We start from the raw sequence: 56778 nt of genomic DNA on the forward strand, positions 1-56778 counted from the left end.
CCCGGGTCGACAAGGCATAATCAGTCGCCTTACCATTGAAACGCAGGCGGAAATCGTTGACCTGATACTGAGCTTCGCCGCTCAGCGGCCATTTCAGCTGTTTGCTTTGTAGCGTCAGTGCCAGCGGTAAACCCACTTCGGCCAATTGGGTCTGTACATCAAGCTGCGCACCGACCGGTCCGGAGAGGTTCAGCGCCACTTTAAGTTCTTCGCGCAACCCGCCGCCGACGTTCAGTTTGACCTTTTCCCCTTTCAGCGGCTCGATATTCAGCGTGCTGTTAGCCACCATTTCCACCGGCCAACTGCCGGTCAGCGTCGCCTGCCCTTGCGCAGACAACGTGCCCTGCGGGGATTTCACATCGAAATTGTCCAGCTTGATATGCTGATCCTGGGTGCTGGCCTGCAGCAACAGGCTGGTAATCAACACCTCGGTATCACCGGTCAAGCGCAGTTGTTCCCCGCTGATCTCCTTAACCGTGATGTCCAACGGCAGGCGGATTTCCGGCAGATCCGGCAGCAGCGGCTTGGCGAACAGCTCTTTCAACGTTTCGCCCAGCGGTTTCTCTTCCGGCACCGGTGCCGGTTTCGCCGCCTTGTCGACCTGTTCACCCACTTTTTTCGCGACCTCGACAGCCGGCTGTATCGCCTCCGGCAACGGGTTCTGCGGGGTTTTCGGCAGTGCAATCAACAGGCCGCTGATTTTGGTAGGCAGCAAGGTCAACGCACGCTCTTGCCACTGCGCTCCGGTACGGAATTCACCAAGAGAGATTGCCGTGTCGTCTACGCTGACCTTAACGTTATTCAGCGTCAACATACGCAAGGTAATAGGGTAAGGCGTGCTCAGATTAGTGGTCGGCTCGCTGGTCTCTTCCACGGGCGCAGACGGCGTCATTTCTTTGGTTTTCACCACCACGTCGACGTCCTGCGCGGTCAGCGCATTGACGCACAGCGAACTGTTTTTAAAGCAGGCCAGATCGAGTGACAGATGGAATTGTCCGGCATTCACCGTGACGCCCGGCATCTGATACTTCACGCCTTTTAGCGTCAGATCACGCCAGCCGCCGCTCACGCTGGCAATATCCAATCCCGGCACCCATCGAGCGGCGGCGTTGAGGGTCATATGCAAACCACTGGTGGTACCGAGCAAGTACGCCACCGCCCCGACCAGCAACAGCAAGACAATCAGGAAACCAAAGCAAATCTTTTTTATCAGGCTCATAGTTCAGGCCCCAAACCGATGTAGAACTGCATCCCGTGGGTGTCCTTGTCCCCCACGGGCGCGGCGATATCCAGCTTCACTGGCCCTACCGGCGACTGCCAGCGTACACCTACACCGGCGCCAGTTTTGAAGTTGCTCTGCTTGATATCGTTCACCGCTTCACCGGAATCGACGAACATCGCCCCCCACCATTTACCGGTCACGTTGTATTGATATTCCAGCGAGCCAGTCAGCATTTTGGAGGCACCGGTCAACTTGCCGTCATCGTTGCGGGGGGAAATGTCTTTGTACTTGTAGCCACGGATGCTGCGATCGCCACCGGCAAAGAATCGCAGGTCTGGCGGCACTTTGTCGAAGTCGTTGGTTTCGATCCACCCCACCTGCCCGCGCGCCACGAACCGGTGCTTATCGGCCAGGGTGCGGATCCAGACGTTCTGTGCCTGCATCAGCGCGAAGTCCACGCCGGATCCCCAGGTGGTGTCGGAAACGTCGATGGAGTAGCGTTGGCTATCGCCCCAGGTCGGCATCAGGCCTCCACGTGAGCGGGTGCGGTTGAGGCTGACGCCAGGGTACAGCAGCATGGTGGTATTGCTGACGTTACCCTGGGTAAAGTTATCCCAGCGCCAGGTCAGGTTAATAGCCCGCTGCCAGCCGCTGGAGAGATCCCAGTTACGCGAGGCCACCACTTTGGAGGTTACGGACTTGGTATCGTTGAGATCGACGTTCTTGAGCCCGCCCTGCAGCAGGTAATACTGCTCCAGCGGATTCTTCAGCAACGGGATCTTATAGGTCAGATCGAGCTGCTGCTCCGGGGCCGAAATACTGGCGCTGGTTTCCAGACTGTGGCCGCGATCGTTAAGCCAGGGCTTCTTCCATGTGCCTTTAACGCGGGGGCCAATGTCGGTGGAGTAACCGACACCGGTTTCGATGGTGTTGCGAGTGCGTGGTGACACCAACGCATCTAGCGGCAAAATCTTGTTCTCTTTGGCATCTTTGAAATCAGGGGAGACCACCACCGAGTTAAACCAGTTAGTGGCGGACAAACGGCGGTTCAGTTCGGCCAGGTCTTCCGAAGTGTAATAATCCCCCTGATGAAAGGGCACCAGATTTTGCAGATAGTCTTCACGAATTTGCGAACCGGTAAACTTCACCTGGCCGAAGCGGTAACGCTGCCCGCTGTCGAAGTCGATGTCCCAATAGGCCTTATGCAGATCCTCCGCCACGCCGAGCTGGCTTTTGGTCATATCGGCATCGAAATAGCCTTTGCGCAGCGCCAGGCCGGTCAGTGAACCTTTAAAACTGTCGTATTTACCGTGATTAAGGATCTCACCTATCGTCGGTTTGCCTTTTTTGACCAACGACAGATAGTCTTCATCGGTTTTCGCACCGCCTTCCAGCGCGATATTGGCCCCGGCAATGCGCACCGGTTCACCCGGATTGACCTTGGCGTGCAGCACTGGCCGCGCCAGCCCTGGGCGATCGTCCAACGTAAATTCGATGGTAGGCTGATAATAGCCAAGCGCTCTCAGCCCCTGACGAACAGCTTCATCCACGCGTGCGCGGAAACGGCCATCAGTACCGACCTCTTCCGGAGTGATGGAAGACAGGCGTACCCGGACGTTTTTTTCCAGTTCCCCGCTAAGTCCTTCAACCTGCAGCCGCACATTCGCCGAAAACGCCGCAGGCGTCGCGAGCAGCGCACACAAAAAGCACAGGGCACGGTATCGTGGCACGCGTTCTCCTTAATTTATTTTACTTTCCTGTTATAACACGCACTCTGGTGCCAGGGCATACTCCGCGCTATCAAGACGGCAGCCCTTTCAGCCTTATTCCAGACGCGACATATTACGATTTTACTGCCGCAGTAAACTGGCGCATTCTTAGCTTTTGGCGCTCTAAATACTGCGTTAATCTGATTCATAATCTGAATATGTAGCTTATTGTGGGCAAAGTTGCGGTTAGATACAACCGAACTGCCGTGTCTTAGGTCAATTCTTACTGTGACAACAGGAGTCAACCGTGGTGCCATTTTTTGATAAAACACAAACCGTCGACAAGGCGAACGCACTGCCTGGCCGCACGACGCCCATGCCGGTTGCCACGCTCAACGTGGTCACTCACCATTCAATGACCCAGGTGCCGGAAGGCATGGAAGTGGCTATCTTCGCCATGGGATGCTTTTGGGGTGTAGAGCGCCTGTTCTGGCAGCAGCAGGGCGTGTACAGCACGGCGGCAGGCTACAGCGGCGGTTTTACGCCAAACCCAACCTACCGCGAAGTGTGCAGCGGCCAGACCGGTCATACTGAAGTGGTGCGGGTGGTATTCGATCCGAAAATCATCAGCTATAAGCAGCTGCTGCAGGTGTTCTGGGAGAACCACGATCCGGCGCAGGGCATGCGTCAGGGCGGCGACGTCGGTACTCAGTACCGTTCAGCAATTTATACGCTGACGCCGGAACAGCAGACCGCAGCCGAAAGCAGTCTGAAGCGTTTCCAGCAGGCCATGAACGAGGCGGGCGACCAACGCACCATCACCACCGAAGTGGTGCCGGCGCTGCCGTTTTACTATGCCGAGGATGACCATCAGCAGTATCTGTACAAGAATCCTGAAGGCTACTGCGGCCTGGGCGGCATCGGCGTTTGTTTGCCACCCCAGGGCTAAACCCTTGGTCAGCGGTAATTTTTTAACCGCTGGCGGCCCCTGTAGGGCTGCTGCTATACTATGCGGGCCGCATCTGCGGCCTGATAGCCTCCTTTCTGGTTGTTATCACTACTTTTTTTACAATGTACTACCCTTCCTCAAGAGCGCCGTCATCCCGTCGGCACGTATGGATAGATTATGTTAAACAGTATTTTACTGATTCTTTTTCTGATCGCAGTGAGTGCGTTTTTCTCACTGTCGGAAATATCTCTGGCCGCATCACGCAAGATTAAACTGAAACTGATGGCTGACGAAGGTAACGTCAATGCCGCCAAAGTCCTTAAACTACAAGAAACCCCGGGGCTGTTCTTTACCGTGGTGCAGATTGGTCTGAACGCCGTAGCCATTCTCGGTGGTATCGTCGGCGATGCTGCCTTCTCCCCTAGCTTCCAGGTGTTGTTCGATCGCTTTTTGTCCCCGGAGATGGCGGAGCAAGTCAGCTTTATCTGCTCGTTCGTCCTGGTGACCAGCCTGTTCATCCTGTTCGCAGATTTGACCCCGAAGCGCATCGGTATGATTGCACCAGAGACGGTCGCCGTCCGGATCATCAACCCGATGCGTTTCTCGATCATGATCTTCCGACCGCTGGTGTGGTTCTTCAACGGCATGGCAAACCTGATCTTCCGCCTGTTCAAACTGCCGATGGTGCGCAAGGACGACATCACTTCCGACGACATCTATGCGGTAGTGGAAGCCGGTGCCCTGGCTGGCGTGCTGCGCAAGCAGGAACATGAGCTGATCGAAAACGTGTTCGAACTGGAGTCACGCACCGTACCTTCGTCGATGACCTCGCGTGAAAGCGTGGTTTACTTCGATCTGCGTGAAACCGAAGAAAGCATTATCGAGAAAGTCTCGACCCATCCGCACTCCAAGTTCCTGGTATGCGACGGCAATATCGATCAGGTGGTCGGCTACGTTGACTCCAAAGACTTGCTGAACCGCGTCCTGGGCAATCAAAGCCTGGTGCTGAGCAGCGGTGTGCAAATCCGCGCTGCGCTGATCGTACCGGATACCCTGACGCTGTCCGAAGCGCTGGAAAGCTTTAAGACGGCCGGCGAAGACTTTGCCGTTATTCTCAATGAATATGCACTGGTCGTGGGCATCATCACGTTGAATGACGTAATGACTACCCTGATGGGCGATCTGGTCGGTCAAGGTCAGGAAGAGCAGATCGTCGCACGCGATGAAAGCTCATGGCTGATTGAGGGTGGTACGCCAATCGACGATGTGATGCGCGTTCTGCACATTGATGAGTTCCCGCAGGCGGGCAACTACGAAACCATCGGCGGCTTTATGATGTACATGCTGCGCAAGATCCCAAAACGCACCGACTTCGTGAAATACGCCGGCTACAAGTTTGAAGTGGTGGACATCGACAGCTACAAGATTGACCAGTTGTTGGTAACCAAACTGAGCGACAAACCGGCGGCGGTACTGCCGAAGGCGCCAGAAGACAACGCCCCTGCCTGATCCGGACTGTAGAAACGTCAGCGGCCCCATCGGGGCCGCAATTATTGGAGCTTTTGCAGGGTACTTCAGTAGCAGGATACTAACCGCGCATCAACCCATCTCAGTTTGCAGTAACAACACCTGACGGTTTACCTCTGACATCACGCTGAAGTGGCGCCGGTCACGAATTTTCGGTAACAGGATTTTCCCTTCGTCGAATTCGAACGCGCCTACATCTTTGATATACAGCCGGCCACGAAACAGGGTTTTTACGTACTTCGCCACTTTCAACGGATTATAACGCTGGAAGATTCTCATTCTATTACTCTCCTCCGTTTGGTCCATGCGCTCAGCGAGCCGCCAAGGTGGCAGCCTCTAAAGTAAGAACGCAACTTGATTGCCATGTAGTAGACCTAGTAAAGACGATAATGTTCACTTCTGCACGGATATCTTCACTGGATTTACACTTTTTGACAGAATTGTATATGATAATATATAACTTTTTCAGTATATCCCTTCAAAACACAGGTATTACCGGCCAGAAGGGGAAACTGCGATCCAGCTAACAGGACAGACCTCCGATCACCACCTATGCTTTAGGCTGTCGGGTGCTGTCGGCACCGTTCCCCTTCCAAGGAGAAGGCATGAAAAAAAGTCACCTGCTTATTGTTTCCCTGCTGCTTGCCCCCTTTTTAGCCTCTGCGCACAACTTCCAACTCCAGCAACGCGTCGCGCCGGTCGGCGTCAGCGATAAGGGAGAGTTGAATTGCACTAATGATAAGTTTAGCTATCAAAACTGGAATAGCGCGCAACTCAGTGGGAAAGTGCGAGTCATACAGCATATTGCCGGCCGTAGCTCCGCCAAGGCGATGAACGATCCGCTGATCGAAGCGATTAAGAAAGCTAAACTACCGCACGATCGTTACCAAACGACGACAATAGTGAATACCGACGACGCGATACTCGGCACCGCGGTGTTTGTTCGCAACAGCATTGAAGACAGCAAGAAAGAGTTCCCCTGGTCGCAGTTTGTGGTCGACAGCAACGGCAACGTGCGCAAGGCCTGGGATTTGCAGCCGAAAGGGTCGGCCATTGTGGTATTGGATAAGCAAGGCAGGATCCAGTTCGCCAAAGACGGCGCCCTGACGCCAGAAGAGGTGCAGCAGGTCATGACCCAACTGCACCAGCTGCTGGCGAACTGATTTAGAACAGCGAAACCCTGAAGCCGGGGTTTAGGAAGGATTCACGCGGCGTATAGAGCAGAGGTCTGCCCTGCCAGTCGTGGATCTGTGCCCCGGCTGCCACGGCCACGGCATGACCAGCGGCGGTATCCCAGATATTGGTGGGCCCAAAGCGCGGGTAGAGCTGCGCTTTACCTTCCGCCACCAGGCAGAATTTCAGCGAAGAACCGACGGAAACGGTCTGGTGTTCGCCCAGCTGTTTCAGGTAGTCCTTCAGCTCTTCGTCGCTGTGCGAACGGCTGACCACCACCAATGGGGGATGGGCATTGCTGACGCCAATCTCCTGCCGGTGGCCCTTTTCTTCTTTCCAGGCTTTACCGCGCTCGGCCAGATACAGCACGTCGATCGCCGGGGCGTAAACCACCCCCATTACCGCCTGCCCGTCTTCAATCAACGCGATATTTACCGTGAACTCACCGTTGCGATTCAGGAACTCTTTGGTGCCGTCCAGCGGATCGACCAGCCAGTAGCGCGTCCAATTCTGCCGCACTTCCCAGGTCGGTGGATCTTCTTCCGACAGCAAGGGGATGTCCGGCGTTAACGCCGCCAGGCCGCGCTGGATAATGTGGTGCGCCGCCAGATCGGCCGCCGTCACCGGGGAGTCATCTTTTTTTTGTGTAACATCAAGCGGTTGTTCACCGTTGTACACCGCCATGATGGCCGCGCCCGCCTCGCGGGACAGTTGGCAAATTTTTTCTAACATCATTCACCTCAGATAGACAGTTCCGTGGGCCATTTCCCCTTTCTCATTGCTAGCAGCCTAGTTTTTTTTGCATCGAATATCCATCATAACGATTTAACCTTCGGTAATGACTCGACTCTTTGCCGTCGCAACTGTGACATTTCCTCCGATACCTTGGCCGATTTTCTGCCACACTTCACAGTTTGGTGAGACAACCAATGTTAATTACATGCCCCTCTGCGATAAAACTCGAAAAATAGAATGGAGAAAGCCAAAAATGATGAAGCGTCCGCTGACGTTGTCTGTCCTCGCTGTGCTGGTTTGCGCCTCAGCGCAGGCGGCAACGGTCGATCTGCGCGTGCTGGAAACCACCGACCTGCACAGCAACATGATGGACTTCGATTACTACAAGGATAAACCGACCGACAAGTTCGGTCTGGTGCGCACCGCCAGCCTGATTGAACAGGCCCGCCAGCAGGCCACCAATAGCGTACTGGTGGATAACGGCGACATCATTCAGGGCAGCCCGCTCGGTGACTATATGGCGGCCAAGGGCCTGAAGCCCGGCGATATTCATCCTGTCTATAAGGCCATGAACACCCTGAATTATGTGGTCGGCAATATCGGCAACCACGAATTCAACTACGGCCTCGATTACCTGAAAACCGCCATCAGCGGTGCCAAGTTCCCGTATATCAATGCTAACGTGATCGACGCTAAAACGCAGAAACCGCTGTTCACTCCTTACATTATCGTCGATACGCCGGTAAAAGACCGTGACGGCAAGGAACATAGTTTACGCATCGGCTATATCGGTTTTGTGCCACCGCAAATTCTGGTGTGGGATAAGGCCAATCTGCAAGGCAAGGTTAAGGTCAACGACATCACCGAAACCGCCAAACGCTACGTGCCGGAAATGCGTAAACAGGGGGCCGATCTGATCGTGGCGATCCCGCACTCCGGCCTGTCCAGCGAGCCGTACAAGGCGATGGCAGAGAATTCGGTGTACTACCTCAGCCAGGTTCCGGGCATTGACGCCATCATGTTCGGCCATGCTCACGCGGTATTCCCGAGTAAAGACTTCGCCAATATCAAAGGCGCTGACATTGCCCAGGGCACGCTGAACGGCATACCTGCGGTCATGCCCGGCCAGTGGGGCGACCACCTCGGCGTTGTCGATCTGCAGTTGAACAACGACTCTGGCAGTTGGAAAGTAGCTTCCGCCAAAGCGGAAGCACGACCCATCTACGACAAAGAGAACAAGAAATCGCTGGCGGCGGAAGATGCCAAGCTGGTGAAAGTCCTGGCGGAAGATCATAAGGGCACGCGCGATTTTGTCAGCAAACCGGTCGGCAAAGCTGATGACAACATGTACAGCTACCTGGCGCTGGTGCAGGATGACCCAACGGTACAAATCGTAAATAACGCGCAGAAAGCCTATGTGGAACACTACATTCAGGGCGACCCGGATCTGGCCGATTTGCCGGTGCTGTCAGCGGCAGCGCCGTTCAAGGTCGGCGGCCGCAAAAACGATCCGGCCAGCTTCGTCGAAGTGGAAAAAGGCCAGCTCACCTTCCGTAACGCTTCGGATCTCTACCTCTACCCCAACACCCTGGTGGTAGTAAAAGCCAGTGGCAAAGAGGTGAAGGAGTGGCTGGAGTGCTCCGCCGGGCAGTTCAATCAAATCGACGTCAACAGCAGCCAACCGCAGGGCCTGATCAACTGGGATGGCTTCCGCACCTATAACTTCGACGTGATTGACGGGGTTAATTACCAGATCGACGTCAGCCAGCCTGCGCGTTACGACGGCGAATGCCAGTTGATCAACGACAAGGCGGAACGTATCAAGCAGCTGACGTTCAAAGGCAAGCCAATTGATCCTAAAGCCACCTTCCTGGTGGCGACCAATAACTATCGCGCTTACGGTGGCAAGTTCGCCGGCACTGGCGATCAGCATATTGCCTTCGCTTCGCCGGACGAGAACCGTTCGGTATTGGCGGCCTATATCAGCGCTGAAACCAAGCAGCATGGCGCAGTACGGCCACAGGTGGATAACAATTGGCGCCTGGCGATCTTCAGCAGCCCGCAACCGCTGGATATTCGCTTTGAAACCTCGCCAAGCGAGAAAGCGACAGCGTTTATCAAGGCACATGCCCAGTATCCAATGAAATCCGAAGGCACGGATAACATCGGGTTCGCAGTTTATAAGATTGATTTAATTAGCAAATAAGCTGCAGGCCGGGAGGCACAGCGTTCCCCCCGGCCATCTACTCCTTTTTCTCGCTGGCGCGCCCTTTAAATTGCATTTAAAATGCATGTTATAGATTTTTCATTTAAAGAGGCACTCTCATGGATTACCGTAATCAATCCCTCGGCGCTCTCGCCATCGCTATTCCCCGGGCATCACGCCTGTTCCGCCTGAACGATTTGGATTTCTGCTGTGGCGGAAAACAAACGCTGCAACGCGCGGCCGAGCGTAAAGGACTGGATCTCGAGCAGCTTGAAAGCGAATTGGCCGCCCTCGCCGCCAGACCGGCAGCAAGCCATGACTGGCGTACTGCACCGCTCGGTGAACTGATTGATTATATTCTGCCACGCTTCCATCAGCGGCACCGTGAACAGCTGGCCGAGCTGGTACTGATGGCGGAAAAAGTCGAACGGGTTCATGCCGACAAAGCCACCTGTCCACGCGGTCTGGCGAAACAGCTGAACCTGATCCGGCTGGATCTGGAAAATCACATGATGAAAGAGGAACAGATCCTGTTCCCGATGATCAAGCAGGGTATGGGCCGGCAGGCGGCAGGGCCGATCTCGGTAATGGAACATGAGCATGACGAAGCGGGCGAACAGCTGGAAGTGGTGAAGTTCCTCACCCACAACGTGACTCCACCGGAAGGTGCCTGCAATACCTGGCAGGCGCTGTATGGTGGTATCGACGAGTTTATTGATGACCTGATGGAACACATCAATCTGGAGAACAACCTGTTGTTCCCCCGCGCGCTGAACGGCGCATAAAACAAGGGCGCCATCAAGGCGCCCAGAGAAATCTGTTAGAGAATTACAGGATTTCCAGCAGTTCGACGTCGAACACCAGCGCGCTGAATGGCGGGATGGATGCGCCGGCACCACGCTCGCCGTAGGCCAGATCGTGTGGAATATACAGCTGCCATTTGGAACCGACCGGCATCAGGGTCAGCGCTTCGATCCAGCCAGGGATCACGCCGCTAACCGGGAATTCTGCCGGTTGACCGCGCTCTACGGAGCTGTCGAACACGTCGCCGTTAATCAGGCGGCCAGTGTAATGCACACGCACGCGATCCTGACGGGACGGGATTGGGCCGTTGCCCTGCTCCAGCACGGAGAACTGCAGACCGGATTCGGTCAGCGTAACTTCGTCGCGTTTGGCGTTGTCTTCCAGGAATTTCTGGCCTTCAACGGCCATCGCCTGTTGACGCTCACGACGCACGGCATCCGCACGTTCGTGGATTTCGCGCAGCGCACGGTGCACCACGTCTACCGGAACCGCCGGGGCATTCCCTTCCAGCGCGTCACGCAAACCTGCCAGCAAAGCTTCCGGTTGTAAACCTTCCAGACCGGACTCTTGCAGCTGCTGGCCGACCTGTAAACCAATCCCGTAGCTCGCCTGCGCTTCAACGCTGTCAAAAGAAGGGGTTGTCATGGGGTTTTCCTTTAGTCTGTAAAAAGTCGAAAGCGCAGCATAACAGCGCCGCAATGCCGGGTAAAATCTTGTGTGGAGAATGATGACTTTTGTCGTAGAAAAAGAAACAATAACCCTCAGTTAACACCCGCTCCCGCGCGCCCAGGCGAATCGCCTGCCGCAACAGCTATGGGTTTGCTGCTGCCTTTCACTTCAATCAGTTAGCGGACTATACTGAAAACAGGGCATCGGGTCGGCGGTACACCCTTTTGTACCGTGATATTTTTACGCCGTTGAAGAGAGGTTACCATGGGCAGAATCTCGCCCAGGAGAAGGAAGACCACCCGTATCTACCAGCCGTTGTTGCGTACCTGGCTGAACTTCAGTCAGCGCCTGAAGCCCGGCTCCGCGCCAGCGTCGGTAGAAGAGCCGGATTCAGAACAACCACCGGAAAGCGGTAAGGGGCAAAACATCAAAGCGTTACTGCTGAAGATCTGGCACCTGCCGGACGGCTTCGGTTGGATGGAGCCACTGCCTTATTTTCATCGTCGCTGGACCCTGATTTTCGGCATCATCCTGCTGCTGGCACTGCTGTGGCCGTATTCATCGGAAAAACAGCCATTCCCTGTCACCCAGCAGGAAAACAGCGTTCCCTTGCAGGCCGAATTGCAAAACGACACTCAGCAGCAGCACGCTGTGGAGCCGGAACCGGCGGGCAACTGGCAACGCTACCAGATCCAACCGGGCCAGACGCTGGCGCAGCTTTTCCGTGACAACAACCTGCCGGTGAACGAAGTTTTCGCCATGGCGCAGGTGGAAGGTAACGATAAGCCGCTCAGCAACATGAAGGCCGGCCAGGAAGTGCGTATCGAACGTGATACCAACGGCGTGATCACCGCGCTATCTGTCACCACCGCTGACAACAGTCAGGTGTTATTCCGCCGCCAGGCCGACGGCAGCTATCGCCGCGAGCGTTAATCCGCTAACTGCCCTAACAGAAAGTCGCGCAGCACGATGCCATGGTTGTGCTGTGTGTCTTTACTGCCATAAAGTAAGGTCAAGGGTTGCCCCTGTCTTAGTAAAGCCATCAATGGCTGCCAGGCGTCGTTTTGAGCCAGCTGCACGCGGTAGTGGCTTTCGAACTCGTCCCACCGGTCAAGATGTTGATGAAACCACTGCCGCAGCGCGTTATCCGGCGCGACCTGCTTTAACCACTGCACGCCCTGCAATCGTTCCTTGCTGATGCCTCGCGGCCACAAGCGATCGATCAGATAACAGTGCTCCGGTGCAGGGCCGGTAAAATCGTAAACGCGCTGCAAGATAATCTCCGCCATTTCCGCTGCTCCTCATTCAAGCTGTGATAGCAGGGTAGCGCGTTTTACCGGACGCAGAAAAGCAAAACGCCAGCACGAGGCTGGCGTTTTAACTTGGCTGGCAGGAGCGATTAAGCTTCTGCAACCACAACTACATTCAGCTGTGCGAACACGTCGCTGTGTACCTGGAAGTGAACTTCGTGTTCACCAGTGGTACGCAGAACGCCGTTCGGCAGACGAACTTCGCTCTTGGCAACTTCAACGCCTGCCGCAGTAACTGCGTCAGCGATGTCGCGGGTGCCGATAGAGCCGAACAGTTTACCTTCGTCGCCTGATTTAGACGCGATGGTGACTGAACCCAGTTCGTTGATCTTGGTTGCGCGAGCTTCAGCAGCAGCCAGAACGTCAGCCAGTTTGGCTTCCAGTTCAGCACGGCGTGCTTCGAAGAACTCTACGTTTTTCTTGGTAGCAGGAACAGCTTTGCCCTGTGGTACCAGGAAGTTACGGGCGTAGCCCGCTTTAACGTTAACTTGATCACCCAGGCTGCCCAGGTTTGCTACTTTATCAAGCAGAATAACTTGCATTACCTTATCCTCTCAAAGTCGTTAATGGACAGTGGCCGATTACTGATGACGATCAGTGTACGGCAACAAAGACAGGTAGCGCGCGCGCTTGATAGCACGGGCCAGCTGGCGCTGATATTTTGCACGAGTACCGGTAATACGGCTCGGGACAATTTTACCACTTTCAGTGATGTAGTTTTTCAGCGTAGCGATGTCTTTATAGTCAATCTCTTGAACGCCTTCCGCGGTGAAACGGCAGAACTTGCGACGACGGAAATAACGTGCCATTAGGCTAGTCTCCAGAATCTATCAATTCAATCTGCTCGGCATGCAGAACCAGTTTGTTCAGCCCGTTGCGCCCTTGATGGCAGCTTACGAAGCCTTGCACGGTTATCTGACTGCCGACCGTTAATCTTTGAGTTAGTGCTTGTGACTGTTGTCCGCTGACAACCACGGGCATTCGGCACCATGCTTGCCTGCTAAATCCGGCTTCCATTTGCTGCGAACGGTGCTCTAGCACAAATTGGCAGTGGGGGATCCCGGAAGGACTCACTTTTCGAACCGGCGCCTTGCACACAGTGCCCGACAAAACCAGACGATTAGATGTCACGGCGGCAATTACTCTTCAGAATCCCCAGCATCTGCATCATCTGCGGTTTCGTTAGCGAAGTCTTCGCGGCGATCGCCACGACGTTCGTCTTTCGCTTTAACCATCGGAGATGCTTCAGTTACCGCGTGCTTAACGCGCATAACCATGCTACGGATAACGGCGTCGTTGAAGCGGAAGTTAGTTTCCAGCTCATCGATCGCTTCCTGCGGAGCTTCAACGTTCAGCAGAACGTAGTGAGCTTTGTGCAGTTTGTTGATCGGGTAAGCCAGTTGACGGCGGCCCCAGTCTTCCAGACGGTGAATCTGACCAGCAGCGTTAGTGATGGTAGCACTGTAACGCTCGATCATGCCCGGAACCTGTTCGCTTTGGTCAGGATGGACCATAAAAACGATTTCGTAATGACGCATCGAATTGCTCCTTACGGATTATTCAGCCTCCTGTCAGGGTCAACCGCGGCCCATGGAAGCAAGGAACGTGTATGTGTGTGCGGCTGAAAAAATGACGCGTAATCATACTTGCGCAGGCTGGGAAACTCAAGGACGGAAGGGTATTTATTATCGGTAATGCGGGCCCGATGCGTAAATAGCACGATTTGCTATCTGTACAACCTATGTACACAGATCCATCAGTTCAAAAAATCTTTCAATGAAATCATCACTGATGCGCAAAATTCATTCATTTTTTTTGAATGATGACATCAAAAAGCCCCCCTTTTTAATCCTGCCGGAAGGTCTAAAATTGTTGTTATCCGCCGCAGACAGCGCGACGAAAAAGATTTGAGGTTATTCAATACAGACAAATAACTTTTTGCTGCACTGGCACCTGCTGTCAGGCCGTTGAAGCAAACAGTTAAGAGAGGCACTTATGAAACGCATTACCATCGCCACCGCCATTGCTTTACTGTTTTCCGCCAACGTCATGGCCGCTACCGAAATCACCTCGCATCAGGCTGACCAACGCCAGAGCGTGGGATTCGTCACGTTGAACCAGAATGTGGTATCGCCGGATGACGCCAGCAGCCAGGTGAGCAAAATAGCCGATCAGCGCGGCGCGACCGCCTACCGGATCATTGCGCTGCACGAACCGGAAAACAACAGCACCATTCACGTCAGCGCGGAACTGTATCGTTAAGCCTGCATGCAGTGCCAGGGAAGCAAGCCGCGCCCAAAAGCGGCACATTAAAATGTGAAAATGTCGTCAGCCCCCTGCCCGCAGGGGGCTTTTTTATAAGGTTTTCACGAAGAACTCGGCGGTTGCGTCAAGCGCTAACGCCGTGATGCGGTGCTTAACGTCCGGTTCAGTCAAAAATGTCAGTTGCCGGTCCCAACCACTCTGGCGAAGCTCGGTTGCCAGGCGTCGACTTTCAGCCGCCGGGACCACATCGTCCGCTTCGCCGTGCCATAACAGCAGCGGACGATCGGCAATCTTTTCCAACTGGCGTTCCAGGCCATAATCCGCAAGCGCGGCAATGCGCGCATCAAAACCGCTCGCCGTTAAGGGTTTACCCTGCTCATCCAGCGGTGGGAACAGCGTCTGCGCCAGGGAACTGTAATAACCGGCCCCCATCAGGCTCGCCGCAGCTTTCACCCACGGATAACGAGCAAAGCCTCCCAACGTCGTCATCCCCCCCATGGACGCGCCCGCGACGCCGATGCGCCCTTCGGCAATCAGCCCGCGCCGTTCAAAGTCCGCCTTCAACGCCGGTAACTCATCGATATTGCTGCGCAGGATCTCCCAAAAGCGGGACAACCGCTTTTGTTCATCGCCGTCAAAGCGCTCGCCGTGCAAATCGGCATCCGGCAGCACCACGCGAAATCCCACCCTGGCTAACGCGTAGGCAAAGTAAGCGTAGACCTCTTTCGACGAGGTATAACCATGGTAGAAAAATACCGTCGGCAACGGCTGATGATACTGCCCCTGCGGCACGGCATGGATGACCGCAATATCTCCTGCTCGCTCGTCATAAATTTCAATCATTCATTTTCCCTCTGCTTCGCCATTGCCTTCATAATGGCAAACTTGCGCTAAAAAGCATTAGCTCAATCTGTTCCAATTTATAATGGGTTACACTCAAATCACGCTATCCGCTTTCTTGAGGTATCTATGAAAATGTCCCGCCTGCTGCTCTCCTTGACGCTGGTCACGCTGCTTAGCGCCTGTGGCATGATGACCACGACGCCCAAAGCGCCCCCACCGCCGACCGGACAGGCGCAGGAGATCACCCGGGCACAAACCGGTAGCCTGGAAAAAATAGGCACCACCAGCGCCCTGGTGCGCGGCAGCCCGATGGATGTGGAAGCGGAAATTCAGCAGAAGGCCAATGCCAGCGGCGCGCGCTATTACATGATCATCATGAACAGCGAAACCGTGGTTCCCGGCCAGTGGTATTCGCAGGCGATCCTGTATCGGTAACTGCTGGAGTTTTAATAAGATTTACATTGGCTTTGCACAGACTGAAGTTGGATAGAGCACACTGGCAAACAGCGCGCCGCAGCCCGCGGCCGTGAATCCAGGATCCGACGAAGGGGAACGCCATGACACGCTCCGCCGCACTCACCGCCCTCCTGCTTTCTATGGGGTTACTCAGCGCCAGCGCCCAGTCCGCTGAACTGGCCCCCGCAGACCGCGTTACGCCACTCAGCGAAATTGCGGAAATCACCCTGAACAACCTCTCCGGCTCCCCTCAGGACGTAGAACAATTGATCGCCCAAAAGGCGGATGAGCATGGGGCAAGCTATTACCGCATCCTGCGAATGGAAGAACAGGCGCATCAGCCAGGCTGGCGCGCCTCCGCAATACTTTACCTTTAGTAGGTCATGCAGGCCGCATTCAGCACACCGCCACTGATCGACACGCCGCCGAGGAAAATCCCGGCCGCCACGTGATTGGACTCAATCTTGTCGCTAATTCGCGGCATATAGATTTTCACCGCCGCAAACAGCAGCAGCTGTACCACCAGCGCCACCACGCCCCACAACAGATAGTCCAACAGGCTGACGGAGTTGATCGCTGCACTCGCCAGCGGAATGACATACCCGAGACAGGCACCGACGAATCCAAAAGCGGCGGCCTGATTGTCGGCCTTGATCAACGCCCATTCGTCATGCGGCGTAATGCGGGTATAAATGAACAAAAACACCAGAACCATGGCAAAGCCACTGAAAAAATAAGAGGCGAATGCCGCCAACGCGCTGAGAATATCCATGTCATGTTTCCTGGTCAGAGGTCAGTATCCCTTACGGGCCAAGAGCTGAATTAAAAAGCTTTTCCGGCTGCGGCGCCACCGTTTTCCCTAGCCGCCCATCGCGCGGGTAAACAGCGTTTCGCACAGCCTTTCCGGCAATGTCCGCTCACCACGGGCATCAAGCATCATTTGACACCAGGCTTCCGCCAACGGCGGTGAACTGTAACGCAGAAGCTGCGCCGCCGCGAACAGATTAAACAAGGCGCCGGTCACCGCACGCCCTTGCTCTTCCTGAGGTTTGCGCATCAGTTGAAGCAACCGTCGCCATTGGTGATCATAATGGCGGTTCTGCCCTCTCACTTCACCGAGTTCCTGCTCCAGAGCCTCCTGCACCGCCGGCAGCTTGCCCCAGGCGCGCATGACGTCCAGACACATAATATTGCCGGAGCCTTCCCAGATGCTGTTTACCGGCATTTCACGGTACAACCTCGGCAGTTCGCTCTCTTCGCAATAGCCGATGCCGCCCAGCGCCTCCATGGCTTCAGCAATAAAAGGAATGCCTTGCCGGCAGACTTCAAACTTCGCCGCAGGCGTCATCACTCGGCATAACGCCTGCTCCAGGGGCGTGCTACCTGCGCTGTCATAAGCACGCGCCAGACGCATCAGGGCCGCCGTCTGCCCCTCCAGGCGCAGGGCCATTCGCGCCAGCACCTGCCGCATCATCGGTTGTTCAATCAGCGTCTTACCAAACGCCTGCCGCTGCAGAGCATGGTACAACGCCACCGACAGTCCGCGCCGCATCAGCCCGTGGCTACCCAGTGCGCAGTCAAAACGCGTCAGGCTCCCCATTTTCAGGATATGTCGTACACCATCCCCTTCCTCGCCCACCAGCCAGGCGCTGGCATCCTGGAATTCTACTTCGCTGCTGGCGTTGGACCTGTTGCCCAACTTATCCTTCAGCCGTTCCAACCTTATGGCATTGCGCGTGCCGTCAGGCAAAATTCGCGGCAGGAAGAAACAGGACAGCCCGCCTTCGGTCTGCGCCAGCACCAGGTGCGCATCGCTCTGCGGTACCGAGAAAAACCACTTGTGGCCGACCAAACGGTAGGCTTCTCCTGGGCCGCGTGCACCCAGCGGGCTGGCGGTGGTGGTATTACTCAGCACATCGGAACCGCCCTGCTTTTCGGTCATTCCCATGCCGATCAGCAAACCGCGCTTTTGCCCGCCGGGCAATGAATGCGCGTCGTAACGATCGGACAGTAGCGGCGTTAGCCAGGACTGGAACTCCGCAGGCAACGAGCGCTGCAGCAAAGGAATTGCGCCAAAGGTCATGGTCACCGGGCACAAAGTGCCGGCCTCGACCTGCGCATGTAATACAAAACGCGCCGCCCGCGCCACAAAAGAGCCGATTCGGGCGTCCTCCTGCCACGGCAGGTTATGCACCCGGTTGGCTATCAGCCCTTGCATCAGGATGTGCCAGGCGGGATGAAAACGGACGTCGTCCAATCGCTGGCCGGTGGCATCATAGCGCAGCAGTTCCGGGGGATTGGCATTGGCCAGCCGCCCCAACTCCAGCGACTCCTGAGTGCCCAACTGTTGGCCCAGCGAGGCCAGCACGTCCGCATCCCAACCGGCCTGCTCACGCTGAATGGCTTCATGCAATGGCGTATCGGACAGGAACAGATTACTGTTGCCCAGCGGCTTCGGCTGATTAAAAACGGTGTGTGTATTCCAGACCATTGGCTTGCTCCCTGATAAAAGCGTCAGGAGTAATTATGGTCGTCAGGGGGAATTCTGCCGCAGGCGAGATCACAGGGTAGGCATTGAGAAAGGAATTAAGGGCGCAAAAGCTGCGCCCTTACGGATAAATCAACTGCGTTGACGCACCGCTTCAAACAGGCAGATACCGGTCGCCACCGAAACGTTTAGTGAAGAAACCGTACCGGCCATCGGAATGCTGATCAGCTCGTCGCAGTGCTCGCGAGTCAGACGACGCATACCTTCGCCTTCCGCCCCCATCACCAGCGCCATCGGGCCGGTCATTTTGCTCTGGAACAGCGTGTGGTCGGCTTCACCCGCAGTGCCCACGATCCAGACGTTCATCTCCTGCAACAATCGCAGGGTGCGCGCTAGGTTGGTGACGCGAATCAACGGCACATTCTCCGCCGCGCCACAGGCCACTTTCTTGGTCGTTGCGTTCAACTGGGCAGAACGATCGCGCGGGACAATCACCGCGTGCACACCGGCCGCGTCGGCGCTGCGCAAGCAGGCACCGAGGTTATGCGGGTCGGTCACGCCGTCCAGCACCAGCAGGAACGGGGTATCCACGCTTTCCAGCAGCGCCGGCAGGTCATTTTCCTGATACTGGCGTCCTTCGCGCACCCGGGCAATGATCCCCTGATGCACCGCACCCTCGACCTTCTCATCCAGCCACTGGCGGTTCGCCACCTGGATAACAATGCCGGTCGCTTCCAGCTCGGCAATCAACGGCTGTAGCCGACGATCGTCGCGGCCTTTGAGGATAAACACTTCCAGGAAACGTTGCGGATCGTTGTCTAACAGGGCTTTGACGGCATGAATACCGTAAATAATTTCGCTCATGATGCTCTTTTTACTGTGCGGCAGGCAAACGCCTGCCGGTGATAATGACGTGTGGCAGGTTAAGCCTGCTCAGCACCTTTCTTCTTGCCGGCGCGTTTGGCCTTGGTCGCCGCCGCTATTTTCCGGGTTTTGTCGGACACTTTCTTGGCTTTCGCCTTTTTGTCTTTCTTCACCTTGTCAGCGGGCTTGGCTTCATCCTTGCGGAAGGCGCTGTCAGGCTCAAAATTGGCTGGCGGTTTGCCGCCCCTGCGTTTGCGCGGTGACGAGGTGCGGCCTGCGCCTGCGCCATCACGCAAGGTGCGCTGACCGCCTTTCTTGGCGCGATCGCGTTCAGTTTTGCCTTCACCGCGTGGTTTGCGGGTGCTGGAGACCAGAGCGAAGTCAATTTTACGCTCATCCATATGCACCGCTTCCACACGGATCTCTACCGTGTCGCCCAAGCGATAAACCACGCCTGAGGATTCGCCAATCAGACGCTGGCCGATATTATCGTAGCGATAATAATCATTATCCAGCGACGATACGTGCACCAGGCCGTCGATAAACAGATCGTTGAGACGCACGAAGAAACCGAAGCCGGTCACGCTGGCAATAATGCCGCTGAACACTTCACCGACGTGATCCTGCATAAAGTCGCATTTCAGCCAGTCGGCAACGTTGCGCGTCGCTTCATCGGCGCGACGTTCAGCCATCGAACAGTGCTCGCCCAACTGCAGCATTTCTTCGAATTCGCTGTGCCAACCACCGGTCGGCGTCCAGCGCTCTTTCGGTTCGCCGTGCTCTTTGGCCAGTTGGTACTTGATCGCACGGTGCATCGCCAGATCCGGATAACGGCGGATCGGTGAGGTGAAGTGGCCATAAGAAGCTAGCGCCAGACCAAAGTGGCCGCGGTTTTCCGGATCGTAAACCGCCTGCTTCATCGAACGCAGCAGCATGGTTTGCAGCATTTCATGGTCAGGACGTTCGGACACTTCATCCATCAGTGTGGCGTAGTCCTTCGGCTGCGGCTTGTTGCCCCCGCCCAGCGTCAGGCCCAACTCGCCCAGCACGCTGCGCAGTGCACTGATGTGATCGTCACTTGGGCGATCGTGCACGCGGAACAGCGCCGGTTCGTTATTTTTCTCTACAAAGCGTGCAGCGGCGACGTTCGCCATAATCATGCACTCTTCGATCAGTTTGTGAGCATCGTTACGCACCGTAGGTTCGACGCGCTCAATACGACGTTCGGCGTTAAAGATAAACTTGGCTTCTTCAGTTTCGAAAGCGATACCGCCACGTTCAGCACGCGCCTGATCCAGCACCTTGTACATCGCATGTAATTCTTCCAGGTGTTTGACCAGCGGGTGGTAATGCTCACGCAGCTCCTGATCGCCCTGCAGAATATGCCAGACCTTGTTATACGTTAAGCGGGCGTGAGAGCTCATGACCGCTTCATAGAATTTGGCCGTCGACAGGCGCCCTTGTGCAGAGATGGTCATCTCACACACCATGCACAGACGGTCTACCTGCGGGTTAAGCGAACACAGGCCGTTAGACAGCACTTCCGGCAGCATCGGAATAACCTGCGATGGGAAGTACACTGAAGTCCCACGGTTACGGGCTTCGTCATCCAGTGCCGTGCGCGGACGCACGTAATAGCTGACGTCGGCAATGGCAACCCACAGGCGCCAACCGCCGCCGCGTTTTTTCTCGCAGTAGACTGCGTCATCGAAATCGCGGGCATCTTCGCCATCAATCGTTACCAAAGGCAGTTTACGCAGATCGACGCGGCCTTTTTTGGCGGATTCCGGTACCTGCTCACTGAGGTCGGCTACCTGTTTTTCCACCTGCGGCGGCCAAACATGCGGGATTTCATGGGTGCGCAGCGCGATATCTACCGCCATGCTGGTCCCCATTTTATCGCCGAGGATCTCGACAATCTTGCCAACCGCTTTGGTACGGCGGGTTGGGCGCTGGGTCAGTTCAACCACCACCATAAAGCCCATGCGCGCACCGCTGACGGCGTCGGCCGGGATCAGGATATCGAAGCTCAGGCGGCTGTCATCCGGCACCACGAAGCCGGTACCGGCGTCCATGAAGAAGCGGCCGACGATTTGACTGGTTTTCGGCACCAGCACACGGACGATACGCGCTTCGCGGCGGCCCTTGCGATCGGCAGCCATGGCCTGCGCCAACACTACGTCGCCGTGGATCGCCATCTTCATCTGTTCAGCTGACAGATACAGGTCGTCTTTACTGCCTTCGATACGCAGGAAGCCAAAGCCATCGCGGTGGCCGATCACGGTGCCGCGCAGCAGGTCCAGACGTTCCGGCAGCGCGTAGCACTGGCGGCGAGTAAAGATTAATTGGCCGTCACGTTCCATCGCCCGCAGGCGACGGCGTAACGCTTCCAGGGGTTCTTCGCCGGTTAAATTCAGCTCTTTGGCCAGCTCTTCGCGGCTGGCCGGCGTTTCTCTTTTCGCCAAATGGGCCAAAATAAATTCACGGCTCGGAATGGGGGATTCATATTTTTCTGCTTCTCGTTCCAGGAATGGATCTTGTGACATTGCGGTTCCTCCGTTGTCATCAGCAGGGTGCCGCTGAGCCTTGTCTTCTCAGCGACGCTTTATTCGACAAGCAATAGCTTGTAGAGCGATGGATTGTCTTCGACCATATCGGCCAGCGTGTGGTTATCCAGCTCTTCAAGGAAATTCTGTACGCCCTGTTGGAGCACCTGCTTCAGGCGGCAGGCAGGGGTTATGTGGCAAAACGTACTGCTGCAATTAACCAGTGAGAGCGGCTCCAGCGCCCTGACCACGTCGCCGAGGCGAATGGTTTCGGCCGGTTTGCCTAAACGGATGCCGCCGTTCTTACCGCGCACTGCGGTGACAAACCCAACCCGGCTTAACTGATTGATGATCTTTACCATATGGTTTCGGGACACGCCGTAGACCTCGGTGACTTCCGAGATGCTGGTCATTTTGTCCGGTGGCAGCGAGGCCATGTAGATCAACGCCCGCAGGCCATAATCAGTAAAACTTGTTAACTGCACATCTACCTCTGGGTATCATTTTACCCGTCTGATACGCCGATTTTCGGCACTATTCAAAAGATTACTTATTGGATAATAAACCAGCCAGAGAGTTCGCCGCTAATTATTTAGCGCATGTCGAGCTCTGGGACAGGTTAAAGAAAGGATTTTTGGACGTGAAACCGCAATCGGGGAAAATCAGGATAAAAACAAACCGGGACACGCCCGGTTTGTTTTATTGCAGCAAAGCCAGATTATGCGTCGAACGGGTCGCGCAGGATCATGGTTTCGCTACGGTCTGGGCCAGTAGAGATAATGTCTACCGGTACGCCAGTCAGTTCTTCAATGCGCTTGATGTAGTCCAGCGCTGCCTGTGGCAGTTTGCTGTGTTCTTTCACGCCAAAAGTGGTGTCGCTCCAGCCAGGCATGCTTTCGTAGATTGGCTCGATACCTTCCCAACCTTCAGCCGCCAGCGGCGTGGTGGTCATTTCGCGGCCATCTGGCATGCGATAGCCCACACAGATTTTCACTTCTTTCAGGCCATCCAGCACGTCCAACTTGGTCAGGCAGAAGCCAGACAGGGAGTTGATCTGCACTGCGCGGCGAACCGCTACGGCATCCAACCAGCCGGTACGACGGCGACGGCCAGTAGTGGCGCCGAATTCGTTACCCTGTTTGCACAGGTATTCGCCAGTTTCGTCGAACAGTTCGGTTGGGAACGGACCTGCACCCACGCGGGTGGAGTAGGCTTTCACGATGCCCAGCACGTAATCCACGTAACGCGGACCAATACCTGAACCGGTAGCAACGCCGCCAGCAGTGGTATTGGAAGAGGTTACGTACGGATAGGTACCGTGGTCGATATCCAGCAGGGTGCCCTGTGCGCCTTCGAACATGATCAGATCGCCACGCTTGCGCGCGCCGTCCAACAGTTCAGAAACGTCAACAACCATTGCAGTCAGGATGTCGGCGATAGACAGCACGTAATCCAGAGTCGCCTGGTAATCAACGGCTTCGACTTTGTAGTAATTAACCAACTGGAAGTTATGATAATCAACAATTTCCTTCAGCTTAACGGCGAAGGTTTCTTTGTTGAACAGGTCGCTGACGCGCAGACCGCGACGAGCTACTTTATCTTCGTAAGCCGGGCCGATACCGCGACCGGTGGTACCGATAGCTTTCGCGCCACGTGCTTTCTCACGCGCGTTATCCAACGCAACATGGTAAGGCAGGATCAGCGGACAGGCTTCGGACAGTAACAGACGTTCGCGTACCGGGATGCCGCGCGCTTCGAGTTCACCCATTTCTTTCATCAACGCGTCTGGCGCCAGAACTACACCGTTGCCGATGATGCTGGTCACGTTTTCACGCAGAATGCCTGAAGGAATTAAATGAAGGACGGTTTTTTCACCGTTAATTACCAGAGTATGGCCAGCGTTGTGACCACCTTGATAGCGCACTACATATTGAGCCCGTTCGGTCAGCAGGTCTACGACCTTGCCCTTACCTTCGTCACCCCATTGAGTGCCCAGTACGACGACGTTCTTACCCATTTTAAAAATCACCGGTTGCTTAAAAATGGATTCTACCACCGTAATTCGTGAGTTTCAGCACTTTTAGCGTTGAGTTGCGTATTTTTTAGGCTAACCTTTAAACCCCCGTGCGACTACGCAACATGTAGTAGATCACACAGCCCGCAACCACTATTCCGCCGCCAAACCGCCGTAAGGTAGAGTCAGGCAACTGGGTCATCGCCAGTATCATTTTACGCCAGGCCTGTGGAAACAGCATCGGCCCCAGGCCTTCCAGCACCAAAACCAGCCCTAACGCCAGCCAGATCGTTGAATTCATCAGAAACTCCCAAAAAGAAAGGGCCCGCGTTTAAACGGGCCCTCGATCAATTACCTGTCGTGATTATTTGCGCGTGGAGTCAGGCGACTTCATGTAGCGGAAGAAATCGCTGTCTGGGCTCAGAACCATCACGTCCTGGTTATTGCTGCTGAAGCTGGTTTCGTAAGCACGCAGGCTACGGATAAAGGCGTAGAAGTCCGGATCCTGGCTGAATGCGTTGGCAAACAGTTTGGCCGCTTCGGCATCGCCATCACCGCGAGTGATACGTGCAGTACGTTCAGCTTCCGCCAGGGTACGAGTCACTTCGTAGTCTGCGGTCGCACGCAGCTTCTCGGCTTCTTCCTGACCCTGTGAACGGTGACGACGGGCTACCGCTTCACGCTCGGCGCGCATACGCTGGTAGATCGCATCAGACACTTCCGCCGGCAGGTTGATCTGCTTGATACGCACGTCGATCACTTCAATACCCAACGCCGCCATGCTGTTCGGGTTAACCTTCGGCAGGTTGCCGGTGGTTTCCTTCTCAACACGCGCCGCTGCAGAGGCGATAGCGTCATCGGCTTCGGTGGTGGTGACTTCTTGATCGTCACCCACGGTACCGGTGTTCAATGCATCACGCACGTCGGACATCAGCTTACCGCGCGAGTCGGTGACGATGTCTTTCACATCCAGACGGCCAATCTCGGAACGCAGACGGTCACTGAACTTACGTTTCAGCAGCACTTCGGCCTGTGAAACATCACCGCCGCCGGTTGCCAGATAGTAACGGCTGAAATCGCTGATACGCCATTTCAGGTAAGAATCGACAATCAGGTCTTTCTTCTCGCTGGTCACAAAGCGGTCAGCCTGGTTATCCATGGTCTGGATACGCGCATCCAGCGTCTTCACTGATTCAATAAACGGGATCTTGAAGTGCAGGCCTGGCGCATACACCAGCGGCTTGTTGTCGCTGTCACGCAGAACCTTGCCAAAGCGCAGCACGATGCCACGCTGACCTTCCTGAACCACGAACAAAGAAGCGTATAACGCCACCAGCACCGCGAGGACGATTACTACAAAAGACTTACGCATTGATTACTCTCTCCCTACGCGAGTGGTGTCGTCACGCTGCGCATTTGCCCGGCGCTGGTCCATGACCGAGCCGCTGCTGGTGCGCTGGCTGCTTGAGCTGGCGCCGCTGTTGGCAGACGGAGCGGGGTTGAGACGAATCAGGCTGGTGTCTTTATTGCCGTCCGCCGCCGCGCCGGTTTGGCCACGCAGCATTTGATCCAGCGGCAACACCATCAGATTGTTGCCTTTGTCATTCACCAACACCTTGCGGGTGTGGCTCAGGACTTTTTCCATGGTTTCGATATACAGACGCTCACGGGTAATTTGCGGTGCCGATTTGTATTCCGGCAACAGCTTGGCAAAGCGAGCAACCTCACCCTGAGCTTCCAGGACGGTACGGTCTTTATACGCTTTAGCATCTTCCAACAGACGCTGCGCCTGGCCGTTAGCACGTGGCTGAACTTCGTTGGCGTAAGCTTCCGCTTCACGGATGTACTGCTGCTCGTTCTCACGTGCGGCAATCGCATCGTCAAATGCGGCCTTCACCTCTTCCGGCGGACGAGCGGCCTGGAAGTTGACGTCCAACAGCGTGATACCCATGTTGTACGGACGAATAGTTTCTTCCAATACGCGTTGGGTATCGCTACGCACGATAGTACGACCTTCGGTCAGGATCTTGTCCATGGTGTACTTGCCGATAACGCCACGCAGGGCGCTGTCGGTAGCCTGGCTCAGGCTGTCGTCGGCATTGGTCACGCTGAACAGATAGGCTTCCGGGTTGGTCACGCGGTACTGCACGTTCATTTCTACGCGCACTACGTTCTCGTCGGAGGTCAGCATCACGCCAGACGCCGCCAATTCACGAACCGACTCCACGTTAACCGGACGCACTTCATCGATAAAGGTCGGCTTCCAGTTCAGACCTGGCTGTACCAGGTGGCTGAACTTGCCAAAACGGGTCACAACACCACGTTCGGCTTCCTTGATGGTGTAGAAGCCGCTGGCAGCCCAAATCACCACTACCGCTACCGCGGCAATGCCAATGATGCGACCACTGAGGCCCGGACCAGAAGTGCCGGTGCCGCCGCTGTTATTGCTGTTGGAGCCTTTGCCCCCGCCCAAACCGCTCAATTTCTTGCTCAGTTTGCGGAAGATATCGTCCAAATCAGGTGGCCCTTGATCACGACCGCCTTTGTTATTACCGCCAGAGTTGCCGCCATTATTATTGCTGCTCCCCCACGGGTCGCGGTCCTGTCCGTTATTACCGGGCTGATTCCACGCCATGTTTTAGCTCCATATTCTGTGATTGGGTACTTCAGGCTTACGCGAAGCTCAAATGTAACAGGATATGATCATACTATAAAGTTAATCAGTTCCTGTTCCTGTTTGCAGAGGCGACGCCATTCGACGATAGGCATACGTACCACCACGCCAATGCTGCCGTCTTCTTCGTTCCACTCTTTTTCAATTGCCTGAAGCTGGTAAAAACGGCTACGAAGACGGCCTGCCTCTGGCGGTAAGCGCAGCTCATAATGCGCGATTTCCCCCGATAAGCGCTCCGTCAACGCCTGATACAGCAACGGGATACCTTCACCGCTGGCGGCGGACAGCCACACCCGGATCGGTAAGTTTTCATCGTTGCGGTCGATACGCGGGACAAAATCATCCAGCATATCTATTTTGTTCATCACTAAAAGTGTAGGGATCTCATCCGATTCAATCTCTGCCAGCACGGTATTGACCGCTTCAATGTTTTCATCGACGCGAGTATCCGCGGCATCGATTACATGTAACAGCAAAGACGCCTGACGCGTTTCTTGCAGCGTCGCCTTGAAGGCGGCCACCAGATCGTGCGGCAGGTGCCGGATAAAGCCTACGGTATCCGCCAACACGGTATCGCCCACATCGGCCACGTCAATGCGCCGCAGGGTAGGATCCAAAGTGGCAAATAGCTGGTCTGCCGCATAGACATCGGCGGACGTAATTCGGTTAAACAGGGTGGATTTTCCGGCGTTGGTATACCCTACCAGCGATACGGTCGGCACTTCAGCACGGGTACGCGCACGTCGGCCCTGTTCACGCTGCTTAGCTACCCGCTCCAGGCGGCGTAGAATCAAGCTAATGCGATCGCGCAACAGACGACGGTCGGTCTCTAATTGGGTTTCCCCTGGCCCGCGCAGGCCTATCCCCCCTTTTTGGCGCTCAAGGTGGGTCCAGCCACGCACCAAACGCGTGGCAATATGACGCAACTGCGCCAACTCTACCTGCAGCTTACCTTCATGGGTACGGGCGCGCTGGGCAAAGATGTCTAGAATCAACCCGGTGCGATCGATCACTCGGCATTCGCACAGGCGTTCAAGATTTCTCTCCTGCGCTGCAGAAAGGGAGTGATCAAACAGGACAACAGATGCGCCACTGGCTTTTACCGCGTCTGCAATTTCTTCGGCCTTTCCTTCACCGACAAAGTATTTGGGATGCGGGGCTTTGCGGCTACCAGTCACCACTTGCAAAGCTTCGACACCCGCAGAGGACACCAGGGATTCGAACTCACTGAGATCTTCTGTGTCTTTGTCTTGCGAGAAATAGATATGAACCAGGACGGCCTGCTCACCGGCTTCATAACGGTCAAACAAGCGTGCAACCTCTCAAACGGGAACCCGTGAGTTTGGGGGACATAAACAGCCCACGGCTGCTTATGCTCCCCTTCATGGTTGACTCGCAACGCGCTTTATTCAGCGTCATCGCTTTCCTGCTGCGGCTGTTGCTGCGCAGACGGATTGTTACCATGGTGATAGTTACTGGTGCCGCCGCTCGGGGTATTGCTATGGTGCGAAACCGGGCGTGACGGGACAACGGTAGAGATAGCGTGCTTATAAACCATCTGGCTCACCGTGTTTTTCAACAGGATGACAAACTGGTCAAAAGACTCAATCTGGCCTTGCAGCTTAATACCATTCACCAAATAAATAGAAACCGGAACACGTTCACGACGCAATGCGTTCAGGAACGGATCTTGCAAAGATTGCCCCTTAGCCATTCTATCTTTTCCTTATTTGCTTGTTGTTTTTAACTAAGAACCTGTCGGCTCTAAAATAAACGACCTAAAAAATTTGCGCGCTGAATACTCATCAATTGTACACAATCACTCGACCTATGCACTAACAACCTGTATTACCGAGTCCAAAGCCTCTCCCGGCTTCTCGCTGTCCAGCCAATGTACCGAGTTCCAGCCTCGTAACCAGGTCATTTGGCGCTTGGCCAACTGACGTGTTGCGCAAATACCACGATAAACCATCTCATCGTAACTAATTTCGCCAGATAAATATGACCACATCTGGCGATAACCGACACAGCGAATGGAAGGCAAATCCGTATGCAAATCACCCCGTGCAAAAAGTGCACGCGCTTCCGTCTCAAAACCTGCCGCCAACATTTGATGGTACCGCAGCGCGATGCGTTGATGGATCAACTCACGGCTGGTCGGCGCTATCGCAAATTGGTGAACATGATACGGCAACGATTCACCCGAAATTTTAGTCAGTTCCGTTAAAGTTTTACCCGAAATAAAAAAAACTTCCAGTGCTCTGGACAGTCTCTGCGGATCATTAGGATGAATTCTCAAAGCCGCAACCGGGTCAATCTCTTGCAACTGACGGTGTAAAACGTCCCAACCCTGCTCCGCAGCCTGCTGTTCGATACGCTCACGCACCGCCGGATCGGCAGGCGGCAGCGGCGATAAACCTTCCAGCAGCGCTTTGAAGTAAAGCATGGTTCCCCCCACCAGCAGCGGGATACGCCCGGCGGCGGTAATGGCGGCCATCTCTTTTAGTGCATCGGCGCGAAAATCCGCTGCTGAGTAAACTTCGGCAGGATCGCGAATATCAATCAGCCGGTGCGGTGCCTGCGCCAATTCCTCAGCGCTCGGTTTAGCCGTGCCGATATCCATGCCGCGATAAATCAGCGCGGAATCCACGCTGATCAGTTCCACAGGCAGGCGTTCACGCAGCGCGATCGCCAACGCGGTCTTGCCCGAGGCGGTCGGCCCCATCATAAAAATAGCCGGGGGACGTGGTGTCATTTCAGTTTCAATCATGCGTAAGGGCTGCCAGTGCAGCCTGTAAATCAACAGGTTGTAAAAGTCCGCTCGGTGGTGATTTGACCAGCTGCGGGCAAAGTCGTTCAACGTCGGTCAGCAATTGTATCGCTTGCGAGGTGTTCCACTGCTCATGTTCGCTGCCCAAGTGGCGGGCGAACCAGGTGGCTAACACCGGGGGCGACATCTCCTGATGCTCGGCCAGATAGCCTAACAGTTCGGGTATCAGTTTTTGTAAATTTTGTTGGCGTAATGGTAAAGGTACTGCGCGCAACGTCACACGCCCATGATCCGCCTGCAAATCCAATCCCATTTTGACCAGTAACGGCTGATGTCGCACACAGGCGGCCGCTTCTTGCTTATTCAGCGTCAGTTTGATGGGGATCAGCAGCGGCTGCGGCCGCAGGCCTTCTTCAGCCGGATTAAGCTGCGCCTGGCGCAACCAGCGCTCGGCCACCGGCAGATTGAGCAACATCAATTGCTGGCGACGCTCAATCAGGGCGAAGCACGGCGGATGGATCATCAGCACCCGACCAAAACTGTGCTGGCTGCCGTCCAGCGGCACTTCTCGCTCAGCCTTTACCGGTGGGAACAGCGGTTTTTTCGGCGTTTCTGGCGCTGGCTCCACCACCGGAGCAGCCTGCATCAGTTTGCCGTAAAGCTCGCCTTCGCGCTTTTGGTAGCCGTTGCCTGCCTGGTAGGCCGGTTGAGGTTCACGCTCGCGGGCGACGCCCGGTTCACTTGGCTGAGGTTCGCGGCGCGGCGCCGGCTGCGAGAAATGGTTGCCGCCAGCGGCGACGCGGTTTTCCGGCTGCCAGGTTGGCGCCGACGGTTGTTCCGGCTCATCGTCCAGCGGCAGCGGCGCGTTGCCGACCTGCTGCAGCACGGTAGTTACCGCCTGATAAATAAAGTCATGTACCAACCGCGCCTGATGAAAACGTACTTCGTGCTTGGCCGGGTGCACATTCACGTCTACCTGATGCGGATCGACCTCGAGATACAGTACGTACGCGGGCTGCTGATCGTCTTTCAACTGATCCTGATAGGCCTGGCGGATGGCATGATTGATCAGACGATCGCGCATCATGCGGCTATTGACGTAGCAATACTGCATCTCGCCCAATTGACGCGCCCCGGCAGGATCAGCCACCCAGCCGCGAATGGTCAGATCGCCATGCTGCCAGGAAATGTTCAACGCATGCTGCAAAAAAGCCGGGCCACAAATGCTGCCCAGGCGGCGCTCATAGTGGCTTTCGTCTTTCGCTGCGCGATATTGGCGGATCAGTTTGCCGTTGTGGCTGAGGTTGATCGCCACATCGAAACGCGCCAGCGCAATGCGCCGCACTACTTCATCGATATGGCCGAATTCGGTTTTCTCGGTGCGCATGAATTTGCGCCGCGCCGGGGTGTTGTAGAACAAATCCAGCACTTCCAGCGTGCTGCCTATCGGATGCGCCGCTGGTTTGACCGTCACCGCCTGGTCGCGGCCTTCGGCGTAAGCCTGCCAGGCTTCATTTTGTTCCGCCGTGCGCGAAGTGAGCGTCAAACGGGAAACCGAGCTGATGCTGGCCAACGCCTCACCGCGAAAACCGAGACTGACGATGGCTTCCAAATCGTCGAGCGTGCTGATTTTACTGGTGGCATGACGCGCCAATGCCAATGCCAGATCGTCTTTACCGATGCCACAGCCGTTATCGCGGATGCGAATCAGCTTGGCACCGCCGCGTTCGATATCAATATCAATGCGTGTCGCACCGGCATCCAGACTGTTTTCCACCAGTTCCTTTACCACTGACGCGGGCCGTTCGACCACTTCACCGGCGGCAATCTGGTTGGCAAGCTGGGGCGGTAACACCTGGATGGACATGCTGACTCCTCTATCTAATAGTGGCGCTAGGCCTGCGGAATGGTCAGCGTCCGATCCAGCGGCGCGACGTCCGACTTCAGTTTATTCACGCGTTTCAGGTCGCTGACGCTGACACCGTAACGGGTAGCGATGGAGGATAAGGTATCACCGCGGGTCACTTTGTGCCTGGACGGCTTCTTCACACTGGGTTTTGCCTTGGCGACCGTACTGACCGTCGCGGCGGTTTTACCCGCCGGCACTTTAAGGCGCTGGCCGACCCACACGCCGTCTTTTTTCAGCTTGTTGAGATCACGCAACGCCGCCATGGTGGTGCCATAACTGTCGGCAATCCCGGAAAGCGTTTCGGCTCGCTTCACCACGTGGATCTGCGTTTTACCGCTAATGCGGCTGCTGCCGGCCGAACTGACGACCGGCGCGGGCTGACTGACGTCTTGTGTTGAGGAGTTAACCGCCGCTGCGACGTCCAGCGGTCGGTTTTCCACCTTTGGGTCGGCTTGTAGCGGGTGCGCCAGGAAATAACTGCGCAGGCCGTTGTGGATCGCCCGGGCAATTTTCTCCTGATATGCGCTACTGCCGAGCAGCCGCTCCTCCGTGCTATTACTGATAAATCCTGTTTCCACCAACAAGGATGGGATATCCGGCGAACGCAGCACGCCAAGGCTGGCGTGTTCAGGACGACGTTTATGCAATGAGCCGACGCTCTGCAACTGCTGCAACACTTTTACTGCGACATCGTAGCCCACGCGTTGTGAGTGACCAAACTGCAGATCCAGCACCGCCTGGCTCAGGTAAGGATCCGCCTGGCTGTTGGCCAGCAAATCACCCGCACCGCCCAGCAACTCGGACTGCTTCTCATGTTGTTCCAGCCAGCCGGCCATCTCACTGTTGGCGCGGCGGTTGGACAGAACCCAAACCGAAGCCCCGTTGGCGCTGCGGTTTGGCGCTGCGTCAGCGTGAATGGAGACCAACACGTTAGCGCCTTGCTTACGTGCCACGTCAGAGCGGCCCATCACCGAGATGAAGTAGTCGCCGTTGCGCGTCAATACCGGTTTAAACTGGGGATCGGCATCCAACAATGCCTGCAGGCGGCGAGCGATGGCGATAGTTACATTTTTCTCTTTCAGGCCGTTCGGGCCAATGGCGCCTGGGTCCTGGCCGCCGTGACCGGCATCGATAGCCACCACTACCCGATCGCCGGAACCGGCGGATACGCGGCTGCTGCGCGGCGTGACCTCAGATGCGGTACCCGCAACCACGGTAGGCTTATTGGTGAAAGGATTGGAACCACTTGGCGCTCTACGCACCGGAGCAGGCTCTGGTTCAGGCTCACTCACCACCACCGGGGCTTTACGCGTCGGTGGGTTCACGACCACCGGTGCCGGCGTCGGGGCTTTTCGTACTGTAGTGTTTGCGCTGCCCTCGGCGGCGATGGTGAACACCACGGTATAGACACTGCCGTTCTGGCGTGTGGCTACCCGGGTCTTCGCGCGCTGGGTCAGATCAAACACCAGCCTTACGCTCTGGGCGTCTTTCGGCGCGCTGGAGCGAATGCTTTTCACCAGGTTCTGGCCGCTGAAATTCAACGGTAAACCGCCCACCTTGCCTTTCTGGTTTACATCCAATACCACGCGGTCCGGGCCGTGCAACGGGAAGAAGGCATAGTCCGGCGGACCGGTAAAGCTCACCGATACCGTGGCTTCGCGCTGGGCATTGGTGACTTTAATATCAGACAACGACGATGCGGCCAACGCACTGGCTGCACCCAAAGGCCCCAATACGGCGATCAGGGCGATTACGAGTAATTTTCTCAACGCATACGTCATTGCGGCGTCATTCCTGTGGCCCGTGAATACGGTCTAAAAGCTGGCTGCCGTAGGCAGAAACCGCCTGAATTTTTGCTTCGCGCCCCTGATCCTGGTAGCTGAGATGCAGCTCCAAATCAGGTTCCGGCAAGACGCCGGTCCCCTGCTGTGGCCATTCCACCAGGCAAATGGCATCCTGCGCAAAATAATCGCGAATGCCCATAAATTCGAGTTCTTCCGGATCGGCCAAGCGATACAGATCAAAATGGTATACCGCCAGCGGCTGCAGCGCATAAGGCTCCACCAGCGTATAAGTTGGGCTTTTAACGTTGCCCTGGTGGCCCAATGCCTGCAAAAAACCACGGCTGAAGGTGGTTTTACCGGCGCCCAGGTCACCGTAAAGGTAAATTACGCTGGCGCGATCGCACGCCTTGGCCAAGGCGGTACCCAATGCGACAGTCGCTGCCTCATCCGGCAGAGGTAAAACGAGTTCTTTCATTCGATAGTTTCTATTTATGCCAACTCAGGATTAACGTAATAAGGGATTTCCGGCAATAAATCGCTCGCCAGCAGCCCCCTTATTCCTTGTCTTGCCGCCACGCGATCGGCAGCTGCGCCATGCGCCACGCAACCGGCGCAGGCTGCATCATACAGTGAGAGCTTTTGCCCCAGCAAACCGCCGATGATACCGGACAGCACATCGCCCATTCCACCAGAGGCCATGCCGGCGTTGCCGACGTCGGCAATCGCCATCTGGCCTTGATCATCGGCGATCAACGTACCCGCACCTTTCAGCACGGCCACGCCACCGTAATGCGTGACCAGATTACGAACTGCAAGTAAGCGGTCACTCTCAATCTCGGCGGTACGGCACCCCAGCAGGCGTGCCGCCTCCCCAGGATGCGGGGTAATCACACGATTCTGACGCTTCTCGGGATTTAATGCCAGTAAGTTCAGCGCATCGGCGTCCCATAACGCCGGTTTATCACTGGCTTGCAATATTTTCACCGCATTCCTACCCCATTCGCCCTGACCCAGCCCCGGGCCAATCACCAGCACATCCGCCCAGTCGAGCGCCTGCTGCAACCCCTCGTCGCTCAGCGGTTGCACCATCAGTTCCGGTCTGGCGGTCAGCAAGGGCCCGACATGCTCAATGTGAGTGAGTACTCGCACCAATCCTGCGCCGCTGCGCAACGCCGCTTCTGCCGCCATGCGTATCGCGCCGCCAAAGCCGTGATCGCCCCCCACCACTAACAAACGCCCCTGTTCACCTTTATGTGAGCAGGGACGACGCGGTCTCAGCCACTGGGACAGCGATTCGGCAGTAAGCCGCTGAATCTGCGTCGGTTGCTTTGCCAGCCACCCCGATAATCCTAGCGTACTCTGGTGAAGTTGCCCGACCCAATCGCGAGCCTGGCCGGTCAGCAGGCCAGGTTTAAGCGCGATGAAAGTCATGGTATGCGTTGCGCGGATGACAGCTCCAGGCGCGGCGCCGCTTTCAGCCAGCAGGCCCGAGGGAATATCGAGTGCAATAACCGGCGCGCGGCTGCGGTTAACCGCTTCAATCAGGGCATCGTACGGCGCCCGCGGCGCACTGCTTAACCCAGTACCGAGCAGGCCGTCGATGATCAGATCCACGTCTTCCGGCCAGCGGCTGTCGACCGGATGGATCTCGCCGCCGCTAGCCAACCATGCCTGTCTGGCAGCAGCCGCTTCTGGGGGCAGTGGGCGTGTGCCTTCGCAGGCAATCAGGCTGACTTTGACGCCGGCCACCGCAGCCAAACGGGCGACAACGTAGCCGTCACCGCCATTGTTGCCATGACCGCACAGCACCAGCCAGTGGTGGGCGGCAGGATATTGGTCGCACGCCAGCGTGTAAGCCGCCTCACCGGCACGTTGCATCAGTTGATAGAGAGAAATGCCCTGCGAGGCGGCGGCGCTTGCTTCTGCTCGCCGGATCCAGTCCGCAGACCAGACAGAGTGTGGTAAACTGTCAGAGTATCGTTTTTCACTGTGGCCCGTCATGACTCACCCCCTCGATCTCAATCAACTCGCCCAACATATCAAGCAATGGGGGCAATCGCTAGGATTCCAGCAGGTAGGCATCTGCGACACCGATCTGAGCGTGGAAGAGCCCAAGCTGCAGGCGTGGTTGGACAAACAATACCACGGTGAAATGGAGTGGATGGCACGCCATGGCATGCTGCGCGCCCGGCCACATGAGCTGTTGCCCGGCACGCTGCGCGTGATCAGCGTGCGCATGAACTACCTGCCGGCCAAAGCGGCCTTCGCCAGCACCCTCAACAACCCAGAATTAGGCTATGTCAGCCGCTATGCGCTCGGGCGGGACTACCACAAACTGCTGCGCCAACGGCTGAAAAAACTCGGCGATCAGATCCAGGCCTACTGCGGCGAACTTAATTTCCGCCCCTTTGTCGACTCCGCGCCGGTGATGGAACGCGCACTGGCCTCCAAGGCCGGGATTGGCTGGGTTGGTAAACACTCACTTATTTTAAACCGCGAAGCTGGCTCCTGGTTCTTTCTTGGCGAACTGCTGCTCGACCTGCCGCTGCCGGTGGATAATCCCCAGGAGGAACAGTGCGGCCGCTGCGTCGCCTGTATCACTACTTGCCCAACCGGCGCCATCGTCGCCCCCTACACCGTAGATGCGCGCCGCTGCATTTCCTATCTGACGATTGAGTTGGAAGGCGCCATTCCTGAAGAATTCCGGCCGTTATTGGGCAATCGTATTTACGGCTGTGATGATTGCCAGCTTATCTGCCCGTGGAACCGCTTCTCGCAACTTACCGACGAAGACGATTTCAGCCCACGCGCCGCACTGCATGCACCGCAACTGATCGAACTCTTTGGTTGGACGGAAGAGAAATTCCTGCGCATCACCGAAGGCTCCGCCATCCGGCGTATCGGCCATTTACGCTGGCTGCGCAATATCGCCGTGGCGCTGGGCAACGCCCCTTACCAGGATGCGGCAGTGGTGGCGTTGCGCTCCCGGCTGGCACAGGACGCAATGCTGGACGAACATATCCACTGGGCATTGGAGCAACAGTTGTCGCGACGTGAGGCGCAAGGCATAGAAGTGCAGACAACGCAGAAAAAACGATTGATACGGGCTGTGGAAAAAGGATTGCCGAGGGATGCCTGAAATCTTTCATTCAGACCCGATAGTCACTCTGTGGATTTGTGCATAAAAATAAAAATGCTTTGTCTTTCAACTGCAACAAAAAGAGCAAGTGATCGGTATAACGTTTTCGGATAAATAAATATGCATATAAATCAATGCAATAAATATTTCATTTGTGTGGCGTTGATTTTTTGAGCTGCGGGTATTATGAGCGCTACCTGTGGATAAGTCTGTTCACAACATTTCGACAAGGTATGTATAACGGGGCAAAGAACCGCGCCGGTAAAGGCGTTGGACTGAGTTTAAAACGAAGAGAAAATTGGAGCGGGAAACGAGACTCGAACTCGCGACCCCGACCTTGGCAAGGTCGTGCTCTACCAACTGAGCTATTCCCGCATTGAGATGCTTTGGGCATCCGGCCATCAAACAACAACATGGCCTTTGAATTTTTTGGAGCGGGAAACGAGACTCGAACTCGCGACCCCGACCTTGGCAAGGTCGTGCTCTACCAACTGAGCTATTCCCGCGTCGCATGGGTACTACCTGATACTTTTTTTATTCATCACGCCACATCAGCAGCATTGTTGAATTTGGAGCGGGAAACGAGACTCGAACTCGCGACCCCGACCTTGGCAAGGTCGTGCTCTACCAACTGAGCTATTCCCGCCCGGCGTATCGATGTCGGAACTAAACGAAATTCTTCATCGGTACGGGGTGCGCATTATACGAGAAATCCTTTTTGCCGCAAGCCCCTGAAAGCAAAAAAACGCGATTTTTGTTTGATTGCCGATTAAAGCGCCAAACTGATTAATTAAGCGGCGGAATCGGCTGCTTTCGGCAGTAGGGCCCCGATCAAGAGGCCCTGCATTCGTTATAACTGGATGAAATGCTCGCGGTAATAGGCCAGTTCACCTACCGACTCGCGAATGTCGTCCATTGCCTGGTGGGTGCCCTGTTTCTTGAAGCCACTGAGGATTTCCGGCTTCCAACGGCGCGCCAGTTCTTTCAGCGTACTGACGTCCAGATAACGGTAATGGAAGTAGGCTTCCAGTTCGGGCATATAGCGGAACAGGAAACGGCGGTCCTGACCCACGCTGTTGCCGCAGATCGGCGATTTGCCCGCCGGCACCCACTGCTGCAGGAAGGCGATGGTGGCCAGCTCAGCGGCATGGTCGTCGAACTGGCTGGCTTTCACCCGCTCCACCAGGCCGCTGCCGGTATGGGTGCGCACGTTCCAGTCATCCATCAGGGCAAGCTGTTCATCGGATTGGTGTACGGCGATCACCGGCCCTTCCGCGAGAATGTTCAGATTGGCATCGGTGACCAGCGTAGCGATCTCGATAATGCGATCGCGTTCAGGATCCAAGCCGGTCATCTCCAGATCGATCCAAATCAGGTTATTTTCGTTTCCTGTCATGATATTTCCTGCGTAAAAGCCAAAAGATAAACAAACTGTAGGCAAGGCGGCGACCTGCGCTGGCCGTTCAGCGGCCAAGGTGCGCTGCGCGTGGCGGCTAACAACGGTTATTTAATATAAAATAGCGTGTATCATAGTCCTTTTGGTCGCCATGAGCGATAAAGCGGATTCAAGTGAGGCGCAGTGAGCAAGAACAAACTGTCCAAAGGTCAAGAACGCCGTGTACAGGCGAACCATCAACGTCGCCTGAAACGCACCGATAAAAAACCGGAACTGGATGATTCCCAACTGGGCGAGCCGCAGGACGGCATCGTCATCAGTCGTTTCGGGATGCATGCCGACGTTGAGGCAGCGGACGGCACCCAACACCGCTGCAATATTCGCCGTACGCTGCGTTCGCTGGTCACCGGCGATCGCGTGGTGTGGCGCCCTGGCGTCGGTACCCATGAGGGGGTCAAAGGTATTGTCGAGGCCGTGCATGAACGCACCTCGGTGCTGACACGCCCAGATTTCTATGACGGCGTGAAGCCTATCGCCGCCAATATCAACCAAATCGTTATCGTTTCGGCGATATTACCCGAGCTTTCGCTGAACATCATCGACCGCTACCTTGTGGCCTGTGAAACGCTGGAAGTTGAGCCGCTGATCGTACTGAACAAGATCGATCTGTTGGATGCCGAAGCGCGCAAACGGGTCGACGGCATGATGGATACCTATCGCAAGATTGGTTATCGGGTGCTGGAAGTCTCCAGCCAGACGCGCGAAGGCATGGAAGCGTTCGAACAGGCGCTGGTCGGGCGCATCAGTATTTTCGCCGGGCAGTCGGGGGTCGGCAAGTCCAGCCTGCTTAACGCTCTGCTGCCAGCCTCCAAAGAGCAAATTCTGGTAAATCAGGTTTCCGATGTCTCTGGGCTCGGGCAACATACCACCACCGCTGCACGGCTGTATCATTTCCAGCACGGCGGCGACGTGATCGACTCCCCAGGCGTACGTGAGTTTGGCCTATGGCACCTGGAACCGGAACAAATCACCCAAGGTTTTGTCGAATTCCGTAACTATTTAGGCGGTTGCAAGTTCCGTGATTGCCGCCACGATACCGATCCAGGCTGTGCTATCCGTGCCGCAATGGAAAAAGGCGATATCGCCAAAGAACGTTTCGACAACTATCACCGTATTCTGGAAAGCATGGCGCAAGTGAAGGTTCGCAAGAACTTCACCGATGCCGCAGACTGATAATGCCGGGCGGCGTTGACGGTGGCAGAGCCAGCGTTACAATGCGCGCCCTTTATCCTGATTTAAGAGGTTAAACGTGCTGGATAGCATCAAAATTAAATTGCAGTACTGGTTACCGAAGCTGGCTCTGACCCGCCTGGCGGGCTGGGGTGCGGACAAGCAGGCCGGTTGGTTGACCCAATTGGTTCTGAAGGGCTTTGCCCGTTATTACCGCGTAAACATGCAAGAGTCGCAACATCCAGAGCTGAGCGCCTACGCCAGCTTCAACGAATTCTTTGTACGCCCGCTGCGTGACGGCGCGCGCCCGATCATCAGCGACGCCAACTGGCTGGCCCTGCCCGCAGACGGTGCCATCAGCCAGCTCGGCCAGATCCACGACGACCAAATTTTCCAGGCCAAAGGCCACAACTACAGCCTGGAAGCGCTGTTGGCCGGCAACTATGTGCTGGCAGAGCCGTTCCGTAACGGTCTGTTCGCCACCACCTACCTGGCTCCGCGGGATTATCACCGCGTACATATGCCGTGCAACGGCGTGCTGCGCGAAATGATTTATGTGCCGGGTGACCTGTTCTCCGTTAACCCATTGACCGCCGCCAACGTGCCAAACCTGTTCGCGCGCAATGAGCGTGTGATCTGCGTGTTTGATACCCCTGTCGGGCCAATGGTGCAGATCCTGGTGGGCGCCACCATCGTCGGCAGCATCGAAACCGTCTGGGCCGGCACGGTAACCCCGCCACGCGAAGGCATTATCAAACGCTGGACCTATCCTGAAGAAGGTGCGGAAGGCGCTATCGTGCTGGAGAAAGGCGAAGAAATGGGCCGCTTCAAGCTGGGTTCGACGGTCATTAACCTGTTTACCCCAGGCAGCGTACAGTTCGCGCCGCAGCTGAACAACGGCACCGTGACCCGCATGGGCGAAGCCTTCGCAGAAATCCCGGCCGCGTCTGCTGCCGTTGAAACACCGCAGATCTGAAGGAATTGACGCTGTGCGCCTGATTATCACGTTATTGCTCGGTTGCTTACTGGCTCAACCGGTGCTGGCCGCCACGGTGCCCACCGAAACACAGCTCAAACAGGAGCTGAAGCAGGCCGAGAGCAACAAGAGCGCGCCTAATCAGGCGGAAACCACTGAGGCGTTGCAAAGCGCCCTCAACTGGCTGTCGGAGCGTAAAGAGTCGCTAACGCGCGTTGAGCAGTATCAGCGCGTGATCGACGATTTCCCGAAGATGACGCAGGAACTGCGTCGTCAGTTAGCGCTGGAAGACAGCAAAATCCTGCCGAACGGCGATAACCTGCCGGCCAGCGATTTGGAACAGCAAATCCTGCAAACCAGCAGCCTGCTGCTGGAACAGGCGCGTTTGCTGCAGCAAGAGCAGGAGCGCACGCGGGAAATCAGCGATTCCCTCGGCCAATTGCCACAGCAACAGACCGACGCTCGCCGTGCATTGACCGAGGTTCAACGTCGCCTGCAGGCCCAACCCGCCAACCCGACCACTCCGCATGCCCAGGCTGCGCTGGCGTTATTGCAGGCGGAAGCCGCTGCACGCAAAGCCAAAGTCGATGAGCTCGAACTGGCACAGCTGTCGGCCAACAACCGCCAGGAACTGGCGCGGATGCGCGCCGAAGTCTACAAAAAGCGCCACGAGAAGATTGACGTTCAACTGCAGGCGCTGCGCAATAACCTCAATGCCCAGCGACAGCGCGAAGCCGAACTGGCACTGGAAAAAACCGAGCAGTTGGCCGAGCAAAATGGCGATCTGCCGAAAAGTATCAGTCAGCAGTTGCAAATCAACCGTGAACTGTCTGCGGCGCTGAACAATCAGGCACAGCGCATGGATCTGATTTCATCCCAACAACGTCAGGCCGCCGCGCAAACGCTGCAGGTGCGCCAGGCATTAAGCACCATTATCGAACAGGCCCAGTGGCTCGGCTCCTCATCGGCGCTGGGAGAAACCCTGCGTGCTCAGGTCGCCACGCTGCCGGAAATGCCCAAGCCGCAGCAGCTCGATGGCGATATGGCCCAACTGCGCGTACAGCGCCTGCAGTTTGAAAGCCAACTGGAAAAACTGTCTCAGCGCGAATTCAAACGTGACGACGGCAGTGAACTGACCAGCGCGGAAAGACGCATTGTCGACGCCCAGTTGCGCACTCAGAGGGAACTGCTGAATTCACTGCTGTCCGGGTGCGATACTCAGATCCTCGAGCTGACCAAGCTGAAAGTGGCCAACACCCAGTTGATCGAGGCGTTAAACGAAATCAAGGACGCCACCCACCGCTATCTGTTCTGGGTGCCTGACGTCAATCCTATCACCCTGTCCTATCCGATTAACGTCGCGCACGACCTGACGCGTCTGCTGTCGCTGGATACGCTGTCACAGCTCGGTGGGGCCTTTATGATGATGGTGACCAGCCGCGAAACGCTGATCCCCATCTTCGGCGCCCTGCTGCTGGTTATTTTCAGCATCAGCTCTCGCAAGCACTATCACGCCTTCCTGACACGCGCCAGCAGCCGGGTTGGCAAAGTGACCCAGGACGAATTCTTCCTGACCCTGCGCACCGTATTCTGGTCGATTTTGGTGGCATTGCCGCTGCCGGTGCTCTGGGCAGCGCTCGGCTTTGGCCTGCAAAGCGCCTGGAACTACCCGGTAGCCGAAGCGATCGGCAAGGGTGTCACCGCCACGCTGCCGATCCTGTGGGTATGTATGATTTGCGCCGCCTTCGCCCACCCGCAGGGGTTGTTTATCGTGCATTTCCGCTGGCCGGTGAAGCAGGTTTCACGCGCCATGCGCTATTACAAAATGTCGATCTGGCTGATAGTGCCGCTGATCATGGCGTTGATCACCTTCGACAGCCTGAAAGAACGCGAGTTTGCCAATACCCTGGGGCGGCTGTGCTTTATCCTGCTGTGTCTGGCTTTGGCCATCGTCACCAATAGCCTGAAACGCGCCGGCATTCCGCTGTATCTGGATAAAAAAGGCTCCGGCGAGAACATGGTCAACACCGCGCTGTGGGGGCTATTGCTGTCCGCGCCGCTGCTGGCGGCGCTGGCCTCCGCCGTCGGCTATCTGACTACCTCTCAGGCACTGTTGGCTCGGTTGGAAACGTCGGTGGCCATCTGGTTCTTCCTGCTGGTGATTTACCACATTATTCGCCGCTGGATGCTGATCCAACGGCGACGTATCGCCTTTGACCGCGCCAAGCAACGCCGGGCCGATATTCTGGCTCAGCGCGCACGCGGTGAAGAAGAAACGCCGCATACGCCCAATAGCACCGAAGGATCGATGGACATGGATGATTCAGAGATCGATCTGGATACCATCAGCGCCCAGTCGCTCCGGTTGGTTCGTTCGATCCTGACGATGATCGCGCTGGTGTCGGTGATCGTGCTGTGGTCAGAAATTCACTCGGCCTTCGCCTTCCTGGAAAACATCTCCCTGTGGGACGTGACGTCGACGGTCAACGGCGTGGAAACCGCGCATCCAATCACCTTGGGTGCGGTATTGATCGCCATCCTGGTGCTGATCGTTACCATGCAGTTGGTGCGTAACCTGCCGGCCCTGCTGGAGCTGGCGGTACTGCAGCACCTGGATCTGTCGCCGGGCACCGGCTACGCCATCACCACTATTACCAAGTATCTGTTGCTGTTGTTCGGCGCCATCCTCAGCTTTTCCTGGATCGGTATCGAATGGTCGAAATTGCAGTGGGTAGTGACCGCGCTCAGCGTGGGGTTGGGCTTTGGTATGCAGGAGATCTTCTCCAACTTTATCTCCGGCCTGATCATCCTGTTTGAAAAACCGATCCGCATTGGTGATACCGTGACGATCCGCAACCTGACCGGTACCGTCACCAAGATCAACACCCGCGCCACCACCATTTCAGACTGGGATCGCAAAGAGATCATCGTGCCGAACAAGGCGTTTATCACCGAGCAGTTCATTAACTGGTCGCTGTCGGACAACCTGACTCGTGTGGTACTGACCGTACCGGCACCGGCAGAAGCCAACAGCGAAGAAGTGACCAAGATCCTGACCAATGCCGCCGAACGCTGTTCGCTGGTGCTGGATAATCCGGCACCGGAGGTTTATCTGGTCGATCTGCAGCAGGGTATTCAGATCTTTGAACTGCGTATTTACGCCGCCGAGATGGGCCACCGCATGCCGTTGCGCCACGAGATCCATCAGTTGATCTTGTCCGGATATCGCGAGCACGGCATTACGCTGCCGTACCCACCATTCCAGGTACGCAGCGAGACGCTGTCCCGCCTGACCAGCAACGGTCGCACGCCGGCCTCCACACCGGCGCCCAACACCAAACGCGAATCGGGCAGTTTGTAACCGCCGTATGCAAAAAGGGTTCGGCCATGGCCGAACCCTTTTTTTATCGCAATGGCACTGAATTAGCGGTTATGCGCGCCCGACCGGGAAGGCCAACACTTCACTCAGGCTTTCAGCGCCCAACGCCAGCATCACCAGCCGATCAACGCCTAGCGCCACACCGGAACACTCCGGCATACCGTGCTGCAGCGCATCCAGCAGGTTGTTATCAATCGGGTGCTGCGGCAAACCGCGTTCCGCTCGCTTGCGGTTGTCCTGATCAAAACGCTGACGCTGCTCGCGGCTGTCGGTCAGTTCACGGAAGCCATTCGCCAGTTCAATACCTTTGAAATAGACTTCGAAACGCTCCGCCACGCGGTGATCTTCAGTGCTGATCTCCGCCAGCGACGCCTGGCTGGCCGGGAAGTGATAAACGAACGCCGGTTTATCACGGCCGATGTACGGCTCCACGCCAACGGTAAACAACAATTGCAGCAGCGTATCGCGATCCTCTTCGGTATCGGCAATGTTGCTCAGATCGAGTTTGGCCGCCGCTTCACGCAGTTGTACCTTCTCCGCTGACAGCGGATCGATATCCAGATGGCGCAGGAAAGCCTGCTGATAAGACAGGGTCTCCGCACTCTCGCAGTCCAGAACCTGCTGCAGCAGATCATCCACCTCGTTCATCAGCCGGTACATGTCGTAGTGCGGACGGTACCACTCCAGCATGGTGAATTCAGGGTTGTGATGACGACCGGCCTCTTCATTGCGGAAACTGCGCCCCATCTGATAGATCGGCCCGCTACCCGCCGCCAGCAGACGTTTCATGTGGTATTCCGGGCTGGTCATCATGTACAGCGTCATGCCATCCGCCGCACCGGGCCCGACAAAACGCGTCTGGAACGGGAACAGGTGAATATCGGTGACCGTCGCCTGGCTCATGGTTGGCGTCTCAACTTCCAGCACGCCACGATCGGCGAAGAAACGCCGGATCTCAGTCAGGATCGCTGCGCGTTTCAACAAATTGGCGATGGGTGCACTTGGCTGCCAGCTTGCCGTTTCGCTCATGGTAATTACTCCGAAATCAAACAGGGGATGCAGTCTACTCGTATCCTGGCATGCAAACAAATTCTTAACAGCTCGGCCGCTTTAACCTCGACATTACCTGATAAATAGTTGGCAAAAAGGTTAATAAAAGTTGAATAAACGTTAAATCTAACCCACAGGCAATTATCCTTCCGCCCGCCGGTTAAAAGGCAAAACAATCGATCACATCAAATTTCTTCTACTTAACTTTAGGTATAGTTAATTCCACATTATTGGTGGGAGATATCTATCCTTAAGCTTTATGCAACGACAATGAACTCAGTTAGTTAGCACCCGAAGAATATTTATAAATATTAAGCATAGATATTTAATTTGCCGTTCTTAACAAGAATATTGGAGGAATGCAGTGCAAACCTTTAACGCCGATCTTGCCATTATTGGGGCCGGGGGTGCTGGTTTACGTGCAGCAATAGCCGCAGCGGAAGCCAACCCCAAACTGAAAATCGCGCTCATCTCAAAAGTCTACCCGATGCGCAGCCATACGGTAGCCGCCGAAGGGGGATCCGCCGCCGTCACTCAGGATCACGACTCTTTTGACTACCACTTCAATGACACCGTTGCCGGTGGCGACTGGTTGTGTGAGCAAGACGTGGTCGACCATTTCGTCCACAACTGCCCGCGGGAAATGACCCAGTTGGAACAGTGGGGCTGCCCGTGGAGCCGTAAACCGGACGGTTCGGTCAACGTGCGTCGCTTCGGCGGCATGAAGATTGAACGAACCTGGTTCGCCGCCGACAAGACCGGCTTCCACATGCTGCATACCCTGTTCCAGACCTCGCTCAAATACCCGCAAATCCAACGTTTCGACGAGCACTTTGTGCTGGATATTCTGGTGGATGACGGTCAGGTCCGCGGTTTGGTCGCAATGAACATGATGGAAGGCACCCGCGTGCAGATCCGCGCCAATGCGGTGATCATGGCCACCGGCGGTGCCGGACGCGTGTACCGCTACAACACCAATGGCGGCATCGTCACCGGTGATGGCATGGGCATGGCGTTCCATCACGGCATCCCACTGCGCGATATGGAGTTCGTCCAATATCACCCTACCGGCCTGCCGGGTTCCGGCATCCTGATGACCGAAGGCTGCCGCGGCGAAGGCGGTATTCTGGTGAACAAGGACGGCTACCGTTATTTGCAGGACTACGGCATGGGCCCGGAAACCCCACTGGGCGAGCCGAAGAACAAATACATGGAGCTGGGCCCGCGCGACAAAGTTTCGCAGGCCTTCTGGCACGAATGGCGTGCCGGTCGCACCATCGCCACCCCGCGCGGCGACGTGGTCTATCTCGACCTGCGCCATCTGGGGGAAAAGAAGCTGCTCGAACGCCTGCCGTTCATCTGTGAACTGGCCAAGGCCTACGTCGGCGTCGATCCGGTAAAAGACCCCATCCCGGTACGCCCAACGGCGCATTACACCATGGGCGGCATTGAAACCGATCAAAACTGTGAAACCCGCATCAAGGGGCTGTTCGCCGTCGGCGAATGCTCTTCAGTCGGTCTGCACGGTGCCAACCGCCTGGGCTCCAACTCGCTGGCGGAACTGGTGGTGTTCGGCCGGGTGGCCGGTGAGCATGCAGCTCGTCGCTCGCTGGAATCTGGCCCGGCCAATGGCAGTGCCCTTGATGCGCAAGGGCGCGACGTCGAAACCCGACTCAGCAATTTGATGAAGCAGGAAGGCAGCGAAAACTGGTCGAAGATCCGCGATGAAATGGGACTGTCGATGGAAGAAGGCTGCGGTATCTACCGTACGCCAGAACTGATGCAAAAAACCATCGATAAACTGGCTGAGCTGAAAGAACGCTTCAAGCGCGTCAAAATCACCGATAACTCCAGCGTGTTCAATACCGATCTGCTGTACACCATCGAGCTGGGCTACGGCCTGGACGTCGCCGAGTGCATGGCGCACTCCGCCTTCAACCGCAAAGAATCCCGAGGCGCCCACCAGCGTCTGGATGAAGGCTGCACCGAACGTGACGACGTGAATTTCCTGAAGCATACGCTGGCGTTCCATAACCCGAACGGCGCACCGCGCCTGGAATACAGCGACGTGAAGATCACCAAACTGCCACCGGCCAAACGTGTGTACGGCGCTGAAGCCGAAGCGCAGGATAAAAAGGATAAGGAGCAGGCAAATGGCTGAGATGAACACCCTGAAAATCGAGGTCATGCGCTATAACCCGGAATGCGACGCAGAGCCACATTTCGAGACCTTCGCGGTGCCTTACGATGAACAAACCTCGCTGCTCGACGCGCTGGGTTACATCAAGGATAACCTGGCACCCGACCTTTCCTACCGCTGGTCATGCCGCATGGCCATCTGCGGCTCGTGCGGCATGATGGTCAACCGGGTACCGAAACTGGCCTGCAAGACCTTCCTGCGCGAATACACCGACGGCATGAAGGTAGAGGCACTGGGTAACTTCCCGATTGAACGCGATCTGGTAGTCGATATGACCCACTTTATCGAAAGCCTGGAGGCGATTAAGCCTTACATCATCGGCAATAACCGCAAACCGGAAGACGGCCCTAACGTGCAAACACCGGCGCAGATGGCCAAGTACCACCAGTTCTCCGGCTGTATCAACTGCGGGCTGTGTTACGCCGCTTGCCCGCAGTTCGGTTTGAACCCAGAGTTCATCGGCCCGGCGGCAATCACCCTGGCGCACCGCTACAACCTGGATAATCGCGACCACGGCCAGAAACAGCGCATGGCGCAACTCAACGGCCAAAACGGCGTGTGGAGCTGTACCTTTGTCGGCTACTGCTCTGAAGTGTGTCCGAAGCACGTCGACCCGGCCGCTGCTATCCAGCAGGGCAAGGTGGAAAGTGCCAAAGACTTCATGATCGCCATGCTGAAGCCGCAATAAGGGAGAGAAACCGCAATGACAACACAACGTAAGCCCTATGTGCGCACCATGACGCCAACCTGGTGGCAAAAGCTCGGCTTCTATCGTTTCTATATGCTGCGTGAAGGGACCTCGGTGCCGGCCGTATGGTTCAGCATCGTGCTGATCTACGGCGTTTTTGCGCTGAAAGGCGGTGCGGAGAGCTGGGCAGGGTTCGTCGGTTTTCTGCAAAACCCGCTGGTGCTGCTGATTAACGTAGTCGCCCTGCTGGCGGCGCTGCTGCACACCAAAACCTGGTTCGATTTGGCACCGAAAGCCGCCAATATCGTGGTCAACAGCGAAAAAATGGGGCCAGGGCCTATCGTCAAAGCGCTGTGGGCGGTAACGCTGGTCGCCAGCGTGGTCATCCTGGCCGTGGCCCTGCTGTAATCCGGAGGAAACATGATAAATCAAGCACCTAAACGCTCAGACGAACCGGTTTTCTGGGGATTATTCGGCGCCGGCGGCATGTGGGGCGCGCTCATCGCGCCCGCTATCGTGCTGCTGGTCGGCATTCTGCTGCCGCTGGGTTGGTTCCCAGGCGATGCGCTGGGCTATGATCGCGTGTTGGCTTTCTGCCAGAGCCTGATTGGCCGGCTGTTCCTGCTGCTGATGATTATCCTGCCGCTGTGGTGCGGTCTGCACCGCATACACCATGCGATGCACGATTTGAAAATCCACGTGCCGGCCGGTAAATGGGTCTTCTATGGCCTGGCGGCCATCCTCAGCGTCGTCACCGTTATCGGCGTGGTGACGCTGTAAAACACTTCTGGCGGCCAACTCCCGTTGGCCGTCTGCTTTGCCTTTCGGCTACACTGTTTATTCCAACCCGGTAAACAGGAGTAACCAATGCGTTTTCGGTCAAAGCTATGCGCGATCATTCCCGCCTTCCTTTCCGCCGCTTGCAGCGTTTCCCCGCCGAAGAACATCAAAGTAGTGAATGATTTCGACAGCCAGCGCTATCTCGGCACCTGGTATGAAATCGCGCGTTTTGATCACCGTTTTGAACGCGGCCTCGAACAGGTCACCGCCAACTACAGCCCACGCGAAGACGGCGGCCTCAAAGTGGTGAACCGGGGTTTTAATACGCAAAAACAACAATGGCAGGAAAGCACAGGCAAGGCCTATTTTATCGGCTCACCGCAGGTTGCCGCACTCAAGGTGTCCTTTTTTGGGCCTTTCTACGGCGGGTATAACGTGATTGAGTTGGATGCAGATTATCGCTACGCGCTGGTTTGCGGCCCAAACCGAGGGTATTTGTGGATACTGTCGCGCACGCCGACGCTGGACGCCGCCACGCGCGACAGATTAGTGCAAACCGCGAAACACAACGGCTTTGATACGGATAAGCTAATCTGGGTGAAACAAACGCAGCATCAGTGACTGCTGAACTTCAACCCAAGTATGCCGACAACAATCAGGCACAGGCTGAGGATGCGTGCGATATTGGTTGATTCACCAAGTAACACCATCCCCATAATTGCCGCGCCTACCGCACCAATGCCTGTCCAAACGGCATAAGCCGTGCCGGCGGGCAGCGTTTTCATCGCATGTGCCAACAGCAGCATGCTGACCACCATGGCGGCAACAGTAATAATGCTGGGGGTCAAACGAGTAAAACCATGGGTGTATTTCAGACCAACAGCCCATACGACTTCCAACAAACCGGCAATAAGCAGAATAATCCAAGCCATGAAACAGGCTCCATAACGGTGGGGTCGTCCCCGAATGCAGATGCGTAAACGGGTCGTCCCATTTAGCGTTGTGATATGCCAGGGGATTATACCCACTGCCGGGGAGGATAACAGTACAAAGCTTTCGGCAGGAGATAGGTCAACAGGGGAAGCGGTATCCCACAACGATGCCTTTGGGCAGCTTTTCGCGGAATACCGCAAGTCAGTAAAGGGAGTTATTCCGCGCTACGCTGGATAGCCTTGCCGCCAGCCTGGATGTCCTCGCCCACGCCCTGAGTGGTGTTGCATGCGGTCAATGAGGTCAAGATCATCAAAGAGAAAATCGCGATAATACTTTTCTTCAGCATAGGAAAGTCCTTATTTGTCAGTGATGAAAAAGTACGGCTTTCTAAGCGTAGTAAATATTAGCGAGAGTTGCTGTTTAAAATGGTTTTATTTCGCACGATTACATTAGAGGCTTTAATGGTTATTAGCTGGCAGTACGCGAAATAGCGCCGCCGAGGTGCTGAACGTCCTCACCGAAACCACGGAAAGTATTACAGCCGCTAAGGGACATCAGTAACAGTAGGGAGACAACGGCTAACAGAGTTTTTTTCATTATGTAGATTCTGCCAACGAGATACGGAAGGTAAAACAAAGGAGCCGCGCAGGGCTCCTTTCTTTTGAAACTTATTTTACGCGTGAAACGTATTCGCCAGAGCGGGTGTCAACGCGAACAACTTCACCAATCTGTACGAACAATGGAACCTTAACCACGGCGCCAGTGCTCAGGGTGGCAGGCTTGCCGCCGGTACCGGCAGTATCACCTTTCAGACCTGGATCGGTGTCAGTGATTTCTGCTTCGATAAAGTTCGGTGGCTGAACCGCGATTGGACGACCGTCCCACAGGGTAACGATACATTCTGCGTTGTCTTGCAGCCATTTTGCCGCATCAGAAACGGTTTTTTCTTCAACACCGTGTTGCTCGAAAGTCTCAGGGTGCATGAAGTGGTAGAACTCACCGTCGTTGTACAGGTAGTTCATGTTGGTATCTACCACGTCCGCGCCTTCGCAAGAGTCGGTAGATTTGAAGGTTTTCTCAACGCGAGTACCGGTCAGCAGACGACGCATTTTAACGCGCGCAAATGCCTGGCCTTTACCCGGTTTAACGAACTCACTGGATTCGATAGCGTAAGGTTCGCCCTCGAACATGATTTTAAGACCCGGACGGAAATCGTTGCTAGAATAAGTCGCCATGATGGCCCTCTGAATATTTAAACTGGTAGCTTAGCCAAAAAAATGGCACACATTATAACCCAAAGTACGGCATATAGAGAAGATTGGTTGCATCAACTCGCCGATGTTATTACCGATCCCGATGAATTACTGCAGCTTTTGTCACTGAATACGCATCCGGACCTGCCGCAGGGCCGTGAAGCCCGTCGGCTGTTTGCATTGCGCGTACCCCGCGCCTTCGCCGCACGCATGCGTCCCGGCGACGCCAATGACCCGCTATTGCGTCAGGTTCTGACCGCCAGCGAAGAATTCATCAATGCACCCGGCTTCACGACCGATCCGCTGGACGAACAGCGTAGCGTGGTGCCAGGCCTGCTGCACAAATACCGTAATCGTGCTTTGCTGTTGGTTAAAGGCGGCTGTGCGGTTAACTGCCGCTACTGCTTCCGTCGCCATTTTCCGTATCAGGACAACCAAGGCAATAAAGCCAACTGGCGTCAGGCGTTGGATTATATCCGCCAACACCCGGAACTGGATGAGATTATTTTCTCCGGTGGCGATCCGCTGATGGCCAAAGATCACGAGCTGGACTGGCTGATCGGGGAACTGGAAGCCATTGAGCACGTAAAACGCCTGCGCATCCACACCCGTTTGCCAGTGGTGATCCCGGCACGTATCACGCCAGAACTGTGCCGCAGGCTGTCGGCCTCACGCCTGCAGGTGCTGATGGTCACGCACATCAATCATGCCAATGAGATTGACCGTGAACTGCAGGGAGCCATGGCGCAACTGCGTCTGGCCGGCGTCACCTTGCTGAACCAAAGTGTGTTGCTGCGCGGCATCAACGACAACGCCGACACGTTGGCGGCGCTGAGCAATGCGCTGTTTGACGCCGGTATCCTGCCCTATTACATCCACGTGCTGGATAAGGTAGAAGGCGCGGCGCACTTTATGGTCAGTGACGACGAAGCGCGCGCCATTATGCAGGCGCTGCTGAGCAAGGTTTCCGGATATATGGTGCCGCGTCTGACCCGTGAAGTCGGCGGCAAGCCAAGCAAAACGCCGCTCGACCTGCGCCTGATGCAAGATTGACTGACCGACGGAATGACAAAAACAAAAGAGGCATGCCTGGGCATGCCTCTTTTTTATGCTATGACGTACGCATTAATCTTGCGTTACGGGCACTTATAAACCTGGCCGGCCATTTTACTGTCCAGTGGGGCAAAGCTTGAAAGCAGGTTCTGGCTTGGGCTGGTCGCGCCATAAATCACGTTGCCGCCCATTGCCGCTGCCTTGTTGCGCAGATCGTTTGCCGCGCCGCGCATGGAGCTGCCTTCACCACCGTTACCGGACAACCAGTTGCTCTGGGTGCCAGTCACTTCGCCCACCAGCTGGCATTCTGCCGCCGGTTTGGTATCGGTAAATTTAACCTGCTGACCTGCGGCGGAAAGTTCATTGGTGCTGCTGCAACCTGCCAGCAGCAAGGCTGCCGAAAGACCCAGTAAGGCTTTAATCCGCATCTTGTTCCCCATCTATATTGAGAGTTTCGCAAAAGCTTATCAGAAAGCGTTGCTATCTCTTAAGCATCCGTTGCCACTGGTGCTGGCCAACGTCTTGAGCGACAGCTGATGAAAGATCAGTTTACCAGCTAAATCAGCCCGGTCTGCATAAATATCATCAAAAGCAGTGAGACAAAGCACGCAAAAAAAAGCCCCGACCAATTGGCCGGGGCTTTTGCACACGCGAACGTGGGGGATGATTACATCATGCCGCCCATGCCGCCCATGCCACCCATACCGCCAGCGCCACCTAAATCAGGTGCGTCGCTTTTTGGCAGGTCGGTCACCATGCACTCGGTGGTGATCATCAGGCCAGCCACAGAAGCCGCGTACTGCAGAGCAGAACGGGTTACTTTGGTTGGATCCAGGATACCCATCGCGATCATGTCGCCGTATTCTTCGGTGTAAGCGTTGTAGCCGTAGCTGCCTTCGCCTGCTTTCACGTTGTTGGCAATCACGGAAGCTTCTTCACCGGCGTTGATTACGATCTGACGCAGTGGAGATTCCATCGCGCGCAGTGCAACCTTGATACCGACGTTCTGGTCTTCGTTGTCGCCTTTCAGGTTAGCGATTTTGCTTGCTACGCGGATCAGTGCAACACCACCGCCGGCAACCACGCCTTCTTCAACCGCAGCACGGGTCGCGTGCAGGGCATCTTCAACGCGGGCTTTCTTCTCTTTCATTTCAACTTCAGTTGCTGCGCCCACTTTGATAACGGCAACGCCGCCAGCCAGTTTAGCGACACGCTCCTGCAGTTTTTCACGATCGTAGTCAGAGGTCGCTTCTTCGATCTGCTGACGGATCTGGGTAACGCGGCCTTGGATAGTCGCTTCGTCGCCCACGCCATCGATGATGATGGTGGTGTCTTTGTTGATCACAACGCGCTTAGCCTGGCCCAGGTCTTCCAGGGTCGCTTTTTCCAGCTCCAGACCAATCTCTTCAGAGATAACGGTACCGGCAGTCAGGGTAGCGATATCCTGCAGCATGGCTTTACGACGGTCGCCGAAACCAGGTGCTTTAACCGCAGCCACTTTCACGATGCCGCGCATGGTGTTAACCACCAGAGTAGCCAGCGCTTCGCCTTCAACATCTTCAGCAATGATCAGCAGTGGTTTGCCGGCTTTCGCTACGGCTTCCAGTACTGGCAGCATTTCACGGATGTTGGAGATTTTCTTGTCAGCCAGCAGGATGAACGGGCTTTCCAGTTCGATAGAACCGGTTTCTGGCTTGTTGATGAAGTATGGAGACAGGTAACCGCGGTCGAACTGCATACCTTCAACAACGTCCAGCTCGTCTTGCAGGCCAGTGCCTTCTTCAACGGTGATAACGCCTTCTTTGCCCACTTTCTCCATCGCTTCTGCAATCAGTTTACCCACGGTTTCGTCGGAGTTTGCAGAGATGGTGCCTACCTGAGCGATAGCTTTGGAGTCAGAGCAAGGTACGGACAGTTTTTTCAGTTCTTCAACAGCGGCGATAACCGCTTTGTCGATACCGCGCTTCAGATCCATTGGGTTCATGCCGGCAGCCACAGCTTTCAGGCCTTCGGTGATGATGGATTGAGCCAGTACGGTTGCAGTGGTGGTACCGTCGCCCGCAGCGTCGTTCGCTTTAGAGGCAACTTCTTTCACCATTTGTGCGCCCATGTTTTCAAACTTGTCTTCCAGTTCGATTTCACGAGCAACAGATACGCCATCTTTAGTGATGGTAGGAGCGCCGAAGGACTTATCCAGCACTACGTTACGGCCTTTCGGGCCCAGGGTCACTTTTACTGCATCAGCGAGAACATTCACGCCGCGGAGCATTTTCACGCGAGCGTCATTGCCGAATTTTACGTCTTTAGCTGCCATTGGTATTTCCCTTCAACTCGTTCAGTTCAGAAGATAAAGCGCACTTACGCTTCAACAATTGCCAGAATGTCGCTTTCGGACATGATCAACACTTCTTCATTGTCGATCTTCTCTGCTTTCACGCCGTAACCGTCGTTGAAAATCACGATATCGCCAACTTTCACATCCAGCGGCTGGATGTTGCCGCTTTCCAGAACACGCCCTTTACCCACCGCGACAACTTCGCCACGAGTAGATTTACCCGCTGCAGAGCCAGTCAGGACGATGCCGCCAGCAGATTTTGATTCAACTTCTTTGCGCTTGACGATAACGCGGTCATGCAATGGACGAATACTCATTGAACGCTCTCCTGTAAGAAGGTCTCTATCAGATTTAGGGTTGTCACCGGATTGTGAATACCGGCTTGTGGGATTTGAAATGGGGGCATTCCATCCCCCTTCAAGGGGGCGGCCAAAAAAATTTTCGCTTTTGATGGCAATACTGAGCTACTGATGCGAAAAACGCGGCCTGGGCCGCGTTTTTTCAACGATCGTTGCGTTTGTCATGATCGTCGGGCTGATGATCCAGCGTATAGCGATCGTCGTTTTTACGCTGGAACTCGCCGTCGAAGGTGTTGCCGTTGGCAGCATTACCGCCCTGGCTCCAACCGCCGGGGCGGTAAACGGAAAGATGCGGCATCAACTTCAACGTCAGCGATTTTTGCACCGGGGGCAGTAACAACAACAGGCCGAGGAAATCGGTAAAGAATCCCGGTACCAGCAACAAGAAGCCCGCTAATACCAGTGAAACACTTTTCACCATTTCCGACGCAGGGCTTTCACCTGCTGCCAGCTTTTGTTGCATCTGCATGAAGGTCTTCATGCCCTGGTTGCGCACCAGCGAAATGCCGACGCAGGAGGTGAACACCACCAGCAACAGGGTAATCGCCACGCCCAATACGGCGGCGACTTTAATAAATAGGGATATCTCTATGTAAGCCAACAGAAATATCAGCAGTAACGGTAACCAGCGCACCTGGTTCTCCTCTGGTAGATCTGCGCAACCGCACGTTGGCGACGGCGCTAAAAGGGGGCCGGTTAACGGCCGACCTAAATACAATGGGGTCTGCCGGCGTGCATTTCAACCAAAGGCCCTTTTTTATTGCTAAAGTTAATAAACGTGAAAGGGATCACAGAACCAGAAACAGGCAATTTAAGAAGGCTCAGAAGGTGATCTGGATTCAGTCATTTATTACTAACCAGCATATGATCTGGGCAGCAACGGGCACAGTGGTTAATCGTTTCATGCCTGAAGCCTTCGGCAACATAATTTGGTTCCCTGACAATTAATTAATTCGGCAGCAATACAAAGAAGGTTCACATGTCAAATAACATTCGTATCGAAGAAGACCTGTTAGGAACACGTGAGGTCCCCGCAGAAGCCTATTACGGTGTTCACACTCTGCGTGCGATTGAAAACTTTTATATCAGCAACAGCAAAATCAGCGATGTGCCCGAGTTTGTTCGCGGCATGGTAATGGTAAAAAAAGCCGCAGCGATGGCGAACAAAGAACTCAAAACCATTCCACGTAAAATCGCTGATGTCATCATCCAGGCCTGTGACGAAGTGCTGGATAAAGGCAAATGCATGGACCAGTTCCCGGTGGATGTGTTCCAGGGCGGCGCGGGCACTTCATTGAACATGAACACCAACGAAGTGCTGGCGAATATTGGTCTGGAGCTGATGGGCCACCAGAAAGGCGAATACCAATACCTGAACCCTAACGATCATCTCAACAAGTGCCAGTCTACCAACGACGCCTACCCAACCGGTTTCCGCATTGCGGTTTACGCCTCCAATCAGAAGCTTATCGACGCCATCAACCAGCTGCGCGAAGGGTTTGACCGCAAGGCAAAAGAGTTTGAAACCATCCTGAAAATGGGGCGCACCCAGTTGCAGGATGCGGTGCCAATGACGTTGGGCCAGGAATTCCATGCGTTCAGCGTGTTGCTGAAAGAAGAAACCCGCAACCTGCATCGCACCGCCGAGCTACTGCTGGAAGTGAACCTGGGTGCGACAGCAATCGGGACGGCGCTGAACACCCCGGAAGGCTACCCGCAACTGGCGGTTCAAAAATTGGCAGAAGTCAGCAACCTGCCTGTCGTGCCGGCCGAAGACTTGATCGAAGCCACCTCCGACTGCGGCGCCTACGTAATGGTGCACAGCGCGCTGAAACGCCTCGCAGTTAAACTGTCTAAAATTTGCAACGACCTGCGCCTGCTGTCTTCAGGCCCACGCGCCGGTCTGAACGAAATTAACCTGCCGGAACTGCAAGCGGGCTCATCCATCATGCCGGCCAAGGTCAACCCGGTCGTACCGGAAGTGGTCAATCAGGTATGTTTCAAGGTGATTGGCAACGACACTTGCGTTACCATGGCGGCCGAAGCGGGCCAACTGCAGTTGAACGTCATGGAACCGGTGATTGGCCAGGCGATGTTCGAGTCCATTCACATCCTGACCAACGCCTGCTATAACCTGCTGGAAAAATGCATTAACGGCATCACCGCGAATAAAGAAGTGTGCGAGCACTACGTCTTCAATTCTATCGGTATCGTCACCTATCTGAACCCGTTCATTGGCCACCACAACGGTGACATCGTCGGGAAGATCTGCGCCGAAACCGGCAAGAGCGTACGTGAAGTCGTGCTGGAACGCGGTCTGCTGACCGAAGCCGAGCTGGATGACATCTTCTCCGTGGAGAACCTGATGCACCCGGCCTATAAAGCCAAACGCTATACGGATGAAAATGAACAATAATAGACACACCCGGTAGCCCAAAAAGGCACGCTAAATCCCCCTGGATAGCGTGCCTTTTTACTTTCCATCGCCCACAAAATTTTAACTTTTCGTTTTCAAAAAAACTTATTTTAAGGAGTAGACACTATGTTAGCCGTAGAATTGGTTATCGTTCTGCTGGCCATTTTTTTAGGGGCCAGGCTGGGCGGTATCGGGATTGGATTTGCAGGCGGGCTGGGGGTTTTGGTCCTGGCGTTGATTGGCGTGAAACCGGGCAGTATTCCGTTCGACGTCATTTCCATCATCATGGCGGTGATTGCCGCGATCTCGGCGATGCAGGTCGCCGGCGGTATGGACTATCTGGTGCAGCAAACGGAAAAACTGCTGCGTAAGAACCCCAAGCACATCACCATTCTGGCACCGATCGTCACCTATTTTCTGACTATCTTCGCCGGTACCGGCAACATTTCGCTTTCCGCGCTGCCGGTGATCGCTGAAGTCGCGAAAGAACAGGGCATCAAGCCTTGCCGTCCGCTGTCTACCGCTGTGGTATCCGCCCAGATTGCCATCACCGCCTCGCCAATTTCTGCCGCGGTGGTGTACATGTCTTCAGTGATGGAAGGGCACGGCGTCAGCTATCTGCACCTGCTGATGGTCGTGATGCCGTCTACCTTCTGCGCCGTACTGGTGATGTC

Annotated in this window: 58 protein-coding genes and 3 tRNA genes (2 of these 61 running past the window's edge); 21 read left to right on the top strand and 40 right to left on the bottom strand. The window is 55.6% G+C overall.

Features of this window, described 5'->3' with window-relative positions:
• Together tamB and tamA are read right to left on the bottom strand one after the other, a co-directional pair.
• A protein-coding gene (tamB, locus tag AAZT04_RS23760; RefSeq protein ID WP_434682023.1) for an autotransporter assembly complex protein TamB crosses the window boundary here: on the bottom strand, positions 1-1219 show its 5' end (the start). Its footprint begins 2600 nt before the window's first position; the window shows 1219 of its 3819 coding nt (coding positions 1-1219); the start codon lies at positions 1217-1219; its stop codon lies beyond the left edge, outside the window.
• The gene (tamA, locus tag AAZT04_RS23765) at positions 1216-2952 is read right to left on the bottom strand and encodes an autotransporter assembly complex protein TamA (RefSeq protein WP_434682026.1); all 1737 of its coding nucleotides are present in this window, start codon (positions 2950-2952) and stop codon (positions 1216-1218) included. Before tamA ends, tamB begins: the two co-directional genes overlap by 4 nt.
• A gap of 286 nt (positions 2953-3238) precedes the next feature.
• On the opposite strand from tamA, the gene msrA reads away from it, so the two are divergent.
• Together msrA and AAZT04_RS23775 are read left to right on the top strand one after the other, a co-directional pair.
• The gene (gene msrA, locus AAZT04_RS23770) at positions 3239-3880 is read left to right on the top strand and encodes a peptide-methionine (S)-S-oxide reductase MsrA (protein WP_020824928.1); all 642 of its coding nucleotides are present in this window, start codon (positions 3239-3241) and stop codon (positions 3878-3880) included.
• Between the two features lie 177 nt (positions 3881-4057).
• Positions 4058-5389, top strand: coding sequence for a hemolysin family protein (locus AAZT04_RS23775; protein ID WP_020824927.1), 1332 nt, complete (start codon positions 4058-4060; stop codon positions 5387-5389).
• A 90-nt stretch (positions 5390-5479) separates the two neighbouring features.
• Here the strand turns inward: AAZT04_RS23775 and AAZT04_RS23780 are convergent, their stop codons facing one another.
• Entirely contained in the window at positions 5480-5686 is a 207-nt protein-coding gene (locus AAZT04_RS23780) for a DUF1107 domain-containing protein (RefSeq protein ID WP_012004917.1), read from the bottom strand.
• A 326-nt stretch (positions 5687-6012) separates the two neighbouring features.
• On the opposite strand from AAZT04_RS23780, the gene AAZT04_RS23785 reads away from it, so the two are divergent.
• On the top strand, positions 6013-6570 hold the full coding sequence (locus AAZT04_RS23785; RefSeq protein WP_434682029.1) for a YtfJ family protein: 558 nt from the start codon (positions 6013-6015) through the stop codon (positions 6568-6570).
• 1 nt (position 6571) lies between these two features.
• Here the strand turns inward: AAZT04_RS23785 and cysQ are convergent, their stop codons facing one another.
• Positions 6572-7312 carry a 3'(2'),5'-bisphosphate nucleotidase CysQ gene (cysQ, locus tag AAZT04_RS23790; protein WP_041415176.1) on the bottom strand — a complete coding sequence of 247 codons (741 nt, stop codon included), beginning with the start codon at positions 7310-7312 and terminating at the stop codon, positions 6572-6574.
• A 256-nt stretch (positions 7313-7568) separates the two neighbouring features.
• Here cysQ and AAZT04_RS23795 point away from each other — a divergent pair, with 256 nt between their 5' ends.
• On the top strand, positions 7569-9521 hold the full coding sequence (locus AAZT04_RS23795) for a bifunctional 2',3'-cyclic-nucleotide 2'-phosphodiesterase/3'-nucleotidase (protein ID WP_434682031.1): 1953 nt from the start codon (positions 7569-7571) through the stop codon (positions 9519-9521).
• 119 nt (positions 9522-9640) lie between these two features.
• Complete coding sequence (gene ytfE / locus AAZT04_RS23800; protein WP_046374657.1) at positions 9641-10306, top strand: iron-sulfur cluster repair protein YtfE; 666 nt, start codon at positions 9641-9643, stop codon at positions 10304-10306.
• 43 nt (positions 10307-10349) lie between these two features.
• Here ytfE and fklB read toward each other — a convergent pair whose 3' ends face one another.
• Entirely contained in the window at positions 10350-10970 is a 621-nt protein-coding gene (gene fklB / locus AAZT04_RS23805) for an FKBP-type peptidyl-prolyl cis-trans isomerase (protein WP_020824922.1), read from the bottom strand.
• 288 nt (positions 10971-11258) lie between these two features.
• On the opposite strand from fklB, the gene AAZT04_RS23810 reads away from it, so the two are divergent.
• Positions 11259-11927 carry an OapA family protein gene (locus AAZT04_RS23810; protein ID WP_434682034.1) on the top strand — a complete coding sequence of 223 codons (669 nt, stop codon included), beginning with the start codon at positions 11259-11261 and terminating at the stop codon, positions 11925-11927.
• On the opposite strand, the gene AAZT04_RS23815 is transcribed toward AAZT04_RS23810, so the two are convergent.
• The 5 genes from AAZT04_RS23815 to rpsF all read right to left on the bottom strand — a co-directional run bounded on the left by AAZT04_RS23815 (position 11924) and on the right by rpsF (position 13842).
• Positions 11924-12283, bottom strand: coding sequence for a DUF488 domain-containing protein (locus AAZT04_RS23815; RefSeq protein WP_434682036.1), 360 nt, complete (start codon positions 12281-12283; stop codon positions 11924-11926). The two genes, AAZT04_RS23810 and AAZT04_RS23815, sit on opposite strands and share 4 nt — an antisense overlap.
• Positions 12284-12393: 110 nt before the next feature.
• On the bottom strand, positions 12394-12846 hold the full coding sequence (gene rplI, locus AAZT04_RS23820; protein WP_004933629.1) for a 50S ribosomal protein L9: 453 nt from the start codon (positions 12844-12846) through the stop codon (positions 12394-12396).
• A gap of 39 nt (positions 12847-12885) precedes the next feature.
• Positions 12886-13113 (bottom strand): 30S ribosomal protein S18, encoded by a 228-nt coding sequence (rpsR, locus tag AAZT04_RS23825; protein WP_000135199.1) that lies wholly within the window; start codon positions 13111-13113, stop codon positions 12886-12888.
• A 4-nt stretch (positions 13114-13117) separates the two neighbouring features.
• Positions 13118-13435: a primosomal replication protein N gene (priB, locus tag AAZT04_RS23830; protein WP_006317460.1), complete on the bottom strand. Its 318-nt coding sequence runs from the start codon at positions 13433-13435 to the stop codon at positions 13118-13120.
• Positions 13436-13443: 8 nt separating this feature from the next.
• A complete protein-coding gene (rpsF, locus tag AAZT04_RS23835) occupies positions 13444-13842 on the bottom strand; it encodes a 30S ribosomal protein S6 (protein ID WP_006317459.1) in 399 nt (132 codons plus the stop codon).
• Positions 13843-14299: 457 nt separating this feature from the next.
• Between rpsF and AAZT04_RS23840 the strand changes: the two genes are divergently transcribed.
• The gene (locus AAZT04_RS23840) at positions 14300-14566 is read left to right on the top strand and encodes a DUF1471 domain-containing protein (protein ID WP_020824919.1); all 267 of its coding nucleotides are present in this window, start codon (positions 14300-14302) and stop codon (positions 14564-14566) included.
• A gap of 93 nt (positions 14567-14659) precedes the next feature.
• Here the strand turns inward: AAZT04_RS23840 and yjfP are convergent, their stop codons facing one another.
• A complete protein-coding gene (yjfP, locus tag AAZT04_RS23845) occupies positions 14660-15412 on the bottom strand; it encodes an esterase (protein ID WP_434682055.1) in 753 nt (250 codons plus the stop codon).
• A 126-nt stretch (positions 15413-15538) separates the two neighbouring features.
• Here yjfP and bsmA point away from each other — a divergent pair, with 126 nt between their 5' ends.
• Both bsmA and AAZT04_RS23855 read left to right on the top strand, forming a co-directional pair.
• Positions 15539-15847 carry a biofilm peroxide resistance protein BsmA gene (bsmA, locus tag AAZT04_RS23850; protein ID WP_020824917.1) on the top strand — a complete coding sequence of 103 codons (309 nt, stop codon included), beginning with the start codon at positions 15539-15541 and terminating at the stop codon, positions 15845-15847.
• Positions 15848-15969: 122 nt separating this feature from the next.
• Entirely contained in the window at positions 15970-16245 is a 276-nt protein-coding gene (locus AAZT04_RS23855; protein WP_020824916.1) for a DUF1471 domain-containing protein, read from the top strand.
• Here AAZT04_RS23855 and AAZT04_RS23860 read toward each other — a convergent pair.
• The 16 genes from AAZT04_RS23860 to nnr all read right to left on the bottom strand — a co-directional run bounded on the left by AAZT04_RS23860 (position 16242) and on the right by nnr (position 34918).
• Positions 16242-16640 (bottom strand): DUF350 domain-containing protein, encoded by a 399-nt coding sequence (locus tag AAZT04_RS23860; protein WP_261449003.1) that lies wholly within the window; start codon positions 16638-16640, stop codon positions 16242-16244. The two genes, AAZT04_RS23855 and AAZT04_RS23860, sit on opposite strands and share 4 nt — an antisense overlap.
• A gap of 87 nt (positions 16641-16727) precedes the next feature.
• Complete coding sequence (locus AAZT04_RS23865; RefSeq protein WP_434682058.1) at positions 16728-18359, bottom strand: isovaleryl-CoA dehydrogenase; 1632 nt, start codon at positions 18357-18359, stop codon at positions 16728-16730.
• 129 nt (positions 18360-18488) lie between these two features.
• A complete protein-coding gene (rlmB, locus tag AAZT04_RS23870; RefSeq protein ID WP_434682060.1) occupies positions 18489-19220 on the bottom strand; it encodes a 23S rRNA (guanosine(2251)-2'-O)-methyltransferase RlmB in 732 nt (243 codons plus the stop codon).
• 59 nt (positions 19221-19279) lie between these two features.
• The gene (rnr, locus tag AAZT04_RS23875; protein WP_020824912.1) at positions 19280-21766 is read right to left on the bottom strand and encodes a ribonuclease R; all 2487 of its coding nucleotides are present in this window, start codon (positions 21764-21766) and stop codon (positions 19280-19282) included.
• 59 nt (positions 21767-21825) lie between these two features.
• Positions 21826-22251 (bottom strand): nitric oxide-sensing transcriptional repressor NsrR, encoded by a 426-nt coding sequence (nsrR, locus tag AAZT04_RS23880; RefSeq protein ID WP_020824911.1) that lies wholly within the window; start codon positions 22249-22251, stop codon positions 21826-21828.
• A 233-nt stretch (positions 22252-22484) separates the two neighbouring features.
• Positions 22485-23783, bottom strand: a complete 1299-nt coding sequence (locus tag AAZT04_RS23885; RefSeq protein WP_041415174.1) for an adenylosuccinate synthase — start codon at positions 23781-23783, stop codon at positions 22485-22487.
• Positions 23784-23880: 97 nt separating this feature from the next.
• Complete coding sequence (locus AAZT04_RS23890; RefSeq protein ID WP_020824909.1) at positions 23881-24081, bottom strand: DUF2065 domain-containing protein; 201 nt, start codon at positions 24079-24081, stop codon at positions 23881-23883.
• 63 nt (positions 24082-24144) lie between these two features.
• Positions 24145-25152, bottom strand: a complete 1008-nt coding sequence (gene hflC, locus AAZT04_RS23895; RefSeq protein WP_020824908.1) for a protease modulator HflC — start codon at positions 25150-25152, stop codon at positions 24145-24147.
• A gap of 3 nt (positions 25153-25155) precedes the next feature.
• A complete protein-coding gene (gene hflK, locus AAZT04_RS23900; RefSeq protein ID WP_020824907.1) occupies positions 25156-26415 on the bottom strand; it encodes an FtsH protease activity modulator HflK in 1260 nt (419 codons plus the stop codon).
• A gap of 68 nt (positions 26416-26483) precedes the next feature.
• On the bottom strand, positions 26484-27764 hold the full coding sequence (hflX, locus tag AAZT04_RS23905) for a ribosome rescue GTPase HflX (protein ID WP_020824906.1): 1281 nt from the start codon (positions 27762-27764) through the stop codon (positions 26484-26486).
• Positions 27765-27859: 95 nt separating this feature from the next.
• Positions 27860-28168 carry an RNA chaperone Hfq gene (hfq, locus tag AAZT04_RS23910; RefSeq protein ID WP_048762802.1) on the bottom strand — a complete coding sequence of 103 codons (309 nt, stop codon included), beginning with the start codon at positions 28166-28168 and terminating at the stop codon, positions 27860-27862.
• A 114-nt stretch (positions 28169-28282) separates the two neighbouring features.
• Positions 28283-29224, bottom strand: coding sequence for a tRNA (adenosine(37)-N6)-dimethylallyltransferase MiaA (gene miaA, locus AAZT04_RS23915; RefSeq protein ID WP_020824905.1), 942 nt, complete (start codon positions 29222-29224; stop codon positions 28283-28285).
• A complete protein-coding gene (gene mutL, locus AAZT04_RS23920) occupies positions 29217-31091 on the bottom strand; it encodes a DNA mismatch repair endonuclease MutL (protein WP_434682065.1) in 1875 nt (624 codons plus the stop codon). The genes miaA and mutL overlap by 8 nt, the downstream gene beginning before the upstream one ends.
• A gap of 26 nt (positions 31092-31117) precedes the next feature.
• Positions 31118-32914, bottom strand: coding sequence for an N-acetylmuramoyl-L-alanine amidase AmiB (amiB, locus tag AAZT04_RS23925; RefSeq protein WP_048762800.1), 1797 nt, complete (start codon positions 32912-32914; stop codon positions 31118-31120).
• Positions 32915-32921: 7 nt separating this feature from the next.
• Entirely contained in the window at positions 32922-33392 is a 471-nt protein-coding gene (gene tsaE, locus AAZT04_RS23930) for a tRNA (adenosine(37)-N6)-threonylcarbamoyltransferase complex ATPase subunit type 1 TsaE (RefSeq protein ID WP_020824902.1), read from the bottom strand.
• Between the two features lie 14 nt (positions 33393-33406).
• A complete protein-coding gene (gene nnr / locus AAZT04_RS23935; protein WP_434682068.1) occupies positions 33407-34918 on the bottom strand; it encodes a bifunctional ADP-dependent NAD(P)H-hydrate dehydratase/NAD(P)H-hydrate epimerase in 1512 nt (503 codons plus the stop codon).
• Here nnr and queG point away from each other — a divergent pair.
• On the top strand, positions 34917-36056 hold the full coding sequence (queG, locus tag AAZT04_RS23940) for a tRNA epoxyqueuosine(34) reductase QueG (RefSeq protein ID WP_434682070.1): 1140 nt from the start codon (positions 34917-34919) through the stop codon (positions 36054-36056). The two genes, nnr and queG, sit on opposite strands and share 2 nt — an antisense overlap.
• 299 nt (positions 36057-36355) lie before the next feature.
• Here the strand turns inward: queG and AAZT04_RS23945 are convergent.
• From AAZT04_RS23945 to orn, 4 genes are all read right to left on the bottom strand, one after another.
• Positions 36356-36431, bottom strand: a tRNA-Gly gene (locus tag AAZT04_RS23945).
• A gap of 55 nt (positions 36432-36486) precedes the next feature.
• Positions 36487-36562: transfer RNA gene (locus tag AAZT04_RS23950), tRNA-Gly, on the bottom strand.
• A 64-nt stretch (positions 36563-36626) separates the two neighbouring features.
• Positions 36627-36702: transfer RNA gene (locus tag AAZT04_RS23955), tRNA-Gly, on the bottom strand.
• A gap of 204 nt (positions 36703-36906) precedes the next feature.
• Complete coding sequence (orn, locus tag AAZT04_RS23960; RefSeq protein ID WP_020824899.1) at positions 36907-37452, bottom strand: oligoribonuclease; 546 nt, start codon at positions 37450-37452, stop codon at positions 36907-36909.
• 183 nt (positions 37453-37635) lie between these two features.
• On the opposite strand from orn, the gene rsgA reads away from it, so the two are divergent.
• From rsgA to mscM, 3 genes are all read left to right on the top strand, one after another.
• The gene (gene rsgA, locus AAZT04_RS23965) at positions 37636-38685 is read left to right on the top strand and encodes a small ribosomal subunit biogenesis GTPase RsgA (RefSeq protein WP_020824898.1); all 1050 of its coding nucleotides are present in this window, start codon (positions 37636-37638) and stop codon (positions 38683-38685) included.
• 76 nt (positions 38686-38761) lie between these two features.
• Positions 38762-39658, top strand: coding sequence for an archaetidylserine decarboxylase (gene asd, locus AAZT04_RS23970; RefSeq protein ID WP_149574119.1), 897 nt, complete (start codon positions 38762-38764; stop codon positions 39656-39658).
• Between the two features lie 13 nt (positions 39659-39671).
• Positions 39672-43019, top strand: a complete 3348-nt coding sequence (mscM, locus tag AAZT04_RS23975; protein ID WP_046374665.1) for a miniconductance mechanosensitive channel MscM — start codon at positions 39672-39674, stop codon at positions 43017-43019.
• 69 nt (positions 43020-43088) lie between these two features.
• On the opposite strand, the gene epmA is transcribed toward mscM, so the two are convergent.
• A complete protein-coding gene (gene epmA, locus AAZT04_RS23980) occupies positions 43089-44066 on the bottom strand; it encodes an elongation factor P--(R)-beta-lysine ligase (RefSeq protein WP_020824895.1) in 978 nt (325 codons plus the stop codon).
• Between the two features lie 385 nt (positions 44067-44451).
• Between epmA and frdA the strand changes: the two genes are divergently transcribed.
• The 5 genes from frdA (at position 44452) to blc (ending at position 48376) form a co-directional block, all read left to right on the top strand.
• Positions 44452-46248, top strand: coding sequence for a fumarate reductase (quinol) flavoprotein subunit (gene frdA, locus AAZT04_RS23985; RefSeq protein WP_434682073.1), 1797 nt, complete (start codon positions 44452-44454; stop codon positions 46246-46248).
• The gene (locus AAZT04_RS23990; protein ID WP_020824893.1) at positions 46241-46975 is read left to right on the top strand and encodes a succinate dehydrogenase/fumarate reductase iron-sulfur subunit; all 735 of its coding nucleotides are present in this window, start codon (positions 46241-46243) and stop codon (positions 46973-46975) included. The genes frdA and AAZT04_RS23990 overlap by 8 nt, the downstream gene beginning before the upstream one ends.
• A 15-nt stretch (positions 46976-46990) precedes the next feature.
• The gene (gene frdC / locus AAZT04_RS23995; protein WP_020824892.1) at positions 46991-47383 is read left to right on the top strand and encodes a fumarate reductase subunit FrdC; all 393 of its coding nucleotides are present in this window, start codon (positions 46991-46993) and stop codon (positions 47381-47383) included.
• A 12-nt stretch (positions 47384-47395) separates the two neighbouring features.
• Positions 47396-47755 (top strand): fumarate reductase subunit FrdD, encoded by a 360-nt coding sequence (gene frdD, locus AAZT04_RS24000; RefSeq protein WP_129941270.1) that lies wholly within the window; start codon positions 47396-47398, stop codon positions 47753-47755.
• Between the two features lie 87 nt (positions 47756-47842).
• Positions 47843-48376 carry an outer membrane lipoprotein Blc gene (gene blc, locus AAZT04_RS24005; protein WP_048762795.1) on the top strand — a complete coding sequence of 178 codons (534 nt, stop codon included), beginning with the start codon at positions 47843-47845 and terminating at the stop codon, positions 48374-48376.
• On the opposite strand, the gene sugE is transcribed toward blc, so the two are convergent.
• The 4 genes from sugE to efp all read right to left on the bottom strand — a co-directional run bounded on the left by sugE (position 48370) and on the right by efp (position 49923).
• Positions 48370-48687: a quaternary ammonium compound efflux SMR transporter SugE gene (gene sugE, locus AAZT04_RS24010; RefSeq protein ID WP_020824889.1), complete on the bottom strand. Its 318-nt coding sequence runs from the start codon at positions 48685-48687 to the stop codon at positions 48370-48372. The genes blc and sugE overlap by 7 nt on opposite strands.
• Positions 48688-48902: 215 nt before the next feature.
• Positions 48903-49034, bottom strand: a complete 132-nt coding sequence (locus AAZT04_RS24015; RefSeq protein WP_020824888.1) for an entericidin A/B family lipoprotein — start codon at positions 49032-49034, stop codon at positions 48903-48905.
• A 122-nt stretch (positions 49035-49156) separates the two neighbouring features.
• Positions 49157-49285: an entericidin A/B family lipoprotein gene (locus tag AAZT04_RS24020; RefSeq protein ID WP_232103375.1), complete on the bottom strand. Its 129-nt coding sequence runs from the start codon at positions 49283-49285 to the stop codon at positions 49157-49159.
• Positions 49286-49356: 71 nt separating this feature from the next.
• The gene (gene efp, locus AAZT04_RS24025) at positions 49357-49923 is read right to left on the bottom strand and encodes an elongation factor P (RefSeq protein WP_020824887.1); all 567 of its coding nucleotides are present in this window, start codon (positions 49921-49923) and stop codon (positions 49357-49359) included.
• Between the two features lie 42 nt (positions 49924-49965).
• Here efp and epmB point away from each other — a divergent pair, with 42 nt between their 5' ends.
• Positions 49966-50994, top strand: coding sequence for an EF-P beta-lysylation protein EpmB (epmB, locus tag AAZT04_RS24030; protein ID WP_262033469.1), 1029 nt, complete (start codon positions 49966-49968; stop codon positions 50992-50994).
• An 83-nt stretch (positions 50995-51077) separates the two neighbouring features.
• Here the strand turns inward: epmB and AAZT04_RS24035 are convergent, their stop codons facing one another.
• The 4 genes from AAZT04_RS24035 to AAZT04_RS24050 form a co-directional block, all read right to left on the bottom strand.
• Positions 51078-51422 carry a DUF4156 domain-containing protein gene (locus tag AAZT04_RS24035; RefSeq protein WP_020824885.1) on the bottom strand — a complete coding sequence of 115 codons (345 nt, stop codon included), beginning with the start codon at positions 51420-51422 and terminating at the stop codon, positions 51078-51080.
• Positions 51423-51661: 239 nt separating this feature from the next.
• Positions 51662-53308 (bottom strand): chaperonin GroEL, encoded by a 1647-nt coding sequence (gene groL / locus AAZT04_RS24040; protein WP_020824884.1) that lies wholly within the window; start codon positions 53306-53308, stop codon positions 51662-51664.
• A gap of 44 nt (positions 53309-53352) precedes the next feature.
• Entirely contained in the window at positions 53353-53646 is a 294-nt protein-coding gene (locus tag AAZT04_RS24045) for a co-chaperone GroES (protein ID WP_004952634.1), read from the bottom strand.
• 184 nt (positions 53647-53830) lie between these two features.
• The gene (locus tag AAZT04_RS24050) at positions 53831-54322 is read right to left on the bottom strand and encodes an FxsA family protein (RefSeq protein ID WP_020824883.1); all 492 of its coding nucleotides are present in this window, start codon (positions 54320-54322) and stop codon (positions 53831-53833) included.
• A gap of 345 nt (positions 54323-54667) precedes the next feature.
• On the opposite strand from AAZT04_RS24050, the gene aspA reads away from it, so the two are divergent.
• Positions 54668-56104 (top strand): aspartate ammonia-lyase, encoded by a 1437-nt coding sequence (gene aspA, locus AAZT04_RS24055; protein WP_020824881.1) that lies wholly within the window; start codon positions 54668-54670, stop codon positions 56102-56104.
• A gap of 126 nt (positions 56105-56230) precedes the next feature.
• Positions 56231-56778, top strand: partial view of an anaerobic C4-dicarboxylate transporter gene (locus AAZT04_RS24060; RefSeq protein ID WP_044553921.1) — the 5' end (the start) only. It continues 754 nt past the right edge of the window; only the first 548 of its 1302 coding nucleotides appear in the window; the start codon lies at positions 56231-56233; the stop codon falls past the right edge of the window.

It is taken from the genome of Serratia sp. Je.1.23.a (genome assembly GCF_051129805.1).
In the GTDB taxonomy this organism is placed as follows: domain Bacteria; phylum Pseudomonadota; class Gammaproteobacteria; order Enterobacterales; family Enterobacteriaceae; genus Serratia; species Serratia liquefaciens.

Bases quoted from the DNA above. Each gene is read 5' to 3' on its own strand.
- AAZT04_RS23775 (WP_020824927.1), top strand. From the start codon at position 4,058: ATGTTAAACAGTATTTTACTGATTCTTTTTCTGATCGCAGTGAGTGCG.
- AAZT04_RS23780 (WP_012004917.1), bottom strand. From the start codon at position 5,686: ATGAGAATCTTCCAGCGTTATAATCCGTTGAAAGTGGCGAAGTACGTA.
- AAZT04_RS23785 (WP_434682029.1), top strand. From the start codon at position 6,013: ATGAAAAAAAGTCACCTGCTTATTGTTTCCCTGCTGCTTGCCCCCTTT.
- cysQ (WP_041415176.1), bottom strand. From the start codon at position 7,312: ATGTTAGAAAAAATTTGCCAACTGTCCCGCGAGGCGGGCGCGGCCATC.
- AAZT04_RS23795 (WP_434682031.1), top strand. From the start codon at position 7,569: ATGATGAAGCGTCCGCTGACGTTGTCTGTCCTCGCTGTGCTGGTTTGC.
- ytfE (WP_046374657.1), top strand. From the start codon at position 9,641: ATGGATTACCGTAATCAATCCCTCGGCGCTCTCGCCATCGCTATTCCC.
- fklB (WP_020824922.1), bottom strand. From the start codon at position 10,970: ATGACAACCCCTTCTTTTGACAGCGTTGAAGCGCAGGCGAGCTACGGG.
- AAZT04_RS23810 (WP_434682034.1), top strand. From the start codon at position 11,259: ATGGGCAGAATCTCGCCCAGGAGAAGGAAGACCACCCGTATCTACCAG.
- AAZT04_RS23815 (WP_434682036.1), bottom strand. From the start codon at position 12,283: ATGGCGGAGATTATCTTGCAGCGCGTTTACGATTTTACCGGCCCTGCA.
- rplI (WP_004933629.1), bottom strand. From the start codon at position 12,846: ATGCAAGTTATTCTGCTTGATAAAGTAGCAAACCTGGGCAGCCTGGGT.
- rpsR (WP_000135199.1), bottom strand. From the start codon at position 13,113: ATGGCACGTTATTTCCGTCGTCGCAAGTTCTGCCGTTTCACCGCGGAA.
- rpsF (WP_006317459.1), bottom strand. From the start codon at position 13,842: ATGCGTCATTACGAAATCGTTTTTATGGTCCATCCTGACCAAAGCGAA.
- AAZT04_RS23840 (WP_020824919.1), top strand. From the start codon at position 14,300: ATGAAACGCATTACCATCGCCACCGCCATTGCTTTACTGTTTTCCGCC.
- yjfP (WP_434682055.1), bottom strand. From the start codon at position 15,412: ATGATTGAAATTTATGACGAGCGAGCAGGAGATATTGCGGTCATCCAT.
- bsmA (WP_020824917.1), top strand. From the start codon at position 15,539: ATGAAAATGTCCCGCCTGCTGCTCTCCTTGACGCTGGTCACGCTGCTT.
- AAZT04_RS23855 (WP_020824916.1), top strand. From the start codon at position 15,970: ATGACACGCTCCGCCGCACTCACCGCCCTCCTGCTTTCTATGGGGTTA.
- AAZT04_RS23860 (WP_261449003.1), bottom strand. From the start codon at position 16,640: ATGGATATTCTCAGCGCGTTGGCGGCATTCGCCTCTTATTTTTTCAGT.
- AAZT04_RS23865 (WP_434682058.1), bottom strand. From the start codon at position 18,359: ATGGTCTGGAATACACACACCGTTTTTAATCAGCCGAAGCCGCTGGGC.
- rlmB (WP_434682060.1), bottom strand. From the start codon at position 19,220: ATGAGCGAAATTATTTACGGTATTCATGCCGTCAAAGCCCTGTTAGAC.
- rnr (WP_020824912.1), bottom strand. From the start codon at position 21,766: ATGTCACAAGATCCATTCCTGGAACGAGAAGCAGAAAAATATGAATCC.
- AAZT04_RS23885 (WP_041415174.1), bottom strand. From the start codon at position 23,783: ATGGGTAAGAACGTCGTCGTACTGGGCACTCAATGGGGTGACGAAGGT.
- AAZT04_RS23890 (WP_020824909.1), bottom strand. From the start codon at position 24,081: ATGAATTCAACGATCTGGCTGGCGTTAGGGCTGGTTTTGGTGCTGGAA.
- hflC (WP_020824908.1), bottom strand. From the start codon at position 25,152: ATGCGTAAGTCTTTTGTAGTAATCGTCCTCGCGGTGCTGGTGGCGTTA.
- hflK (WP_020824907.1), bottom strand. From the start codon at position 26,415: ATGGCGTGGAATCAGCCCGGTAATAACGGACAGGACCGCGACCCGTGG.
- hfq (WP_048762802.1), bottom strand. From the start codon at position 28,168: ATGGCTAAGGGGCAATCTTTGCAAGATCCGTTCCTGAACGCATTGCGT.
- miaA (WP_020824905.1), bottom strand. From the start codon at position 29,224: ATGATTGAAACTGAAATGACACCACGTCCCCCGGCTATTTTTATGATG.
- mutL (WP_434682065.1), bottom strand. From the start codon at position 31,091: ATGTCCATCCAGGTGTTACCGCCCCAGCTTGCCAACCAGATTGCCGCC.
- amiB (WP_048762800.1), bottom strand. From the start codon at position 32,914: ATGACGTATGCGTTGAGAAAATTACTCGTAATCGCCCTGATCGCCGTA.
- tsaE (WP_020824902.1), bottom strand. From the start codon at position 33,392: ATGAAAGAACTCGTTTTACCTCTGCCGGATGAGGCAGCGACTGTCGCA.
- queG (WP_434682070.1), top strand. From the start codon at position 34,917: ATGACTCACCCCCTCGATCTCAATCAACTCGCCCAACATATCAAGCAA.
- nnr (WP_434682068.1), bottom strand. From the start codon at position 34,918: ATGACGGGCCACAGTGAAAAACGATACTCTGACAGTTTACCACACTCT.
- orn (WP_020824899.1), bottom strand. From the start codon at position 37,452: ATGACAGGAAACGAAAATAACCTGATTTGGATCGATCTGGAGATGACC.
- epmA (WP_020824895.1), bottom strand. From the start codon at position 44,066: ATGAGCGAAACGGCAAGCTGGCAGCCAAGTGCACCCATCGCCAATTTG.
- AAZT04_RS23990 (WP_020824893.1), top strand. From the start codon at position 46,241: ATGGCTGAGATGAACACCCTGAAAATCGAGGTCATGCGCTATAACCCG.
- frdC (WP_020824892.1), top strand. From the start codon at position 46,991: ATGACAACACAACGTAAGCCCTATGTGCGCACCATGACGCCAACCTGG.
- frdD (WP_129941270.1), top strand. From the start codon at position 47,396: ATGATAAATCAAGCACCTAAACGCTCAGACGAACCGGTTTTCTGGGGA.
- blc (WP_048762795.1), top strand. From the start codon at position 47,843: ATGCGTTTTCGGTCAAAGCTATGCGCGATCATTCCCGCCTTCCTTTCC.
- sugE (WP_020824889.1), bottom strand. From the start codon at position 48,687: ATGGCTTGGATTATTCTGCTTATTGCCGGTTTGTTGGAAGTCGTATGG.
- AAZT04_RS24015 (WP_020824888.1), bottom strand. From the start codon at position 49,034: ATGCTGAAGAAAAGTATTATCGCGATTTTCTCTTTGATGATCTTGACC.
- AAZT04_RS24020 (WP_232103375.1), bottom strand. From the start codon at position 49,285: ATGAAAAAAACTCTGTTAGCCGTTGTCTCCCTACTGTTACTGATGTCC.
- efp (WP_020824887.1), bottom strand. From the start codon at position 49,923: ATGGCGACTTATTCTAGCAACGATTTCCGTCCGGGTCTTAAAATCATG.
- epmB (WP_262033469.1), top strand. From the start codon at position 49,966: ATGGCACACATTATAACCCAAAGTACGGCATATAGAGAAGATTGGTTG.
- AAZT04_RS24035 (WP_020824885.1), bottom strand. From the start codon at position 51,422: ATGCGGATTAAAGCCTTACTGGGTCTTTCGGCAGCCTTGCTGCTGGCA.
- groL (WP_020824884.1), bottom strand. From the start codon at position 53,308: ATGGCAGCTAAAGACGTAAAATTCGGCAATGACGCTCGCGTGAAAATG.
- AAZT04_RS24045 (WP_004952634.1), bottom strand. From the start codon at position 53,646: ATGAGTATTCGTCCATTGCATGACCGCGTTATCGTCAAGCGCAAAGAA.
- aspA (WP_020824881.1), top strand. From the start codon at position 54,668: ATGTCAAATAACATTCGTATCGAAGAAGACCTGTTAGGAACACGTGAG.